The 44,069-nt window shown below is 66.7% G+C and carries 47 protein-coding genes; 18 read left to right on the top strand and 29 right to left on the bottom strand.

Annotated elements, in window-relative coordinates; translation table 11 throughout:
* Positions 1 to 251 precede the first annotated feature (251 nt).
* From ACAG26_RS26310 to ACAG26_RS26300, 3 genes are all read right to left on the bottom strand, one after another.
* A complete protein-coding gene (locus ACAG26_RS26310; RefSeq protein WP_105368864.1) occupies positions 252 to 692 on the bottom strand; it encodes a hypothetical protein in 441 nt (146 codons plus the stop codon).
* A gap of 268 nt (positions 693 to 960) precedes the next feature.
* Positions 961 to 4,005 carry an MMPL family transporter gene (locus tag ACAG26_RS26305; RefSeq protein ID WP_105368863.1) on the bottom strand — a complete coding sequence of 1,015 codons (3,045 nt, stop codon included), beginning with the start codon at positions 4,003 to 4,005 and terminating at the stop codon, positions 961 to 963.
* A gap of 150 nt (positions 4,006 to 4,155) precedes the next feature.
* Positions 4,156 to 4,581, bottom strand: coding sequence for a DUF6188 family protein (locus ACAG26_RS26300; protein WP_370486022.1), 426 nt, complete (start codon positions 4,579 to 4,581; stop codon positions 4,156 to 4,158).
* 282 nt (positions 4,582 to 4,863) lie between these two features.
* On the opposite strand from ACAG26_RS26300, the gene ACAG26_RS26295 reads away from it, so the two are divergent.
* Complete coding sequence (locus ACAG26_RS26295) at positions 4,864 to 5,568, top strand: TetR/AcrR family transcriptional regulator (RefSeq protein WP_105368862.1); 705 nt, start codon at positions 4,864 to 4,866, stop codon at positions 5,566 to 5,568.
* A gap of 394 nt (positions 5,569 to 5,962) precedes the next feature.
* Here the strand turns inward: ACAG26_RS26295 and ACAG26_RS26290 are convergent, their stop codons facing one another.
* Positions 5,963 to 6,286, bottom strand: coding sequence for a type II toxin-antitoxin system PemK/MazF family toxin (locus ACAG26_RS26290; RefSeq protein ID WP_370486021.1), 324 nt, complete (start codon positions 6,284 to 6,286; stop codon positions 5,963 to 5,965).
* A complete protein-coding gene (locus ACAG26_RS26285; RefSeq protein WP_370486020.1) occupies positions 6,280 to 6,528 on the bottom strand; it encodes a ribbon-helix-helix protein, CopG family in 249 nt (82 codons plus the stop codon). The genes ACAG26_RS26290 and ACAG26_RS26285 overlap by 7 nt, the downstream gene beginning before the upstream one ends.
* A gap of 495 nt (positions 6,529 to 7,023) precedes the next feature.
* Here ACAG26_RS26285 and ACAG26_RS26280 point away from each other — a divergent pair, with 495 nt between their 5' ends.
* Positions 7,024 to 7,878, top strand: a complete 855-nt coding sequence (locus ACAG26_RS26280; RefSeq protein WP_370486019.1) for an adenylate/guanylate cyclase domain-containing protein — start codon at positions 7,024 to 7,026, stop codon at positions 7,876 to 7,878.
* A gap of 62 nt (positions 7,879 to 7,940) precedes the next feature.
* On the opposite strand, the gene ACAG26_RS26275 is transcribed toward ACAG26_RS26280, so the two are convergent.
* Both ACAG26_RS26275 and ACAG26_RS26270 read right to left on the bottom strand, forming a co-directional pair.
* Positions 7,941 to 8,864: an MBL fold metallo-hydrolase gene (locus ACAG26_RS26275; RefSeq protein WP_370486018.1), complete on the bottom strand. Its 924-nt coding sequence runs from the start codon at positions 8,862 to 8,864 to the stop codon at positions 7,941 to 7,943.
* Positions 8,865 to 9,842, bottom strand: a complete 978-nt coding sequence (locus ACAG26_RS26270; protein ID WP_370486028.1) for an alpha/beta hydrolase — start codon at positions 9,840 to 9,842, stop codon at positions 8,865 to 8,867.
* Positions 9,843 to 10,146: 304 nt separating this feature from the next.
* Between ACAG26_RS26270 and ACAG26_RS26265 the strand changes: the two genes are divergently transcribed.
* Complete coding sequence (locus ACAG26_RS26265) at positions 10,147 to 11,580, top strand: glyceraldehyde-3-phosphate dehydrogenase (protein ID WP_370486027.1); 1,434 nt, start codon at positions 10,147 to 10,149, stop codon at positions 11,578 to 11,580.
* A gap of 11 nt (positions 11,581 to 11,591) precedes the next feature.
* Here the strand turns inward: ACAG26_RS26265 and ACAG26_RS26260 are convergent, their stop codons facing one another.
* From ACAG26_RS26260 to ACAG26_RS26230, 7 genes are all read right to left on the bottom strand, one after another.
* Positions 11,592 to 12,026, bottom strand: coding sequence for a type II toxin-antitoxin system VapC family toxin (locus tag ACAG26_RS26260; protein ID WP_370486017.1), 435 nt, complete (start codon positions 12,024 to 12,026; stop codon positions 11,592 to 11,594).
* The gene (locus ACAG26_RS26255) at positions 12,010 to 12,243 is read right to left on the bottom strand and encodes an AbrB/MazE/SpoVT family DNA-binding domain-containing protein (protein ID WP_370486016.1); all 234 of its coding nucleotides are present in this window, start codon (positions 12,241 to 12,243) and stop codon (positions 12,010 to 12,012) included. Before ACAG26_RS26255 ends, ACAG26_RS26260 begins: the two co-directional genes overlap by 17 nt.
* A 127-nt stretch (positions 12,244 to 12,370) precedes the next feature.
* On the bottom strand, positions 12,371 to 12,562 hold the full coding sequence (locus ACAG26_RS26250; protein ID WP_370486014.1) for an alpha/beta fold hydrolase: 192 nt from the start codon (positions 12,560 to 12,562) through the stop codon (positions 12,371 to 12,373).
* Between the two features lie 433 nt (positions 12,563 to 12,995).
* Positions 12,996 to 13,373, bottom strand: coding sequence for a nitrite reductase small subunit NirD (nirD, locus tag ACAG26_RS26245; protein ID WP_370486013.1), 378 nt, complete (start codon positions 13,371 to 13,373; stop codon positions 12,996 to 12,998).
* 252 nt (positions 13,374 to 13,625) lie between these two features.
* Complete coding sequence (locus ACAG26_RS26240) at positions 13,626 to 15,299, bottom strand: amidohydrolase (protein ID WP_370486012.1); 1,674 nt, start codon at positions 15,297 to 15,299, stop codon at positions 13,626 to 13,628.
* 31 nt (positions 15,300 to 15,330) lie between these two features.
* Positions 15,331 to 16,476 carry an alanine racemase gene (locus tag ACAG26_RS26235; protein ID WP_370486011.1) on the bottom strand — a complete coding sequence of 382 codons (1,146 nt, stop codon included), beginning with the start codon at positions 16,474 to 16,476 and terminating at the stop codon, positions 15,331 to 15,333.
* Positions 16,473 to 17,102 (bottom strand): TetR/AcrR family transcriptional regulator, encoded by a 630-nt coding sequence (locus tag ACAG26_RS26230; protein WP_370486010.1) that lies wholly within the window; start codon positions 17,100 to 17,102, stop codon positions 16,473 to 16,475. The genes ACAG26_RS26235 and ACAG26_RS26230 overlap by 4 nt, the downstream gene beginning before the upstream one ends.
* Before the next feature lie 66 nt (positions 17,103 to 17,168).
* On the opposite strand from ACAG26_RS26230, the gene ACAG26_RS26225 reads away from it, so the two are divergent.
* Positions 17,169 to 18,479: a D-arabinono-1,4-lactone oxidase gene (locus ACAG26_RS26225; protein WP_370486009.1), complete on the top strand. Its 1,311-nt coding sequence runs from the start codon at positions 17,169 to 17,171 to the stop codon at positions 18,477 to 18,479.
* Positions 18,480 to 18,482: 3 nt separating this feature from the next.
* Positions 18,483 to 20,423, top strand: a complete 1,941-nt coding sequence (locus ACAG26_RS26220; RefSeq protein ID WP_370486008.1) for a neutral/alkaline non-lysosomal ceramidase N-terminal domain-containing protein — start codon at positions 18,483 to 18,485, stop codon at positions 20,421 to 20,423.
* Positions 20,424 to 20,431: 8 nt separating this feature from the next.
* On the opposite strand, the gene ACAG26_RS26215 is transcribed toward ACAG26_RS26220, so the two are convergent.
* A complete protein-coding gene (locus ACAG26_RS26215; protein ID WP_370486007.1) occupies positions 20,432 to 21,286 on the bottom strand; it encodes a DUF1460 domain-containing protein in 855 nt (284 codons plus the stop codon).
* Positions 21,287 to 21,500: 214 nt separating this feature from the next.
* Here ACAG26_RS26215 and ACAG26_RS26210 point away from each other — a divergent pair, with 214 nt between their 5' ends.
* On the top strand, positions 21,501 to 22,376 hold the full coding sequence (locus ACAG26_RS26210; protein WP_370486006.1) for a transglycosylase SLT domain-containing protein: 876 nt from the start codon (positions 21,501 to 21,503) through the stop codon (positions 22,374 to 22,376).
* A gap of 84 nt (positions 22,377 to 22,460) precedes the next feature.
* Positions 22,461 to 23,135: a glycoside hydrolase gene (locus ACAG26_RS26205; protein WP_370486026.1), complete on the top strand. Its 675-nt coding sequence runs from the start codon at positions 22,461 to 22,463 to the stop codon at positions 23,133 to 23,135.
* Here the strand turns inward: ACAG26_RS26205 and ACAG26_RS26200 are convergent, their stop codons facing one another.
* Both ACAG26_RS26200 and ACAG26_RS26195 read right to left on the bottom strand, forming a co-directional pair.
* Entirely contained in the window at positions 23,136 to 24,521 is a 1,386-nt protein-coding gene (locus ACAG26_RS26200; RefSeq protein WP_370486005.1) for a DUF1254 domain-containing protein, read from the bottom strand.
* 77 nt (positions 24,522 to 24,598) lie between these two features.
* Positions 24,599 to 26,269, bottom strand: a complete 1,671-nt coding sequence (locus ACAG26_RS26195) for an FAD-binding dehydrogenase (protein ID WP_370486004.1) — start codon at positions 26,267 to 26,269, stop codon at positions 24,599 to 24,601.
* A gap of 254 nt (positions 26,270 to 26,523) precedes the next feature.
* On the opposite strand from ACAG26_RS26195, the gene ACAG26_RS26190 reads away from it, so the two are divergent.
* Positions 26,524 to 27,363, top strand: a complete 840-nt coding sequence (locus ACAG26_RS26190; protein ID WP_370486003.1) for a mycofactocin-coupled SDR family oxidoreductase — start codon at positions 26,524 to 26,526, stop codon at positions 27,361 to 27,363.
* Between the two features lie 3 nt (positions 27,364 to 27,366).
* Here the strand turns inward: ACAG26_RS26190 and ACAG26_RS26185 are convergent, their stop codons facing one another.
* A complete protein-coding gene (locus tag ACAG26_RS26185) occupies positions 27,367 to 27,975 on the bottom strand; it encodes a TetR/AcrR family transcriptional regulator (protein ID WP_370486002.1) in 609 nt (202 codons plus the stop codon).
* 168 nt (positions 27,976 to 28,143) lie between these two features.
* On the opposite strand from ACAG26_RS26185, the gene ACAG26_RS26180 reads away from it, so the two are divergent.
* The gene (locus ACAG26_RS26180; RefSeq protein ID WP_370486001.1) at positions 28,144 to 29,421 is read left to right on the top strand and encodes a cytochrome P450; all 1,278 of its coding nucleotides are present in this window, start codon (positions 28,144 to 28,146) and stop codon (positions 29,419 to 29,421) included.
* Positions 29,422 to 29,499: 78 nt separating this feature from the next.
* Here the strand turns inward: ACAG26_RS26180 and ACAG26_RS26175 are convergent, their stop codons facing one another.
* From ACAG26_RS26175 to ACAG26_RS26165, 3 genes are read right to left on the bottom strand one after another with little or no spacing between them, the layout of a single operon-like run.
* Positions 29,500 to 30,243 (bottom strand): carboxymuconolactone decarboxylase family protein, encoded by a 744-nt coding sequence (locus tag ACAG26_RS26175; protein ID WP_370486025.1) that lies wholly within the window; start codon positions 30,241 to 30,243, stop codon positions 29,500 to 29,502.
* A gap of 41 nt (positions 30,244 to 30,284) precedes the next feature.
* On the bottom strand, positions 30,285 to 31,097 hold the full coding sequence (locus ACAG26_RS26170) for a mycofactocin-coupled SDR family oxidoreductase (protein WP_370486000.1): 813 nt from the start codon (positions 31,095 to 31,097) through the stop codon (positions 30,285 to 30,287).
* Positions 31,094 to 31,924: a mycofactocin-coupled SDR family oxidoreductase gene (locus ACAG26_RS26165; RefSeq protein WP_370485999.1), complete on the bottom strand. Its 831-nt coding sequence runs from the start codon at positions 31,922 to 31,924 to the stop codon at positions 31,094 to 31,096. The genes ACAG26_RS26170 and ACAG26_RS26165 overlap by 4 nt, the downstream gene beginning before the upstream one ends.
* A gap of 128 nt (positions 31,925 to 32,052) precedes the next feature.
* On the opposite strand from ACAG26_RS26165, the gene ACAG26_RS26160 reads away from it, so the two are divergent.
* A complete protein-coding gene (locus tag ACAG26_RS26160) occupies positions 32,053 to 32,646 on the top strand; it encodes a TetR family transcriptional regulator (protein ID WP_370485998.1) in 594 nt (197 codons plus the stop codon).
* A 27-nt stretch (positions 32,647 to 32,673) separates the two neighbouring features.
* On the opposite strand, the gene ACAG26_RS26155 is transcribed toward ACAG26_RS26160, so the two are convergent.
* The 3 genes from ACAG26_RS26155 to ACAG26_RS26145 all read right to left on the bottom strand — a co-directional run bounded on the left by ACAG26_RS26155 (position 32,674) and on the right by ACAG26_RS26145 (position 34,084).
* The gene (locus ACAG26_RS26155; RefSeq protein WP_370485997.1) at positions 32,674 to 33,084 is read right to left on the bottom strand and encodes a VOC family protein; all 411 of its coding nucleotides are present in this window, start codon (positions 33,082 to 33,084) and stop codon (positions 32,674 to 32,676) included.
* 5 nt (positions 33,085 to 33,089) lie between these two features.
* Positions 33,090 to 33,536 carry a helix-turn-helix transcriptional regulator gene (locus ACAG26_RS26150; protein WP_370486024.1) on the bottom strand — a complete coding sequence of 149 codons (447 nt, stop codon included), beginning with the start codon at positions 33,534 to 33,536 and terminating at the stop codon, positions 33,090 to 33,092.
* 92 nt (positions 33,537 to 33,628) lie between these two features.
* Positions 33,629 to 34,084 (bottom strand): STAS domain-containing protein, encoded by a 456-nt coding sequence (locus ACAG26_RS26145; RefSeq protein ID WP_370485996.1) that lies wholly within the window; start codon positions 34,082 to 34,084, stop codon positions 33,629 to 33,631.
* Positions 34,085 to 34,286: 202 nt separating this feature from the next.
* Between ACAG26_RS26145 and ACAG26_RS26140 the strand changes: the two genes are divergently transcribed.
* Positions 34,287 to 34,889, top strand: a complete 603-nt coding sequence (locus tag ACAG26_RS26140) for a maleylpyruvate isomerase family mycothiol-dependent enzyme (RefSeq protein ID WP_370486023.1) — start codon at positions 34,287 to 34,289, stop codon at positions 34,887 to 34,889.
* On the opposite strand, the gene ACAG26_RS26135 is transcribed toward ACAG26_RS26140, so the two are convergent.
* Together ACAG26_RS26135 and ACAG26_RS26130 are read right to left on the bottom strand one after the other, a co-directional pair.
* Positions 34,884 to 35,567 carry a DUF3159 domain-containing protein gene (locus tag ACAG26_RS26135; RefSeq protein WP_370485995.1) on the bottom strand — a complete coding sequence of 228 codons (684 nt, stop codon included), beginning with the start codon at positions 35,565 to 35,567 and terminating at the stop codon, positions 34,884 to 34,886. The two genes, ACAG26_RS26140 and ACAG26_RS26135, sit on opposite strands and share 6 nt — an antisense overlap.
* 11 nt (positions 35,568 to 35,578) lie before the next feature.
* On the bottom strand, positions 35,579 to 37,405 hold the full coding sequence (locus ACAG26_RS26130; RefSeq protein WP_370485994.1) for a fatty acyl-AMP ligase: 1,827 nt from the start codon (positions 37,403 to 37,405) through the stop codon (positions 35,579 to 35,581).
* Positions 37,406 to 37,592: 187 nt separating this feature from the next.
* On the opposite strand from ACAG26_RS26130, the gene ACAG26_RS26125 reads away from it, so the two are divergent.
* Positions 37,593 to 37,922, top strand: coding sequence for a DUF732 domain-containing protein (locus tag ACAG26_RS26125; RefSeq protein WP_370485993.1), 330 nt, complete (start codon positions 37,593 to 37,595; stop codon positions 37,920 to 37,922).
* A gap of 2 nt (positions 37,923 to 37,924) precedes the next feature.
* Here the strand turns inward: ACAG26_RS26125 and ACAG26_RS26120 are convergent, their stop codons facing one another.
* Positions 37,925 to 38,185 (bottom strand): type B 50S ribosomal protein L31, encoded by a 261-nt coding sequence (locus ACAG26_RS26120; protein ID WP_370485992.1) that lies wholly within the window; start codon positions 38,183 to 38,185, stop codon positions 37,925 to 37,927.
* Complete coding sequence (mrf, locus tag ACAG26_RS26115) at positions 38,182 to 39,381, bottom strand: ribosome hibernation factor-recruiting GTPase MRF (RefSeq protein WP_370485991.1); 1,200 nt, start codon at positions 39,379 to 39,381, stop codon at positions 38,182 to 38,184. Before mrf ends, ACAG26_RS26120 begins: the two co-directional genes overlap by 4 nt.
* A 102-nt stretch (positions 39,382 to 39,483) precedes the next feature.
* On the opposite strand from mrf, the gene rpmB reads away from it, so the two are divergent.
* The 4 genes from rpmB to rpsR are packed head-to-tail and all read left to right on the top strand — an operon-like array spanning position 39,484 to position 40,452.
* On the top strand, positions 39,484 to 39,720 hold the full coding sequence (gene rpmB / locus ACAG26_RS26110; RefSeq protein WP_370485990.1) for a 50S ribosomal protein L28: 237 nt from the start codon (positions 39,484 to 39,486) through the stop codon (positions 39,718 to 39,720).
* Complete coding sequence (rpmG, locus tag ACAG26_RS26105) at positions 39,720 to 39,884, top strand: 50S ribosomal protein L33 (RefSeq protein ID WP_370485989.1); 165 nt, start codon at positions 39,720 to 39,722, stop codon at positions 39,882 to 39,884. Before rpmB ends, rpmG begins: the two co-directional genes overlap by 1 nt.
* 1 nt (position 39,885) lies before the next feature.
* Positions 39,886 to 40,191: a 30S ribosomal protein S14 gene (gene rpsN, locus ACAG26_RS26100; RefSeq protein WP_370485988.1), complete on the top strand. Its 306-nt coding sequence runs from the start codon at positions 39,886 to 39,888 to the stop codon at positions 40,189 to 40,191.
* Positions 40,192 to 40,452 (top strand): 30S ribosomal protein S18, encoded by a 261-nt coding sequence (rpsR, locus tag ACAG26_RS26095; RefSeq protein ID WP_370485987.1) that lies wholly within the window; start codon positions 40,192 to 40,194, stop codon positions 40,450 to 40,452. It abuts the gene before it with no gap.
* Positions 40,453 to 40,512: 60 nt separating this feature from the next.
* Here the strand turns inward: rpsR and ACAG26_RS26090 are convergent, their stop codons facing one another.
* A complete protein-coding gene (locus ACAG26_RS26090) occupies positions 40,513 to 41,634 on the bottom strand; it encodes a CapA family protein (protein WP_370485986.1) in 1,122 nt (373 codons plus the stop codon).
* A 247-nt stretch (positions 41,635 to 41,881) separates the two neighbouring features.
* On the opposite strand from ACAG26_RS26090, the gene ACAG26_RS26085 reads away from it, so the two are divergent.
* Both ACAG26_RS26085 and ACAG26_RS26080 read left to right on the top strand, forming a co-directional pair.
* Positions 41,882 to 42,217, top strand: coding sequence for a carboxymuconolactone decarboxylase family protein (locus tag ACAG26_RS26085; RefSeq protein WP_370485985.1), 336 nt, complete (start codon positions 41,882 to 41,884; stop codon positions 42,215 to 42,217).
* A gap of 141 nt (positions 42,218 to 42,358) precedes the next feature.
* On the top strand, positions 42,359 to 43,744 hold the full coding sequence (locus ACAG26_RS26080; RefSeq protein WP_370485984.1) for an HNH endonuclease signature motif containing protein: 1,386 nt from the start codon (positions 42,359 to 42,361) through the stop codon (positions 43,742 to 43,744).
* Positions 43,745 to 44,069: the final 325 nt, after the last annotated feature.

Here is a 44,069-nt window from a genome sequence, read left to right as displayed (position 1 = left end):
GCCTTGCCATGCTGACATCCTTCCAGCCCACCCCACGGGGCAAGCCAACTCAGATGTCACCTGTTCATGCAGCAGACCCGTGGACGCGCGTGTGCAGGCCGGTGTGTTCGACGACGGCGCATATCGATGTTGTGGGAGAAGGCTGCTTGCACTCGCTGGTGCTTAAGCACGCCTTTGTGGACGGCAACAAGCGGCCAGCGTGGGCGGCGCTTGGGCGTTGTGCGCGTCAATGGTATTGACCTGCCCGACGCCTACGACGTGGATTTCGCTGAGCAGTTGGTGCTGGAAGTAGCCACTGGTGAAACCGAGGGGAAAAGGATTGCCAGCGGGTTGCACAGATTGGCGGTGTCCTGATCGCGGGTCATGCGCCGTGCAATGTGCTGCGGTAGCCAGATGAGTAGATCGGCCATGTCGGACAGTGGGTCTGCGGGCGGGGGCGGCGATGCCTTCTGCGCCATTCGGTTGAGTATGTCGGTCATTGAGTCTGGGGGCGCGGTTGGGTTGATCTGGCCGGGCAGCAACCCCTGCTGGGTGGCCATATCGTCGGAGCCGGGCAGCACCCCAGATTCGTGTATCTGTGCAGAGGCGTGGTCGTCAAGCGTTTGAAGCGCCAGCGCGACCGTACAGGCTAGGGCGATGGCGGCGGTGGACGCGATCAGGAGTTGCGCCCATCGGGGCTGCTTTTGCATCACTTGGTCGCCCCCGCTATCAGGGCGTTACCGGCGGGGTGGCGCTGCACTGCAGCGTCCCCGTCGAGCCGTTCGACAACGTCAACCACGGCGTGTACATCCTCGGCGTGGCCACCGCCCCCGCCGCAGCACTTGCGGGAGGGAATCGACAGGGTAGGAGTTGACGGTGAAGGTCATGATCTTTTGGTGTTATCTCCTCGCGAGAACTGTTGGGTTTAGCCGGGCATTTGGGCTGTGCTGGTGGCCCCGGTGTCGCGGGTCATGCATAGGGTTAACCTCGGTCTATGGCGGTGTTGTCGCTGATCGTTGGCGGTGTGTTGGGCCACCAGCTTGCTTCGCGGAGCAGGGTGGCGATAGCGGGGACGGTCAGGGTCCGTACGAGGAAGGTGTCCAGCAGCAGACCGCAGCCGATGATGAGTCCGACTTGGATCATGATCGCGACCGAGCCGATCATGAGGCCGAACATGCTGGCGGCGAAGATGATGCCCGCGGAGGTGATGACCGATCCGGTGTTGGCGACGGTGCGTAGCACCCCGACGCGGATATTGCGGCCGGATTCCTCGCGTAGCCGCGAGACCAGCAGCATGTTGTAGTCGGCACCCACGGCGACCAGGATGATGAACGCCAGCAGCGGCACCGGCCAGGCGATTTCGTAGCCGAGCATTCCTTGGAATATCAGCACGCCGATACCGAGCGAGGCCAGGTAGTTCAGTATCACGGTGCCCAGCAGGTAGAGCGGGGCCAGCAAGGCCCGTAACAGCAGCACCAGGATCAGCCCGACGATGAGCAAGGTGGCGGCGGCGAGCTGGGCGAAGTCGGCCCGCAGCAGTTGCTGGATATCGGAGTTGACGGCGGGGAACCCGGCCACCGAGATCGAGGCCTCGGCCAGGGCGGTGTTCGGGCGGGCGGTTTGGGCGGCGGCGGTGATCTGGTGGGCCAGTTTCATCGCCTCGATGCTGTAGGGATCGAACGCGGTTTCGATCGCGAAACGCGCGGTCTTGCCGTCCGGAGACAGGAATTGTTTGGCGACCGCGGCGAATTGGCGGTTATCGAAGACGTCGGGGGGCAGGTAGAAGCCGCTGGCGGCGTCCGAGCCGGTGCTGGCGTGTGCCGCGTTCTGCAGTTGGGCAGCGACCTGACCCATCTTCGACAGCATCTCGATGTTGCTGTCGGCCAGCGCGTGCACCCCGCCCGCCAGTGCGTGGGCGCCGGCTGAGAGTTGGCCGATACCGTCTTGGAGGCGGCCGATATTGGCGCTCAGATCCGCGGGGTTCCCGAGGGCCCCGAACGCCTTATCCAGTGCGGTGACAGCGGATTGGACCTCGTCCAGCGTGGCGGTGACGGTGGCGTTGGTGGCCGGGTTGTAGTGATCGCCCAGGTCAGCGACCTGATCGAAGAAGCCGTTGTCACGCAGGCTGACCAGAACCTGGATCTGATCGCGGATCTGGGCGCACTGCGGTGTGGTGGCACACCACGGCGACTCGGCCAGACCCGCGGCCAGGGGATCCACGATCGCGATAGCGTTTTGGGCTTGCTCCGCCGAGGACCGCAGGCCGGGTCCTGATTGGATGGCCTCATCGATGGTTGGGGCGCTCGCCGATAGTTGGTGCAGCAGCGGTAGGAATCGTTGGGCCTGGGTGCCGGACTGCGCGTTCGTCAATAACCCGGCCAGCGGGGTTAGGGCGGTGCGCACGGTGGCGTCGAGTTGAGCCAGTCCACCGGCGAGCGCATCGGCGCCGTCGGTCAGTTTGACGAGGTCGGTTTTTCGTGTGTCACCGTCGGCGACCGCGCCGGCCATTTTGTCGCCGATCTGACCGTTTTGCCAGGACAGCTGTGCTTGTTCGAGACGTTCTCCGGTGGGGCGGGTGATACCGGAGACTTTGGTGACCCCGGGCACCTGGGCCACCCGGGAGGCCATCTCGTCGAGGTCGGCCAGCCCTTTGGCGGTGCGCATATCGGTGGGGTTGGCCACGACCAGGAATTCGCTGATGACGACATCTTTGCGGAAGTGGCGATCCAGCAACTGATAACCCTGGTTGCTGGCGGTCGTGGCGGGCTGTCCTTTGCGATCGTCATAGCTGATCTTCATCATCCCCGCGGCCGCGGCCAGGGCCAGCAGGAGGACCAGGCTGGTGATCAACAGTGTGACGGGGCGACGCACCACCGCGACCGCGACACTGTTCCAATAGCGGCGGGTGCGATCGGATTTGGGTTCACCGATCCCGCGTTGGGCGGCCAACGCCAGCACCGGCGGCAACAAAGTCACCGTCGCCAAGAACCCGACGAACACCGCCACCGCGCACGCTGGACCTAGCCCGGCGAACACACTCAGACGGGCGAACACCATCGCCAAAAACGCCAGCGCCACGGTCGCCGCGGACGCCGCGATCACCCGCCCGATACTGGCGGTGGCCGCGATGACCGCCGCGTCGGCGGGCACGTGGGCGCGGCGCTGCTCGTGATAGCGGCTGATCAAAAACACCGTGTAATCGGTGCCGGCCCCGAGCAGGATCGCGGTCATGAACGCCACGGTGAACTGCGAGACCGGCATACCGATCTCACCGAGCGCCGAAAGCACGCCCCTCCCCACCGCCAGGCTCACCCCGATCACCAGCAGCGGTAATACCGCGGTGAACACCGACCGGTACACGATCAGCAAGATCAGTGCGATCAGCCCGGCAGTGGCGATCGACACCAGCAACAGATCATGTTCAGCCGAGGCGATCTGGTCGCTGAACGTGGCCGCCGGGCCCGTCACATACACCGTTGTCGACGAGCCGGCGAATACCGCATCGGCGATCGCGCGCACGGCCTGCACCGATTCGGCCGCCGCCGGATCACCCAATGTGCCGGCCACCCCCACCGGCAAAAACCAGGCCTGGTGATCCTCGCTGAGCGTATGGGCCTTGGTCACCGGATCGGCCAGCAAGTCTTGAACCAGCAACACGTGATCGGTGTCGGCGCGTAGCCGCGCAACTAGCTGCTCGTAGTGCTGGCGCACCGGCGGGGTCAATCCGGCTGGGTCTTCCATCGCGACGAATAACATCGTCTGCGAGCCCTGCTCACCGAACGCGGCGCTCATCTGATCCACGGTCTGAAACGACGCCACATCACGCGGAATGAGGTTGACGGACTGCTGGCGGACCACCGTCTCCAACTGCGGAAACAGCAACGCCAGCACCACCGCGACCCCCAGCCAGCCCGCGATCACCCACGCCTTATGACGCACCGTGAACCGGGCCAGTGCTGCCAGCCGCGCACTGTACTCACCAGAGGAGGATCTGTGCAGCACGCGGCCGCCGCGGCGAAACGCCACCGATGTCGCGGTGCCCGATGGCCCCCAATCGCCCTCAGCCACCACAACCGCACCCCCCAACAAACACTGTTGGTAGCGCTACGCCATCACACGGGCCAGGGTGCCCAACCTCGACACGCGCGTACGCACCGTCAGGCGCCGCCCCCCGCATCACCGGAGCGCGGTATCGACGCCGGCGTCCTCGGGCAGATCGTGGCGAACCACCCGAACCCGCCCACTAGGCAAACACGCCATATAGCCGTGATGTTTGCCGTACAACTCCCAGGCTGTGGCATCCGCCTCGGCGTCGACGTCGATCCGGTGCCCTGCAGAAAACCCCAGGTGCAGCGCACCGTCGTCGCCGTACCAGGCGCTGGTGCACACCGTGCCCGCCAAATCGAACAACGGACGCTCATAAACAGCGACCCGATCGGGATCAATGAGCACCATTTCGACCGGGAATTCGCCGACGGCAGGCAACGTCAGACGCAGCGGCCGAGAGATCACCACCTCGTTGTAATCGGCGAACCCCAATACCACCCCGTCATGCAACGACACTCGCTGCACAACACAATCTTCGATCCACGCGGCATACATGGCGCCTCCCTCGACGCATCGGCGAGCGGTGCCCGAATAGTACACCTAGTAGCGCTGCGCTACTAGGTGTATCTTTTTAGTGATGATCGGGTGGCGGCGGCCCCGCCGGGCCCCGTCGAGTCGTGCAGATAACCCGCGGCACCTGCTACCCAACAACCCTTACGCAGCTCGCCGAAACCCCTGACTACCAGCCGTTTCGGTGCGCTACTGGTGGTACCATAATGGGCCGGGTAGCGGCGTCCGCGCGCCAGAAGAATTCAGAACGAGGTGAGGTGAGTCGGTGTGAGCGGCGAGCAGGCACCAGTCCACAGCGAAGATGATGACGACATCGACCCCCGCCGCATCCGCTCCCGCAACCGCCTACTCGACGCCGCGGCCGCGCTGCTCACCAGCGGCGGCATCGAAGCCGTCACCATCGACGCAGTCACCAAAGCATCCAAGGTCGCCCGAACCACCCTGTACCGCCACTTCAGCAGCTCATCGCAACTGCTTGCGGCCACTTTCGAACGGCTCCTGCCGCAAGTCACGTCACCGGCCCCGGCAAGTGGCACGCTGCGAGAACGGCTCATCGAGCTACTCACTCGCCAAGCTAACTTGTTCGCCGACGCGCCGGCGCACATCACCCTGCTGGCCTGGCTCGCTCTAGGCCCCACGACCATCGACCACCCCAGCGATGAGCACCCTCCGCGCGCACTGCGAGCACGCGTGATCGAGCAATACCGGCAACCCTTCGACGCCATCCTGCAAGGCGGCGAAGCCGGCACCGAACTCGACGACCTCGACCACGACCTCGCTATATGCCAACTCGTCGGACCACTCGCCTTCGCCCGAATGACCGGACTGCGATCCACCACCGCCGACGACTGCACAAAAATCGTCGATGACTTCCTAGCCGCACACCAGCGCAAACAGGCCCAGCCCGAACGGCACCAACGAGCAACCGTGACCGTCACTTCCAACGATGACCACGGGGCCACCCGCAAATGAAAACGCCCATCGGGCAGCAAATCCGACCGAGAGCTCACCAGGCGTCAAGAGCTGATCACGCACCACACAACGTCGACCTGTCAGAGCTACAACCGTCTCGCTACACACCCCAAAAGCCGATTTACCCCAAATGAAATCGCAAGCCACCATCAACGCATTGTCACTCAGTGGACATCTACCAGCCCTGCGCCGCCGAGCATGCCGCGGCCGCGGCGCCCGAAATGGCAGTCGGCCGGTAGCCGGAAAAGGCCATCACATCATCACGAAGGCTCGAACGAGCTGAATTATATTGACGGACCCAAATGCCTCAGATCATGTGAAAAACCACCCATTCAAACGCGCAGGGGATTTTCACATGACCTGAGGCACCGCAGCTCACAGGCCATCCAATGCCTCACCTCGAATGAAAACGGACAATCAAGCTCGTCGGCACCTCCCCGGCGCGGTCGTTGAGATCTGTCTTGTTGAGTGTGACAAGCGCCGTGACGTTGACGACTGAATCGCGTGGGAGTCCTGTTGCGACGGCAGGCAGGAACACATTGCCGGGCATCGCCGCCAAGGCCGTATTTGTGGTGATCACTGCGGCCAGCACCGTGGCGAGGCGGCTGGCGTTGTACGGATCCGACTGGATTACTAGCATCGGACGGCGCTTGGCTGGACGGCTGCCGGTCGGCGGTGCAAGGTCCGTCCAGTAGATAGCAGCGCGGCTGATCACCACTCATCGCCTACGGCGTCCAGCACGCGGTGTCCGACTGCTACGGCGGCGGCATCCGCCTCGTCGGTACGATCGAGGCGCTCGAGGGCACTGTTGATCTGTCCAGTGAGCGACTGGGCGTGCAGGTCGTCCAAGTAGCGTTGCGCCGCCCGTGCGAAGAACTCCGAGCGACTCATGCCGAGGTCACTCGCGGTCTGGGTGACCCGATCGAAAGTTTCGTCCGGGAGCGAGATGGCGGTCTTCACGGACGTGAGTATAACCCGGTATAACCGGAGGTTGCTGCCTCGCAGCCACAGTTCACCCGGCAGCGGCGATCCTGTCTCGCTACTGCGGCGGCGGCGGCACTACCGGTTGACACGCAGCGGGTCCCGGATTCCACCAGTTGCCCGGACCGCAATCAGGCGGTGGCGGTGGCACCACGGGCTGGCAGGCGTCGGCTGCCGGATTCCACCAGTTGCCCGCACCGCAATCAGGAGGTTGGGCCGAGGCCACGCTTGGGAACACCGCTGCCGTGTACGTCATGGGTGCTAATGCCACCGCCACGGCGCACGCCGTGCGACGAATGAACATATTCATCAAGCCCTCCCTTCAAACGCGTCCAGTCCTCAGGCTGGACGTGAGTCTAAAGAGGACTACCCACTGCGGCGGCCCCACAATCATTACTCCTCCTACCCGGGTGCCGCACGGCTCATCCGTCATAATCGGTCAGTGATAATGCCCGCGGCGGCCGCGATAGAACCATGAGCACGTTCATCTGGATGGCGGTCGCCATCGCCGAACTTGCCGGGATCATCGCGCTGGGAGTGTTGCTCATCGTGTCGCGCCGGCAGTTGACGGGAACACGACGCGAACTCCAACGCCTCCGACAAAGCAATCCGCGTCGCAGGCGGCGCCCGGGCGTCGCACCTTTCGCGATTAGGACGGTTTGGCACACCGCTGATTCGCTGATGCGCAAAGGCATTGGCGCCACCGTTCGCAACTCGATCGAGGACCTTGCCGGCTGGGCGCAGGTCGAACGCCCTGACCTGGCGAGGCTGACAGCCGACGGACAGGTCGTGATCGCCTTCTCCGACATCGAGGGTTCCACCGAACTCAATGAGGCCTTAGGCGACAAGGGATGGGTCAAGGTGCTCGAGCGCCACAACAAGCTCATCCACAACCGCGTCGACGACCACGGTGGTCACGTGGTGAAAAGCCAGGGCGACGGATTCATGATCGCCTTTGCCGATCCTGGGCAAGCCGTGCTCTGCGGAATCGCGGTGCAACGGGCTTTGTCTGACAACCCTGATCGCTTCGAATCCATCCGGGTGCGAATCGGCATCCACATGGGCACGTCGCTCAGGCGCGGAGACGACCTCTTCGGGCGCAATGTGGCGATGGCGGCGCGCGTCGCGGGCCAGGCCGGCGGCGGTGAGATCCTCGTCAGCGATCCGGTCCGCGACGCGCTCGAAGGGCGCTCCGATATTCAGCTTGGACCGCCGCGCGAGGTCGAACTCAAAGGTCTCCGCGACAGCCACCGTCTGTATCCGGTCGAGCTGCCTGACCACCCGACGATTGCGGAGGCGGGGTCTTCGCCGGGAGGCGGAGCCCCCTGACGCGCACGGGCGCTGTCGGCCCCACCGGCTCGCCCGCGCCGCGATCGATCATGAGGACCCCGTCACGGTTGGGCGCTGTGGTCGTGGCTGGGCAGGATGGTGACTTGGCGCCGTATGGCGTAGAGGCGGTGCAGCGTCTCCCAGGCCGCATTCCGGTCGGCGTCGGCGAGTAAACCGGGGTAGGACGCCTTTTGCCGAAACCGATCGATTTGGACACGGCTCCACACGGCGTCGCCAGCAAGCAGGGTTGGGCCGGTTAGCGTTTGGGCCAAAATCCCGATGCTTGCGGGGGTGTGCCCGGGCAGGTCGACCAGGATGACAGATCCGTCGCCGAACAGGTCGAGGCTGCGCGGGAAGCTCAGGATGGGCGGGCCGTCGAGTTCGTAGAGGGTCACGGGCCTGTTGCGCACCGCAGGACGCACGCCGCCTTGCGGCGCGAGCCGACCGCTCATCATCCAGCTGTGTTCGGGCCGATGAAGATACACGGGGAGCCCGGGCAGGTCCAGCAGTCCGGCGACGTGATCCCAATGCAGATGGGTGGGCAAGGCGAAGTCGATGCTGCTGTAGTCGATGCCGGCGAGTGCGAGCGCTTGGCGGATATCGATGACGTCGCGCCGGGGTTTTACTGCTACCCGGAGGGTCCACGGTATTTCGGCCACCGCGCGATCGATGACGTCGACACAGACACCTGGGTCGACCAGGACGGTTGCCTTGGGGTGGCGGATGACGAAAGCGTTGATCAGGTTGGCGGTCCGTCCCGGTCGCCACACTCCTTCGGCGATCGCCGGGGTCGGAACCATCCTTTCTCGCTGCGGCAACGTGATCAGCTCGACTGTCGTTGCGGCCGTGGGTAACCCGTGGTCCGTCAGGGACGCCAGGAACTGTTGGTCGGGGCGCCGCGGACGGATGACGCCGAGGGGTAAGCCGGCGACTGCCTGGCAACAGGTCACCAGGCCGGGTTTGGCGACCTCAACGGTGTCAGTCATTCAGCCTGTGCTGGTCACGTCGCGTACGAACGCGTCGATCGCGTTCTGCATCTGCGTCAAGCCGGGCTCCTCGAGTGGGTAGTGGCCGGCGTTGTCGAGCATCACGGTGTTGACGGCGACTTTGGTGATTGGGTCGAGGACCGGATTACTCAATTCCAGTGGAGTCCAGCGGTCTTCGGCCGGCTGGGTCAGCAGGACCGGGCAGATGTCGAAGTCGGCCGGTTCGATATCGGGGATGTAGCTGGCGTATTCGTCGAGGAACTTCAGCGACACTGTGTTACCCGCGGAGGTCTTGTCGGCCAGACACACCTGCAATGCCGCGTCGTTGTTGCACAGTGCGCTCATCTTGGACGCCAACGTCATCGGGTACTTGAGTCTGCGCAGCGGCGTCTTGGCGACGATCGCCACGCTCTTGGCGCCGACGGTCGCGGTGAACTTGTCATGGGCGGTCGCCCGGACGACGTGGTCGTGTCGCTGGTCGAGGAACGTCATGCCAACGATGCCGGACAGCGTGCCCCGAGGTGCGTGGGCGGCGACGTGGTAGGCGACCATGCCGCCGGCCGACAGTCCGTAGAGGACGATGGGCCGGTCGTCGAGCGAGCGTTCATAAGCGAGGTAGTCGGTGACCATCTCAATCCAGTCGGCGTAGCCGGGGGTGGTGCCCTTGGCGACCTGGGTCATTCCGTAGCCGAGGTTGTCGACCGCGGTGACTTCCCAGCCCTTGTCGGCGAGCCATTTGCCGAGGATGAGGTTCATCTGCCGGCCGTTGGTGCCGACGCCGTGGTGCAGGATGACTTTGGCGGGTGCGTCCGCGTTGGGGTAGCGGTCAAGATGGATCTGATGGCCGCGCCACTCCCAGAACTCTTCGATGGGCATGTCGGCGTCAGTCTTGAGGCGCAGACGCTCGGGAAGGAATTCCTGCAGTTGACGCCAGGCGTTCTGGTCCCGGTACAAGGTTGGGTGCGCCCGCTTGGCCATGGGGTTTCCCTTCTTCGTTTGCCGCTCCGGCGGTGGCGCCGGCGGTTTACCGATCATCCCCCATTTCGTACCGCGCGGATGGCGACCCCGGCCTGGGTGCCCGACCAACCGGCTGGATGGCTCGTCGACAACCAAGTAGTTGGTGGTCAGCCGCCCGTCAGCCGAGCGAATTGCGTTGCCGTATACACACACGCCAGCCTGAAACCTCACAGTGGGATCGACCCGCGTTGTGCGATCTGGCGCTCGCTACCATCGAGGCGCCGCTCACTGTGAGCGGGCCACGTAACCCGTAGGACGTATGGATTTGAACACGCCTGAACTCGCCCGTTGGAACGCTCAGGAAGCCCTCGCGGAGGCGATGATTCCGATCATCGGCGCTCTGCACCGGACCAAGGGCGTGACGGTGTTGCTGCACAGCCGGTCGCTGGTGAATAAATCGGTCATCAGCATCCTGAAGACCCACCGCTTCGCGCGACAGCTCAGCGGTGACGAACTGACGGTCGAGGAGACCTTCCCGTTCCTGCAGGCGCTTGCCGACCTCGACCTGGGACCTTCGAAGATCGACCTCGGGCTGCTGGTGATGGCCTACCGAGCCGACGATCGGGGTCTGCCCATTCCGGTGTTCACCGCAGCGCAACTTGACGAGGTGACCGGCGAAAACAAGAGCGAGCCGCAGGGCCCGCGGGACGTGGTGCTCTACGGTTTTGGCCGCATCGGGCGGCTGGTGGCCCGGCTGCTCATCGAAAAGGCCGGCTCCGGTAACGGGCTGAACTTGCGCGCTGTCGTCGTGCGCAACAACGGGGGCTGCGACCTGGCCAAGCGCGCGTCGCTGCTGCGCCGCGACTCGATTCACGGACAGTTCAACGGCACCATCAAGGTCGACCAGGACAACAACTGTCTCGTCGCGAACGGCAATGTCATCAAGTTCATCTACAGCGACGACCCGGCGAGTGTCGACTACACCCAGTACGGCATCGACAACGCGATCCTGATTGACAACACCGGCAAATGGCGCGACCGCGAAGGTTTGTCCAGGCACCTGCGGCCCGGTATCGGGAAGGTCGTGCTGACCGCACCGGGCAAAGGGGACGTGCCCAACATCGTGCACGGAGTCAACCACCGCACACTGGATCTTGAGCAGCAGATCTTCTCGTGTGCGTCGTGCACGACCAACGCGATCGTTCCCCCGCTCAAGGCATTGGACGACGAGTACGGCATCGTGCGGGCGCACGTGGAGACCGTGCACTCGTTCACCAACGACCAGAATCTGCTGGACAATTACCACAAGGCCGATCGTCGCGGCCGGTCCGCGCCGTTCAACCTAGTCCTCACCGAGACCGGTGCGGCCTCCGCGGTGGCCAAGGCGCTGCCGGATCTGAAAGCCAAGATCACCGGTAACTCGATTCGTGTGCCGACGCCGGATGTTTCCGTTGCGATCCTCAATCTGCAACTGAAGCGCAGTACCACCAAACAGGAGGCGTTGGAGTACCTGCGCCAGGCATCGCTGTCCGGACCGCTGAGCCGCAGCCTGGACTACACCGCGGCAACCGACGTGGTATCGAGCGATTTCATCGGTTCGCGTGCGGCGTGCGTCATCGACGAGAACGCGGCGATCGTCGACGGTGACAGCGCGATCCTCTATGTCTGGTACGACAACGAATTCGGCTACTCGTGTCAGGTCGTGCGCACCGTGCAGTATTTGTCCGGTATCGAGTATCCGACGTATCCGCGCATGTGAAGCGCGGATGGTCACCGCGAGATCGGCGATAGGAGTTCGTAGTTGACGCCGAGCGTGCGGTATGTCGGTTCTGCCCGCCGGTCGCAGGTGATGAGCGGCAGCTTGTGGTTGCGGGCAGCCGCGCCGACAAGTCCGTCGTAGAGCGCGCCGCCGGCCAAGCCCGCTTCGGCAAGCTCTCGCAATAGACCTTCCGTCTCCGGCGCGGACAGGAAGCGGGACTCCGGAAAATTCGTCTGCTCTAGGCGAAGCGCCGCAATTGGACTAAGGCGGTGTGGCGGCGGCAGCCGCGTAAGGACCGACAGCAGCTCCACCGCGGCATGCCCCGACATCCCACGGCGGCATGCGAGGAGCCTCGTTCTGGCGGCGGGGTGGAATGGGTTCTCGCGCTGCGCCAGCGCAAGGGCCGCGCTGGTGTCGACCAGCACGTGTTCAGCGTTGGTCGGCAAGCCGCAACTCCCTCACCGCGTCGGCGTCAAGCTCTGGCCCGCCACTGGGCAGCAGCAGAAGTCCGTCCTCTTCAACGAGGTTGTCAGCTGCCACGCCTTCGATGCGGATGGCGGCCCCGTCGAGGGTTATCTCCACCTCACCTGGGGTAATGCCCGACTGCTCGCGGAGTGACTTGGGGATTACCAAGCGGCCAGCCTTGTCGATGGTAGTGCGCATACCAATATTTTGCCATAACTGTGGTAGCGGTACTCCTGACCGGCGCGCCCGCTCTGTACGCGCTTAGCGCTGCCGCCACCAATGCACGGCAACCGCGATCACCGCCAGCGTTGGCCTAACCGGATGCTCAGTCACCGTGTTGCGCCCAATGCTGTTGCAGGAGCGGAACGAATTCGCCGAAACGCTCGTCCGGGAAGTGCATCCGCGCACCCTCAAGGGTGGCGACTTGGGTGGTGCCGGGGATCAGGTCGGCAAGGCGTCGTGCCCATTTGAGCGGGAAGAACCGATCGGCGGTCCCCCACACGATGAGGGTGGGCACCGTGAGCTGGGCTAGCTGGGGTCGTACCGCGGCCAGGTCGGCGGACGAGATCGCCGCGGTCAGGCGGGCAAAAGCGCGGGCGGCGTCCGCCGTTCCGCAGACAGGACGGCAGCATTCAGGCCGGTCTCTACCCGGAGACCTTCCTACCGATGCGATGACCCAAGTCATCTCGGGGATGATCACCCATGCCGGCATCGCGCTCGCCGAGGCGCCCTCCCGGCACCGCAAACGCATCCGGCAAGATCTTCAGGCCGCGATACAGCGCATGCTGAGCGGGCTCAGGTGCGGTTGATCGCTGCCAGCACCGCCATCCGTTCCATGCCACCGTGATATCGCATGCGATATCCGTTTGGAGAAGGTGGTCATCCTCCGGACAGGGACAGAAGATGCTCCTGGGGCGCCTGGGCTCAATCCCGACGGGCGAAACCACAGGTCAGGCGGCGGGGCCGATCTGGACCCAGCCGTCGGAGGTCAGCCGGGTCGGGTGGACCGGCACCGTCACCTCCGGGTGATCCAGGCAGCTCCCGTCGTCGAACGCAAACGCCTGCTTCTTGATGGGCGACTGCACGGCGGCCCGACCGGCGCGGTCGCCGACAATTCCCCGCGACAACACCGCCGCGCCGGAAAACGGGTCGATGTTACCGAGGGCGTGCAGCGAGCCGTCGGCGAGACGGAACAGCGCGGCCTGGGAGCCATCTGCGAGCAGCACCGCGACGCCGCGGCCCGGGATCAGATAGTCGTAGGGGCAGGCCACGGTCCACGCCTGATCGGTGGAAACCTGCAACTCGGCGCGGTCGTCCAGCAGCGTCATGGCATCTCCTCGGTGGTCTGTCACGGGGCCGCGGCATCCCGTGGCTATCCGGGACGGCATCGCAACGGTGATCGTTGGAAGCTATGCAACGAGGCTAGGAATTCAAAGTTGCCGCCATGTAACGCGAACTTGGTGATCACCTGTGAGGCGGTTCCAAATACGTTGTGAGAGCTGAACTATCGCAGGACCGTTTTTGTGATCTTGATCTCACCTTGGCGCCCGACGCGGCCAAGGTGAGACCGGAACCAAGGCTCAGTCCAGCGGGTCGCCGTAGGTTTGCCGGCCCATCAGGAAGGTCGCTTCGACGGCCAACTCCCGCAGCTGGTCGGGCGGCGTGCTGCGCGGGCTGGCCGAGAGCACGACGAGGTCGGCGTACTTGCCGGTTTCCAGGCTGCCGATCTCGGTGTCGAGGTGCAGTTGCCAGGCCGCGTCCAAGGTCTGCGCCCGGATCGCGGTGTCGATGTCGAGACGTTCCTCGGGGGCCAGCACCCGGCCGCTGCCTTTGGCGGTGCGGGTGACCGCGGTGGCGATGTTGCCGATCGGGTCGGGCGGGGTGACGGTGCCGTCGTTATGGAACGAGATGCGCAGACCCGCGTCCACGGCCGACCTCGCCGACATCCAGTGCGCCCCATGGTCGGGTCCGAACAACTCGTCGATCAGCACGTCGCCCCAGTAGTAGACGTGCGCGATGAACAGGCTGGGTGTGACCCCGAGCTGGGCCGCCCGGGCGAACTGGTCGGGCCGCATGGCGCCGACGTGCTCGAGCCGCAACCGCAGGTCAGGGGGCGCCCCGGTGTGTTCGAAGGCGTCCAGGACGATGTCGATGGCGGCATCACCGTGCACGTGGCAGGCCAGTTGCCAGCCCTGGTCGACGAACGCCGCCGCCAACGCGCTGACCTGCTCGGGGGTGTAGTTCATCGCGCCGTGGTGGTGTGGCCCCAAGCCCATCCGGGCCGTCGCTTCGGTGGTCAGGTACGGGAAGGTGGTGAAGATATTGCCCTGCCAGGGCGACCCGTCGGCCCACAGTTTCATCCCGATCTTGGCGAACAGTTCGTCAGCGCCCGGGCGCTGGCCGGCGATGTTGGCCGGGTCGCGCGCCAGCGCCGGTGTGCCCATCTCGTAAGCGCGAATCCGCAACGCACACTCCGGTTCCCGTGCGAGCTGCGCCATCAGCGCGGATTGGGCCGCCGCCTGATAGGAATGGTCGCTGCAGGTGGCGATCCCGGCCCGCGCCAGCTGGTGGTAGGCCCAACGCACATTGGTGGGCAGGTCGGCTCCGGCAAGTTGGAAAAGTGGTGCAGCCAGCCGCAGCAACGCGGCCGCCTCCCGCACCTCGCCGGTCAGCTCACCGTCGGATCCGTGCACAAACTCCGCGCCGGTCGGGTTGGGAGTGTCTTTGGTGACGCCCGCCAGGGCGAACGTTGCGGTGTTGGCGTACGCGGCATGACCGCTGTTCGCGATCACGATGACCGGGTTGTCCGGTGCCAGTATGTCCAACTGCGTTCGCGTCGGCAGCTGCAGATCCGGTTGCAGCAGCACATCCACGCCGTTCATCAGGATCGGAGTGTCTTTCGGCGCCGCCTTCGTCGCCGCGGCGAGTTTCTGCAACACCTGGGCACCGGTCGCGACGGTGAACGGCCGCACGTCGATGGCCGGCGGCGCCAGCGCCATCCCCATCGCGAACGGGTGGCCGTGTGGTTCCACGAACGCCGGCAGCACCGCCAGCCCCCGCAGATCGACCACCTTCGTGCCGGATCGCCGCAGCCCCATCACCTCCGAGTGCGATCCGACGGCGCTGATCCGCCCGCCGGTGACGGCCAGCGCTTCGGCCTCGGGCGCACCCGGGGCCACCGTCACCACTGCCCCACCGGTGAAGATGACATCCGCGCCGTGGGCCGCGCCGTGGGCCGCGCCGCCAAAATCCATCTCTTCCCCCTGGTTGCGGAGTCCCGGTTGGTCAGCCGAAATTCCGGCCTTCGCCGCGGTAGGACGGCACCGATTCGACGATGCGGCCCCCGTCGACGACGTGCACGGTGTCGAAGCGTTCGAGCAACTCGCCGGCCTTGGCGTGGCGCAGCCACACCCGGTCCCCGATACGCCATCCGGCGGCCCCGACGACGGGGGTTTGCACCTCGCCGGCGGCCTCGGTACCGATCAGCTTCAATCCGGGGCTGGCCAGCTTGGGCAGCCGGGAACGACCCGGCGGCCCCGACGCGATGTAGCCGCCGCCGAACAACGTGGCAATCTTCGGCGTCGGCTTACGGACGACCGGCAGCGCGAAGTACAGCGCCGGCCGCGACCGGAACGCGTCGTAGCGGTCGAAGATGCCGGACATGTACAGGCCCGACCCGGCCGTCACCTCGGTGACGCACGGATCGGCGGAACTGATTTCGAGGCTGCCGGTGCCGCCGGAGTTGACGATCTGCAACGCGCCGACGGCCTTCTCCACGGCCTCCACGACCACCGAACGCCGCCGCGCGAGTTCGGCCGCCGAAGCCTTCTTCATCAACCGTATTGCCACCGAGGTGTCCTGCAGGCCGGCGATTTGGGCTTCGTAGAACATCACGCCGACGACGCGGAAGCCTTGCGCCAGCGCGGTTTCGGCGACGGCACGGGCGGCCGCCGGGGTACGGATCGGTGAGCGTCGCACCCCCAGGTGCAGCGGCCCGATGCGCAGCGACGCGTCGACGTCGAGGCAGACCCGCAGCGGCGCGGGCCCGGCGGCGGACCGGATCAGCGCCAGCTGGTCGGCGTCGTCGACCATCACCGTGATCGCATCCCGCAGCGCCGCGTCGGCGCCGAGGTCGGCCAGCGCGCCGCGGTCGGTGCTCGGATAGCCGAGAAGCACGTCGGAGACGCCATTTTCGGCGAGCCAGATCGCCTCGCGCACCGAGTAGGCCATCACGCCGGAAAACCCCGGGGTGGCAAGCGCCTGCGCGAGCGCCCAGCGGCAGCGCACCGATTTGCTGGCCACCCGCACCGGCTTACCGCCGGCCCGGCGCACCAGGTCGGCGGCGTTGCGCCGGAATGCGCCCAGGTCGAGCGCGACCAGCGGCGGGTCCAGCGCAGCGGTGGCCGCGGTGAGCGCATCCAGATCGGTCATGCCGAGGCCTTTCGCCGCCGGCGGGTGGTCTTGGCGTAACCGCGCAGGTAGTCGGTGAATCGGGCGAGCCGGTCGCGCGCGGCCGTACTGTCGCCGTCCACCAGCCAGCGCAGCGTGACGCCGTCGAGCATCGCCAGCATTTCGTCAGCGAGCTCGTCGACCGGGTGCAGCCAGGTCGAGTTGGTGCTCGTCGCCGCCAGGGACAGCAGCGAGCCGACCGCGGCGCGCGACACCTCGTACTGGCGTACCGCTACGTGGTTCAGCGCGGGATTGCGCAGCGCCGCAGTGGTGATCTCATACGTCAGCAGCTGCGCGTCGCGGGTGGCCTCAATGCCTTCCCACAGCCCGTCGAGCGCGCATTGCAGGGCGGCGGCGAGGTCTTCGGCGTCGTCGAAGCCCCGCGCGCCGGACGCGGCGGCAAGCAGATCGGTCACGATGCGCTCGGCCAACGCGACGAACAGGTCGTCTTTGTCCTCGAAGCAGTAGTGCACGACGCCCAGCGCGACCCCGGCCCGCTCCGCGACGCGCCGGATCGTGGTGGCCGCAACGCCTTCGCCGACCGCGATGTCGAGGGCCGCCGCGACCAGCTGGGCGCGGCGCTCGGCCTGCGGGAGTCGCGATCTCACGCCCTCCATCAAACATCTGGACGCACGTCCAAGTCAAGCTTGACTTGGACGACTGTCCAATTCATAGTGGAGGCCGTGACCACCTGGACGAACTGGGCCGCCACCGCCACCGCGCGGCTTGCCGGCGTCGCATCGCCGCGTACCGTCGCCGAACTGCAGGACGCGGTGCACAGCGCCACCGAACGCGGGCTGCGCGTCAAACCGATCGGTGCGGGTCACTCGTTCACGGCGATCGGGGCCACCGACGGCATTCAGCTACGGCTGGACCGCCTCACCGGCATTGTGGACGCCGACCGCGACAGCGGGCTGGTCACCGTGCGCGCCGGCACCCGGCTGCGTGCGCTCAACGAGGCGCTGTGGCAGCGGGGTTTGGCGATGACCAACCTGGGTGACGTTGATGTGCAGACCATCTCGGGCGCGGTGTCCACCGGCACGCACGGCACCGGCGCACGGCTCGGCGGGATCGCCACCCAGATACGCGCCTTGGACCTCGTCCTCGCCGACGGGACGCTGTTGCACTGCAGCGCGCAGCAGAACCCCGACGTGTTCGCCGCCGCTCGCGTCGGGCTGGGTGCGCTCGGGGTGATCGCCGCGGTCACGCTGCAGTGCGAACCGGCGTACACGCTGTCGGCCGTCGAGGCGCCGGAATCTTTCGACGCGGTGCTGGCCGACCTCGACGCGAACATCGATAACAACGACCACTTCGAGTTCTACTGGTTCCCGCATACCCGCCGGGTGCTCACCAAACGCAACAACCGGGTGCCGCCGGGCACCGGGCTGCGCCCGGTTGGTCGGCTGCGTCACTACGTTGACGACGAGCTGTTGTCCAACAAGGTCTTCGACGGTATCCAGCGTGTCACGACACGCTGGCCGGGCCTCATCCCGCGCGCCAACGCGCTCTCCGCGCACGCGTTGTCCGCCCGCGACTACATCGACCGCTCCTATCGGGTCTTCGCCTCGGTGCGTTCGGTGCGGTTTCGGGAGATGGAGTACGCGGTGCCGCGGGCAGCCGTTGCGCAGGTGCTCTCCGAAATCGAGGCATATCTGCGGCGCAGCGGCGAACTCATCGCCTTCCCGGTCGAGGTGCGCTTCGCCGCGGCCGACGACATCTGGCTGTCGACGGCCAATGAGCGCGACAGCGCCTACATCGCGGTGCACCAATACCACCGCCGCGACCACCGCAGCTACTTCGACGCGGTGGAGGCGATCGCCCGGTCGGTGGACGGAAGACCACACTGGGGCAAAATGCACCACCGCAGCGCCGAGGACCTGCGCCCGGCCTACCCGCACTTCGACCAGTTCGTCGCGGTGCGCGACCAACTCGATCCCGCACGCGTATTCGGCAACGAGTACCTGACCCGCGTGCTGGGAGACTGACCGGTGAGCACCGAGTACCGGGTCGGGCGCGGCATCGCCGACATCACCGGCGAACCCGCCGAGTGCGGGATGCTCGGCTACGGCGTGCGCACCCAGCGGACCAGCGGGTTGCATACCCGTTTGCGGGCACGGGCTTTCGTGTTCATGTCCGGTCCTGCCCGCGTGCTGCTGGTCGTATGCGAGATCCCGCTGCTACTGGAAAGCGTGCACCGCGAGGTCTTGCGGCGCCTGACCGCCGACTACGGCAGCTGCTACACGCTCGACAACGTGATGCTCACCGCGACCCACACCCACTGCGGCCCCGGCGGATACGGCGACCACTGGCTGTACAACTCCAACACCCACGGCTTTCGGCCGCAGACCTTCGGGGCCATCGTGGACGGCATCCTCGAGGCGGTCACCCGCGCCCATGCCGACCTGGCACCGGCCACCCTGCGCATCGCCAGCGGGGAGCTGCACGACGCCAGCATCAACCGGTCGCCGTCGGCGTTTGCGCGCAACCCGGCGGCCGAGCGTGCCCAGTTCCCGGACGCGATCGACCCGCAAACCACGCTCTTGCGCATCGAACGCGGCGGCCGACTGGTCGGCGCGGTCAATTGGTTTGCCACCCACGGCACCAGCATGACCAACCGCAACACCCTGATCAGCAGCGACAACAAGGGTTATGCCGCCTACCACTGGGAACGGCTCGACCACGCTGTTGACTACCTGGCCGACAACCCGCCCGACTTCGTGGCAGCCTTCGCCCAGACCAACGCCGGGGACATGTCGCCGAACCTGCACCGGCGGCCCGGCAGCGGGCCCACCGAGGACGAGTTCGCGAACACCCAGATCATCGGTACCCGGCAGACCGCGGCCGCAGCCCAGTTGGCCGCCGACCCCGGAGTCGACGTCGTCGGCGGTCTCGACGCCCGCGCCACCTACATCGATCTGTCCGACTTCGCGGTCGACCCTCGGTTCAGCGGCGATGGGCGCCAGCACCGCACCGGACCGGCCCTGGCCGGCGCCGCCGCCCTGGCGGGCACCGAGGAGGGCCCCGGGCCGCTGTATCCGCTGCTGCGGCAGGGCCGCAACCCCGTCGTCGACGGCCTGGTCCGGCAACTGGTGTACCGACTGTCGCCGCGACTGCGGGATGCTCACGCCCCCAAAGGCGCGGTGGTGGGCGGCAGCCGACTGAACAAGATCCTGCCGCTGATGGCCGAACGCGCTCCGGTGCAGTTGCTGCGGATCGGGCAGCTGTACCTGATCGGCATTCCCGCCGAGGTGACCATCGTGGCCGGGCTGCGGCTGCGCCGCACCGTGGCCGGCATCGTCGGCGCCGAACTGCGTGACGTGCTGGTCGCCGGCTACAGCAACGGCTACTTGCACTACGTGACCACCCCGGAGGAGTACGACGCGCAGCGCTATGAGGGCGGCAGCACCATGTTCGGCCGTTGGGAACTGCCGGCGCTGCAGCAGGTGGTGTCCGGCCTTGCCGCCGCGATGCGCGACGGGCGTCCGGTGCCCGGCGGCGCACCGCCGGTCGACCTGTCCCATCGACGACGGCCCCGTCCGCGCACCGCGGCGGACGCATCGGTGGGCGGGCGCCGATACGGTGACATCCTCGAAGCCCCGCACGCCCGCTACCACCCGGGCGCGACGGTGCGGGCGGTATTCGCCGGCGCCCACCCGAACAACGACCTACGCCGCGGCGACTCCTACTTGCGGGTGCAGCGCGAAACCGACCGCGGCTGGATCACCGTCGCCGACGACGGCGACTGGTCGACCACCTTCCGGTGGCACCGCGCGCGACGTCGGGCATCGGTGATCACGGTGACCTGGACGGTGCCGGCGGACACCCCGCCCGGCCGGTATCGGCTGCGCTACGATGGCGACACCCGCGAATCCGACGGCGCGACACAGACGTTCAGCGGGACGACCGCGCCGTTTGAGATCTCCACATGATCTCCGCGTTATTGAACGGGCCGCAGCACGACCACGCCGGGCACGGTGTGCAGGTAGTCGTGCAGCGGGGTGTCGACGACCTTGTTGTTTGCCTGCAGTGAGGACGCGTTGCGGAACACCGGCCCGCCCGGTGTGTCGATGAAGATGCCGACATGGGTAACGTCGAGGCCGCCATCTTCGGCGTACGCCCCGAGGTAATCACCGGTGCGCAGCCGGCCCACCGCGCCGCCGTCGACCTGCTGGCTGGGGATGTAGGAGAGGGTGCGCGAAACCACCGGCAGGCCGGCCAGGTACACCCCGCCGGCACCCTTCTGGTTGAGGTTCTTGGTCACCTGAATCGCGTGCGGGCTAACGCTGGCGGTGACGTCGGTGGCGACCGCCGGCGCGACCGCGGACCAGTCGGTAAAGAAGTGCTTGCGGTGCGAGAATTCGACGACCCCGCCCTGATACCGAACCCCGGCAAGGCTGTTGATGAACTGGTCGCGGTTGCGGGATCTTTTCAAGGCTTCGACGTAGTCGGCGTAGGTGAAACAGTCCACCTTCTGCAGCTCCACGACAAGCACCTCGGGCTCCGTCGCCGAACCGATGAGCGTGTTGGCGCCGTAGGGGGTGCCCAGGAACTGCCGCGACAGTATGTCCGAGCGTTCGGTTGGGCCCGCGGCGGCCGCCTTGGTGCTGGCGGCCAACAGGTTTTGCAGGATCTGCTCGCTTTGCTGGGAGATGCGGACCGGCGGCGTCGCCGCGGCGTTGGGCGCAGGCAGCGCGGTCACCAGCAGACCGGTCACGACGGCTAAACAGAGCAGCCACCCGGCGCGGCCCGAGCTGCGTCGCCGGGTGCGCGTTCGGTGTGCGCGGACCGGCATATGCTGCTCCTTACCGCGTGCGCCGGCTTTCGCGATACTCTACGTCGTCGGGCCGAGAACCCGCCGGCGAACGCTGCGGCGGGTACGTTCAGGCAATCGCCGGGAAGTGAACACAGTGAGCGACGATCGTGTCCACATAGCTGAACCGGGGTCCGCCGCCGCGAGGAACCGTACCCGGCGGCGCGCCACCCTGGTTGTCCTGGTCACGGCCATGATGAGCGTCGTTGGCTGCTCGCACTCGGCCCGCCCCGCCACGCCGACGGCCACGACCACCACGGCCACGCTCGCCGCCGCGCCGCCGCGCCCGGCACCCGACACCGCGCAACCGGGGTTGGCCTCCGACCCGGCGCGGCTGGCCGACGCCCTGGTTGCCGACGAGCAGGCGCTGCGTAACCCGTCGTCGTCGGAACAGGTGCTGACGGCGGCGGCGCGTCGTCAACAGGCCGCGTACCGCGCCATCGGCGCGCACCCCGAGTGGGATCCGATCACCCGGCCGCGCATTCCGGCGTCGCTGCTGGACAGCTACGACCACAACGTCGACGCCCGCCGCGAGCTGCTGGTGATGAGCCGTCCCAAAGACACGCTGCCCGCCTGGCGCATCGTGTCCCCGACGCCCGCCGAGGAGCTGCTGGGCTACTACCGGCACGCGGAATCGGCGACCGGTGTCGGCTGGGCCTATCTGGCGGCGGTCAACCTGGTCGAGACCGGCTTCGGCCGGGTCGCCGGGGTGAGCACCGCCGGTGCACAGGGGCCGATGCAGTTCCTGCCGTCAACATTTGCCGTCTACGGCGACGGCGGCGACATCTACTCACCGCAGGACAGCATCATGGCGGCCGGTCGCTACCTGGCCGCCAACGGCTTCGCCGACAACCCCGATTACGCCCTGTTCCGGTACAACAACTCCGACCAATATGTGCGGGCGGTCGACGACTACGCCGCGGTGCTCGCCGCCGACCCCGCGGGGTTTGCTGGCTACTACCGGTGGGACGTCTACTACAACACCACCGCCGGTGACGTGGTGCTGCCCGTCGGTTACTCGGCGACCGCACCGATCCCGGTCGCGGATTATCTGGCCACCCACCCGCAATAGCTGGCAGTCGACATATCTTCAGCAAACTCTCAGCGTCCAGAAAACCGGATACTGCCGCACCGTGGCGAACGCGGCGGTTAAGGTCTGCTCGTGGGTAGAGGCTTGTTAGCCAGGGGCCGGGGGCGCTGGCTGGCCGCCGCGGTTTCCGTCGGCGTGTCTGCCGCCATGCTCTACGCCCAAGACCGCGAGGCGCCGTGCTGTGCCGCGCCGCCGGTCGCACCCGCGGCGGCAGCCCAGGAAGCCGGGCCGGCGAAGGCGCCGCACGTCGCGACTCCCGCGGCGAATTTGTTGGCGGCCAGCGCGCCCGTCATGGCCCGGGATTTTCAGTTCGAGTTGCCCCGCGGTGTCGCGCCGGAACAGGGTCTGCAAGTCAAGACCATCTGGGTGGCGCGTGCCATCAGCGTGATGTTCCCCGAGATCACCACGATCGGCGGCGCCCGGCAGGATGCGCTGAAGTGGCATCCCAACGGGCTGGCGATCGATGTGATGATCCCGAACTACCACAGCGACGAGGGCATCGAACTCGGCAACCAAATCGCCGGGTTTGCCCTGGCGAATGCGAAACGCTGGGGCGTGCTACATGTGATCTGGCGGCAAGGGTTCTACCCCGGCATCGGCGCACCCAGTTGGACCGCGAACTACGGCTCGGAAACCGCCAACCATTACGACCACGTCCATATCGCCACCGAGGGCGGCGGATACCCGACCGGCACCGAAACCTACTACCTGACATCGATGAGCCCGGCGCCGCCCGGCTGACTATGTTGTCGCCTGCACGGTCGGCGGGTGCCACGATCCGTCGAGAATGCCTTGTTGGCCCCAGTAGGCGCGGATATACAACGAGAAGTGCTCGTTGGGGGCGGGTAGCCAATTCGACTCATGTTCTGCTCCAGGCGACTTCGCTCCTACGTACATAGTCAGCGCACCGTCGCCGGACCGTTTGAGGTTCTTGTTCTTCGTGCCCACCGAATATCGGTTTAAGGCGTTGGGGTGGAACAGGTGCTTGTCGTTGTAGAGGGTCAGCGACCAGAACCCGCGCACCGGTGGCTCCTGCCCGGCGGGAAAGGTCACCGTGTAGCTGCGGTCGCCGTGCAGGGCTGCGCCGGTGGAATCGTTGTCGGTGTAGAAGTATTGGGTTTCGGTGGGCCGATTGTCGAACATATTTGATTTGGCGGTGCCGGCCCGATTGAAGTAGTCGAGCCCGAACTGGGCGTTGTTGGTCGAGCGGTTCCAGCCGTTGCCCGCGGGGCGCCCGTTATGTACCCAGTCGAAGAACGGTGAGATGACGTCGCGCTCGGCGGCTACCGCGGTATCGACAAGGACCTTCTCGATATCGGGATTGTGCATGGCGGTGTCGAGCAGAACCCGGAACTGACCGTAGAGGGCTTCCTCACCGGGCAGCGGTGGCACCGCGTCGAGCACACCGCCGATCTGCTCGAAGAACTTCTCGGGCACCACCCATTTCGTCTCGCCGCCACCGGTGTCCGACGGCGGACCGGCAAGGACAGGAAGTCTGGACCAGTCGGTGGTTTTCACGTTGCCGTCGAAGTCGGACAGCGGGTAGAAGTCGATCTGGTTGATCACCGATTGAATGGCGCTGTGGTCCTCGGGGGTGTCGTCCATAAATACCCGCGGGATCCCGCAGGCCAGCGTGGTTGGGCAGCGGATAACACTCTCCACGCCGCCGGGGGTGTCGCCCCGCCAGTTCGGTCCGGCCAGCAGGTAGAAGCCCGGCTTGGTCCCGTACGGTTTGCCAAGCTCCCCGAACTGATCGGTGCGCGCGTCATAGAGCGCATATACCCAGAACCGGTCGCCGAAATCGGGTACCTGCGCGATCACCGGTTGCTCATCGAGGGACATATACGCCAGCCCGTAGACGACGTCCTGGTTGGGGCAGGTGACAAACGTCTCGCCGGGGTCGATGTAGTTCGACAGCATCGCCAGCCTGCCCTGGGGCGCCACCGGGAGCACGCCGTTGAGCAGGCTCGGTCGTGGGGCCTGCGTTATCACGTGGTTTCGGTTGATCATGTTGACCAACGGCCAGCCCCACACATAGGCCAGCTGGGCGACTGTCCGGGCGTAACCGGGTGTCATCGAGATCCCGGTCGCCGGTGAACTGGGCTGTGCTGCCATGGCCCAACTCATGATCCCGCACCTCCTGCTGCTCGCGAGCACACTAGGCGCCCACCGTATCGGCCTTCACTAGCGACCACGTCCATTTGTCATAGCGCGTCGGCCGCGGCGCGTCCGGCGGCGCGTCCGGAGAAGATGCAACCGCCCAAAAAGGTGCCTTCCAGTGCGTTGTAGCCGTGCACGCCGCCGCCGCCAAACCCGGCCACCTCACCGGCCGCATACAGGGCTTCGATGGCTTGGCCGTCGTGGCCCAGGGCGCGCGACGCCAGATCGGTTTGGATGCCGCCCAACGTCTTGCGGGTCAGCACGTGCAGTTTCACGCCGATCAGCGGGCCGGCGTCGGGGTCGAGGATGCGGTGCGGGGCGGCGGTACGCCCGACCCGGTCACCGAGGTAGCGCCGCGAGTTGCGGATTCCTTGCACCTGGGCGTCCTTGCTGAATGGGTTGGCCATCTGCAGATCCCGGGCCGCGATCTGCGCGCGGATGCCCGCTGGGTCCAGCAGCGGCTCACTGGTCAGCGCGTTCATCCGGGCGACGAGGTCTTCTAAACTGCTGGCTACCACAAAGTCGGCGCCGCGCTGTTTGAACGCTTCCACCGGCGCCGGGGCGCCCTTGTTCAGCAATCGCTCACGCAGGAAGGCTTTGCGGTTCTTCGAGGTGATGTCCGGGTTTTGTTCGGACCCCGACAGCGCGAACTCCTTCTCGATGATCTTCTGGGTCAAGATGAACCAGGAGTGGTCGTACGGCGCGATGTCGGGGGTGGTGCGCAGGTAGCGCAGCGTGCCCAGCGTGTCGTAGCCGGGCAGGAACGGCTCGGGCAACCGGCGGCCCAGCGCGTCGAACCACATGGACGACGGCCCGGGCAGAATCCGGATGGCGTGGTTGGGCCAGATCGGATCCCAGTTCTGAATGCCTTCGGTGTAGTGCCACATCCGGTCCCGGTTCACCAGCCGTATCCCGGAGTCGGCGGCGATGTCGAGCATCCGGCCGTCGACGTAGGCCGGCACCCCGGTGATCATCGACGCCGGCGGGGTGCCCATCCGCTCGGGCCAAAAGCGGCGCACGATCTCGTGGTTGCCACCGATGCCACCGGTGGTGATGACCACGGCTTGTGCCGACAACTCGAACTCCCCGACCGCGTCGCGGTTGGACGCGACACCGCGCGCGCCGTCGTCCGGCGCCAAGACCGTGCCCTTGACTCCGGTCGCCGCGCCGGCGGTGAAGACCAGTTCATCGACGCGGTGCCGGTGGTGAAAGCTCACCAGCCCGCGGGCGGCGGCGTTCTGTGCGGAGTCGACGAAGGGGGCCACGATGCCAGTGCCGGTCCCCCAGGCGACGTGAAAGCGCGGGACGGAGTTGCCGTGTCCGGTGGCGGTGAGGTCCCCGCGTTCGGCCCACCCGACCGTGGGCAAAAACCTGATCCCCAGGTCGTGGAGATAGCCGCGCTTGTCGCCGGCGGCGAACTCCACATAGGCCCGCGCCCACCGGGCGGCCCACAGGTCCTCGTCGTTGAGGCGATCGAACGCCGCGCTGCCCGACCAGTCATTCCAGGCCAGCTCGAAGGAGTCGTCGACCCCCAGGTGTCGCTGCTCGGGCGAGTCGACCAGGAAGATCCCGCCGAACGACCAGTACGCCTGGCCTCCCAGGTTGGCGGCGTTCTCCTGGTCGACCAGGGCGACCTTCTTGCCCCGGCGGGTCAGCTCGTGGGTGGCGACCAGCCCGGCCAATCCGGCACCGATCACGATCACGTCAGCGTCCATCTGACAACCTCTCCTCCGCTACCAGCACCGGGTACACCTCACCCGCGCCTATCCGATACACTAATGTATCGAATTTGCGGCGCGCATGGCTCAGCCAGCTGCTGACCGCACTGCTGCGCTGATTCAACCGATTCGGAAATTCTGATCAACTAGTCAGTACGGCCGCATTATCTCGTTGACAGTAGGCAACAACACTGCCACAGTGTTTGATCGAGCGATCAGTTTGGGTCGACGTGCGATCAGAGAGGCGTGTTATGGCGGGACGAGTCGAGGGCAAAGTCGCCTTCATCACGGGTGCGGCGCGCGGGCAGGGCCGCAGTCATGCGGTGCGATTGGCGCAGGAAGGCGCCGACATTATCGCGATCGATGTCTGCCAGCCGATCAGCAGCAACACCGAGATTCCGCCCTCCACCCCCGACGACCTGGCCGAAACCGCGGACCTGGTCAAAGCCCAGAACCGGCGCATCGTCACCGCGGAGGTCGACGTCCGCGATTTCGCCGCGGTCGCGGCCGCCGTGGATAGTGGCGTCGAACAGCTGGGCCGCCTCGACATCATCGTGGCCAACGCCGGCATCGGCAACGGCGGCAACACCCTGGACAAGACCAGCGAGCAAGACTGGCAGGACATGATCGACGTCAACCTGTCCGGCGTCTGGAAGACCGTCAAAGCCGGTGTGCCGCACCTGCTGTCCGGCGGGCGCGGCGGGTCGATCGTGTTGACCAGTTCGGTCGGCGGACTCAAGGCCTACCCGCACACCGGCCATTACATCGCCGCCAAACACGGGGTGGTCGGCCTGATGCGCTCGTTCGCGGTCGAACTGGGCCAGCACAACATTCGGGTCAACTCGGTGCACCCCACCAACGTCAACACCCCGATGTTCATGAACGAGGGGACGATGAAGTTGTTTCGGCCCGACCTGGACAACCCGGGGCCCGACGATATGGCGCCGGTCGCGCAGCTGATGCACGTGCTGCCCGTCGGCTGGGTCGACGCGGTCGACATCAGCAATGCCGTGCTATTCCTGGCCTCCGACGAGGCCCGCTATGTCACCGGTGTCCCGCTGCCGGTCGACGCCGGCAGCATGTTGAAGTAACCGTTATGCCCGCTGCTTCGACGGGGTCGGCGACGCGGAGGCGAACCGGGCGATGTAGCGCTCCATGAACGCGCGTAGTTCCTGGTGGCCCGCGGTGACACCCACCGCGGTTTCGTTGCACATGCTGCGCGCGGTCTGGGTCAGCAGCATCGAGATGACCACGGGCGGATACTCATCGAGGTCAATGCCATTGGCGCGCAGCGCGACGGTGGCGGCGGCGGTCTCAATGTCGCGGACCCGCTCGGCGTAGGCCTTGAGTTCGGCGCCGATCGCCTTGCGGTGGTTGGCCAACGCCATGAACTCGGTGTACAGGCTGGAAAACCGCGCATCGCTGTTGATCAGCCACAGCGCCCGCAGCGGGTCGTCGTCGGTGATCGCCTGGCGCATCTGGGCGAGTGACGCCTCGGCGCCGGCGCGCAGCACCTCCACGAACAGGTCATCCATGGTGGCGAAGTAGTAGTACACCAACGCCGGTTTGACCCCGGCGAGGGCCGCCACCCGGCGCGACGTGGCCGCCGCGTAGCCCTCGTCGCGCATGATTTGAGCGGTCGCCTCTAACAGGCGGCGACGGGCGCCCTCGTGTTTGTCGTTGCCCTTCGCCGAACCAGCCATACCAGCATTGTGCCTGACCACAACCGGATGGTGGGAACGGCCGGCCACCCTTGACCGGTCGTAACCGAGCGTGATAGGCATGTCTCACGCTCGCAGTTTGAGCGGTCGATCAGTTTTTGAGGCAGGCAGCGGGAGCCCACCGCTGGATTCAGAAAGGCCCAGACTTCCGTGACCGATCTCGCGTCCGTGGACTACTTCTCCGACGAAGCCGTCGCCCAGGACCCCTATGCGTACTACGAATACCTGCGCAGCCAGGGCCCGGTGTTTCGCGAACCGCACCACGGCGTGGTGGCTGTCACCGGGTATCAGGAGGTCATGGCGGCGTTCAAAGACACCGATTCGTTCTCGGCGTGCAACGCGATCGGTGGACCATTTCCGCCGCTGCCGTTCGAGCCCGAAGGTGATGACATCACCGCGCAGATCGAGGCGCACCGCCACCTCTTCCCCATCTTCGAGCACATGGTGGTCATGGACCCGCCGGCTCATCAGCGTGCCCGGTCGCTGCTGAACAAGTTGTTGACCCCGCGGCGGCTCAAGGAGAACGAGGACTACATGTGGCAGCTGGTCGATCACCAGCTCGACGAGTTCATCGCCAACGGACGCTGCGAGTTCCTCGCCGAGTACGCGAAACCGTTCGCCACCCTGGCGATCACTGACCTGTTGGGGGTGCCGGAGGAAGACCGCGCCGAGATCCGGCTGGCCCTGGGCGCCGGCAAACGGCCGGGCAGCCGAGTCGGCGCGCTCAACGGCGAACCCGTGGGCCTGAATCCGTTGCAGTACCTGGACGACAAGTTCAGTGCCTATATCGCCGAGCGGCGTCGTGAGCCCCGCGGAGACGTGCTCAGCAGCATGGCGGCCGCCACCTACCCGGACGGGGCGACCCCGGAGCTGCTCGAAGTGGTCCGCCCGGCCACGTTCTTGTTCGCGGCCGGTCAGGAGACCGTCACCAAGCTGCTCAGCGCCGCCGTGCAGACCCTGGGTGATCGTCCCGACTACCAGCAACGGCTGCGCGACAACCGCGAACTGATCCCGGCGTTCATCGAGGAAGCGCTACGGATTCAGAGCCCGACCAAGATCGACTTTCGGCTCGCCCGCAAGACCACCACGCTCGGGGGCGTGCACATTCCGGCGGGCACGGTGGTGATGCTGTGCCTGGGCGCCGCCAACCGGGATCCCGACAAGTTCGACGAGCCGGACCAATTCCGCCTGGACCGCAAGAACGTTCGGGAGCACATCGCGTTCGGTCGCGGTATCCACACGTGCGCCGGCGCCCCCTTGGCCCGGGTCGAGGGGCGGATCACCATCCATCGGCTGCTGGATCGGATGCGTGACATCACCATCAGCGAGGCCGCGCACGGCCCGGCCGGCGATCGGCATTACCGCTACGAGCCGACCTTCTTGTTGCGCGGACTCACCGAACTGCATATCGAGTTCACCTCGGCCTGACCCGACCTTGAGATTGCGTACAGGGTTGTGCGTCAGCCCCAGATCGCAGCCGCTGCCGCAATCTCAACGGCCGGCTGGTCAGCCCTCGGCGGCCCATTCGGCGAGCACCCGTTGCTTCTGCTCGTCGATCACCTGGATAAGGCGCGACGCCTTGGGCCAGCCGTAGTAGGCGCCGAACTGCAAAGCCACCTCGTCCATTTCGTCGAACGACACATCGCGGCTCTTCAACGCGGCATAGACATGGCTGAGGATCGGATAGGGGGCGTCCTGAAACGCCACACACGCCACGGTGATCAGGCGGCGCTCTTTCATGCCCAACCCGGGTCGCAGCCACATCTCCCCGAACACGAAGTTCAAGATCCCCGCACCGGAATACGGGTTGTCGCGGATCGGCGCGAACGGCAGGCAGTTGATGTCCTGGAACGACTGCTCGCCCACCGCCAGCCGGGCCTCCGGGTTACTCGGGGTCGCCAGCGGCAGCAGCGGTTGCGGCGGCGGCACCGGCTGGCCGCGCTCGGTGTGGATGCGTTCCCACTGCGCGTCGACCATCATGTTGAACTGCGACGCCTTGGGCCAGCCGCCGTACACCGCGAAATGCAGGACCATTTCCTGCATCTCGGTGATCGACACCTCCCCGCTGTGCAGCGCCGCGTAGACGTGATCCCGCAACGGTGCTTCGGCGTCCGCGGCGGCCACACACGGCAGCGTGACGAACCACCGTTCCCGCCGGCTCAGGCCCGGCCGGCACCACACGTCGCCGAAGACGAAGTCGATCATGCTCCCCGTCGCCGGACCGGCGTCAGCGGGCGCCGGCACCGTCATCACCTCGGTGAACGTGGTTCTGCCGCGCTCGATTCGATCCCTCACCGGAGGCTGACCCCGGCGTCGACCTTGAACTCCAACCCGGTCACATAGCGGGACTCGTCGGACACCAAGAACAACACCGCGTTGCTGATGTCGATCGCTTCGGCCATCACAATGGGCATCGCGTTGAGGAAAATCGGGGCCAGGTCCGGTCGCGTCTCGGCCAGCAGCCCGTGCAGCGACTCCGGCCGCATCCCGGTCTCCACCCCGGTCGGGTGCACGGTGTTGACCCGAATGTTCTGGGCGGCCAGCTCATTGGCCAAGGCCTTGCTCATCCCGACCACGCCATGTTTGGACGCCGTGTACGGGGTGTGCAGCGGTGTCCCCTTCACTCCGGCCGCCGAGCTGATGTTGACCAGGCTGCCGCCGCGCTTCACCAGGTGCGGCAGCGCCGCCGCGCAGGTGTTCCAGGTGCCGATCAGGTTGACGTCGACCACCGTGCGCCACTGCTCGGGGGTGGTTTGATCCCAGGTTCCCACGGTCAGCACCCCGGCGTTGGCCACCGCCGCGTCCAGGCCGCCCAGCTCGGCCACACCGTCGTCGACGGCCGCCGCCAGCGCCGCCGCGTCGCGGACGTCGACGACATGGGTGCTCGCGCGGCGGCCCTGCTTTTCCACCAGCCGGGCCGTCTCCTCGAGGTCCTCGCGGCAGGCCAGCGGATACTCCACCTCGGCCAGCGACGCGCAGATGTCGACCAGGATGAGGTCGGCGCCTTCCTCGGCGAGTCGCACCGCGTGACTGCGGCCCATCCCCCGCGCGGCGCCGGTCACCAGCACCCGCTTGCCGGCGACCCGGCCCGTCGTCGCGCTCATAGCTTGTTGCAGAAGCCGGCGTCGACCGGGAAGGTCACCCCGGTGACGTACTTGGCCTCATCGGATACCAGGTAGGCAATCGCGGCGCTGATGTCCTCGGGCTCAAGTAATTGCACCGGCAGCGGGTTCTGCAGGTGCGGGCCGCCGTCGGGGTAGTTCTCCAGGAACGACGTCATGGCGGGATTGACCGCCATCATGGTGTTCACCGCGGTCGGGTGCACGGTGGTGACCCGAATGCTGTGCGGCGCCAGCGCATTAGCCAGCGTGCGCATCAGGCCGACGATGCCGTGCTTGGACGCCGCATATCCCAGCCCGCCGCCTTGCAGGCCGCCGAAACCCCGAAGCCCGGCCGTCGAACTGGTGAAGACGATCGCCCCGCCGCGCTCCCCCGCGATCAGGTGCGGGATCGCGGCCTTGGCGGTGTGAAACGCGCCAACCAGGTTGACGTTGAGCACGTCGGTCCATTGTTCGAGGTCTTCGTCGAGGGTCAGCTCGCGAAACGCCATGGACGCGATCCCGGCGTTCGCGCAGACGATGTCCAGTCGCCCGAAATGCTGCACCCCGGCATCGAGCGCGGCCTTGAGCTGGTGGAAGTCACGGACATCGGCGACCGCGCCGACCATCTTGCCACCGGCGGCCTCCACCAGTGCGACGGTCTCGTCGAGTTCCTCGCGACTGGCCATCGGGTAGCCGTTGGAGGCGATGTCGGCGCAGATGTCCACCCCGATGATGTCGGCGCCGTCGGAGGCTAACCGCACGGCGTGGCTGCGGCCCTGGCCGCGCGCGACACCGGTGATGAAGACGACCTTGCCCGCCAATGAACCCATGGATCCTCGCTTCGTTGCGGTGGCCACCACGGCGGCCCGGATAAGAGGCGTGTAACCGTGTTACACATCCGGTACGGTAACCTGGTTACCCTTCGACGGCAAGGGGGTTGCGCGTGTCTACTGCTGAGGTGACGAAGAGCGATGCACCGGTGACCTCGGACCGGATCCTCGAGGTCGTGGTGGACCTGTTAGAGACCGACGGCTACGACGCCGTGCAACTGCGCGAAGTGGCGCGTCGGGCCCGCACCTCGCTGGCCACCATCTACAAGCGCTACACCACCCGCGATGAGTTGATCCTGGCGGCGTTGGAGGCCTGGATGGAGCAGCACCGCTACGCAAAACTGACACAGCAGCCCCGGGAACCCGACGAGTCGCTCTATGTCGGCCTGATGCGCCTGCTGCGCACGCTGTTCGAACCCTGGGAACGCCATCCCGGCATGCTCAAGGCCTACTTTCGGGCGCGTGGCGCCCCATGCGGGCAGAAGTTGGTGCGGCGGGGGCTGGACGCCGTCGTCCCGTCGGCGATGGAGGTGCTGGCCCGCGTCGAGGACGTGTTCGTCCACGACCTCGACAGCATCCTCTCCAGCCTGGTTTACGGCCTGTTGGGTCGCTTCGCGGCTGGGGAGATCGCCATCACCGAGATCCTGCCCAGCCTCGATCGCACCGTCTACTGGCTGACAACCGGCTACGCGGCTGCGGCGTCGGACAACACCGATGCGTAATCGCTAGCGGCGGAGCCGGCCTGCCGGTCAGCGCAGTTCCTGGATGCGGATCAGGTTGCCGGCAGGATCGCGGAAGGCGCAGTCGCGGACCCCGTAGGGTTGCTCGGTCGGCTCTTGAACCACCTCGGCATCGCTGCTCTGTAGCTGCGCGAAGGCGCTATCGAGGTCCTTGCTAGCCAACAGGAGGGTGCCGTAGGTGCCCTTGGCCATCATCTCGGCGATGACACCGCGCTCATTGTCGGTGATGCCGGGGGTGGCGCCCGGCGGGTACAGAACGATGGACGTGTCCGGTTGGTTGGGCGGGCCGACCGTGATCCATCGCATGTTGCCGCCCCCGACGTCGAGGCGGATCTCGAAGCCCAGGGTGTCGCGGTAGAAGGCCAGGGATTCTTCGGGGTCGTGATGCGGGAGGAAGCTGGAGTGAATGGTGATGTCCATGGCGCTCACGCTAGGTGCAACTCGGTGACGGGCGCTTCTAGATTCCTGATCGGTCTGGTCACCTGTTTCTCCACGCACGACGGTATCCCCTCCGTCACGTGCGCCGTCCGTTGCCGATAGGTGCTGGGCGGCATCCCGACTAGCTCGGTGAAGCGGGTGCTGAAGGTACCCAGCGACGAACAGCCGACCGCGAAACAGACCTCGGTGACCGACAGGTCGCCACGGCGCAGCAGCGCCATGGCGCGCTCGATGCGCCGTGTCATCAGGTAGGAGTAGGGCGACTCACCGTAGGCCAGCCGGAATTGACGAGACAGATGCCCGGCTGACATGTGCTCGCCGCGGGCGAGTGCCTCGACGTCCAGCGGCTGCGCGTATTCCCGGTCGATCCGGTCGCGGACCCGGCGCAATCGCGCGAGGTCATCCAGGCGCTGCGGCGTGGTCAGACCACCCAGGCGGCCGAGCGCGAACGGGCCGGGGTTTGGCGGTGGCTGAACAAAAACCGGAGCCAGCGAACGTCGATCAACATATTTTCGTAATCCTTTGTTTAAGCGGTCTTGTTGAGTAGGGGCAGCAGCCGCCGGCGCGCGAGGATGCCGTCCAGGAAGTAGTTCAGCGCTTCGGGCACCGAGTCGGTGACCGCGTAGGTGGCCTGCTCGCCGTGACCGTGCAGCACATCGTCGACCGGCTGGCCGGCGACCAGGCACCAGTCCACCCCGATTGCGTGGCACGCTTCCTCGACGGCCCGCAGCAGCGAGATGGCCTGCGCCGGAAAGGCGCGCACGTCGCTGAGGTCGAGCACGAACGGCTTCTCCGCGAGAACGAATCGCTTGGCGTACTGGGTGACCCGATCAAGGTTCGCCCGGTGAATGTCACCGCTAACCGTGACCACCGTGGCCAGTTGGCGGCACTGCGCCCGCATCTCGGCACCGTCGCACTCGGAGACGGGGTTGCCGTATCGGTAGGCGAACCGCCGAGCTGTGTTGGCGTTCCTAGACGTCATCACGATCCCGTCCCCTCCTGTCCCCGAGGCTGGCACCTCGACCTGCAACCCAAGCTAAGGTGCCAATTTAAGGCGGCAGGGAGTAGCCAGTAATACTTCGGTAAGAACCGATTTTGGCCAGGTCAGCAAATCGATGAAGGCCCGAACTGGTGTCTTGAAGGGCCGCGGAGTAAGCGATAATTTGCCTTCTGTGTCCACGCTGATGGAGATGGCGCGCGCCGAGCGCGGCGACCTTGCCGCGTTCCTGGCCACCCTGAGCCCCGAGCAGTGGGACGCCCCCAGTCTGTGCGCGCGATGGACGGTCAAAGACGTTGTCGCCCATATGATCAGCTACGAAGAGCTCAACATCTTCGGCCTGATCAAGCGCTTCGCCAAGGGTTGGGTGGTGCGGGCGAACCAGGTCGGCGTCGACGAGTTCAGCTCGCTGACTCCCCCACAACTGCTCGACTTCCTCAACAACCACCTGCACCCGCGCGGGCTCACCGCCGGGTTCGGCGGCATGATCGCGCTGGTCGACGGCACCATTCACCATCAGGACATCCGTCGTGCCCTCGGGCAGCCCCGCACCATTCCCGCCGACCGGCTGCAGCGGGTACTGCAATTGGTGCCGGGCAATCCGCGACTGGGCGCCGGGCGGCGCATCCGTGGCCTGCATCTGCGCGCGACCGACATCGACTGGACGCACGGCAGCGGCCCGCAAGTCGTCGGGACCGGTGAAGCGCTGCTGTTGGCAATGACCGGTCGGCGCAGCGTGATCGACGAACTCAGCGGCGCCGGAGTGCCGGTGCTCGCCGGGCGGCTATGAGTGGGCTTCGGCACCGGCGGCGTGCACTGCGCCCACGGCCTTGCGGACCAACGGGTACACCGCCACCAGCGAGGCCACGCCCAACGGCCACCCCATCACCATCCGCGCCACGGCGAGCCAGTCGATGCTGCCGGCGTGGTAGAGCATCCCCTGCACGGCAAAGCGCGCAGCGTTAACGGCCGCCCCGATCAGCGTCGCCCAGCTGTAGGCACGCACCGCGGCCTCCGTCCTGCGCCAGAGCCGGCCGTGGCCGAGGACCCAGCCCCACACGTAACCGGCCAGCGGCCGGCGCGCCAGCACCGAGCCGAGCCCGGCGACCGCGTTGCCCAGGCTCGACCAAATCCCCACCGCGTAGTAGTCCTTCGCGTTGCCCAGGCCGAGGGCGATCAGCAGTGAGATGGTCACCATCACCAGGCCGATCAGCGCGCCCCGGGTGCGCCGCCGCCGGACCACCTGCCACAGCACCAGCGACGCCGACACCACGAACGCCGCCACCGCCGCCGCGAACAGCCCCGCGGTGCTCGTCAAGATGGCGAACACCGCCGTCGGGACCACGGCCTGGACCAGCGCGGCGACGCCGCCCATGCGGTCGATCGCCATCCGCCACAGCGCCGGCTGGTCGCCGCCGCCGGTGGCCGGGCTCGCGGTCCCGGCGGAGGTGCGCCGCGCAGCGGCCAAGCCCGGCTTCATCACTCTGTGCGCGGATCGAAGTCGCCGGCGAGGTATTGGGCGCGGCAGGCCTGGTGGGCCAGCTTGCCGCTGGTGGTGCGGGGAATCACACCGGCGGGCACCAGCCGCACATCGGCCAGCGCCAGCGCGTGGCGTCGCGACACCGCGGCCCGGATGGCGTCGACCACCGGTGCCTGCTCGATGCGGCCCGCGCCGGTGGCCCGCTCGGCGATGACCACCACCCGTTCACCGCTGTCACCGGCGGCAGCAGCCGGCACCGCGTCGGCAGGTACCGAGAATGCCGCCACATAGCCGGACCGCACCGCCGGCGAGGACTGCGAGACCGTCTCCTCGATGTCCTGCGGATAGTGGTTGCGGCCGTCGATGATGATCAGATCCTTGATCCGGCCGGTGATGTAGAGCTCGCCGTCGAGGTAGACGCCCAGGTCGCCGGTGCGGAGCCACAGGCCGCCCACCGCGGCGCCGTCGGCGTGACTGCCCTGCTCCAGCCGCACCTGCAGCTTGTTCCGGAACACCTGTTCGGTCTCGCGCTCCCGGCCCCAGTAGCCGCGGCCGATGTTGTCGCCGTGCAACCAGATCTCCCCGACCACGCCGTCGGGCAGTTCGGCCGCGGTGTCGGGGTCGGCGATCACCGCCCACTGGCTGCAGATCGGCTGACCGCACGACACCAGGGCCACCGCGCCCGGCGCGTCGGGCGCGACCGGCACCGCCCGGTCGGCGCCGAGCTGCTCCCGGTCGAGGTAGACGGCGCTGGGCCGAGCATTGGCGGCGATGCTGGCCACGGACAAGGTGGCCTCGGCCATGCCGTACGACGGCTTCACCGCGGTCGGCGGCAACCCGTAGGGCTCGAATGCCTCGGTGAACCGGTCGATGGCCGCCATCGTCACCGGCTCCGAGCCGTTGAGCAGACCAACCACATTGGACAGGTCAAGGGTGTCGCCGTGGGGCGGCAGGCCGCGCTGGGCGGCGAGTTCGAAGGCGAAGTTGGGCGCGGCGGCGAAGGTGCGGCCGTGCGCCGATTCGGCGGCCAGCTCCTTGATCCAGCGGTACGGGCGCCGCACGAACGCCATCGGGGACATCAAGGTGATGTAGTGCCCGAACAGCACCGGGTACATGATCATCATCAGGCCCATGTCGTGATACAGCGGCAGCCAGCTGACGCTGCGGACATTGAGATCCAGGCCGCCGGCGATGATCATCTGCAACACGTTGGTGCACACCGCCCGATGGGTGATCTCGACGCCGGCCGGGGTTCGGGTCGAGCCCGACGTGTACTGCAGGTAGGCGACCTCCTCGGTGTCCAGCGCGACCGGGGTGAAGCTCGCTCCCACCGCGTCCGGGACCGCGTCGACGGCAATGACGCGGGGACGTCGCTGCGGCGGGAGCTTGCGCAGGAAGGCCCCGACGGACTCGGCCGCGGCGGTGGTGGTGAGCACCACGGCGGGACGCGCGTCGGCCAAGACCGCGTCGAGGCGCTCGGCGTGGCCGGACAGCTCCGGGGCGAACAGGGGGACGGCGATGTTTCCGGCGTGGATGGCCGCGAAAAAGCTGACGACGTAATCGACACCCTGGGGGGCCAGGACCGCCACCCGGTCACCCGGCTGCGTCACCTGCTGCAGCCGCGCCGCGGTTGCCCGCAGTCTGGCTCCGAACGCCGTCCAGGTCAGTTCGACGACCTGGCCGTCGCGCTCACGGGTGTAGTCCAGGTAGCGGTATGCCGGGGTATCCCCGAACGTGGCGATATGACGATCCAAGTACGTGGTCAGCGTCGCCCCATCGGGCAAAACGATGTTTCCCGAGGAGTCAAGGACGTTGTCGATTGTCATTTCAGCGACAGAGTCCTTGTCGCACACCGGAACCCGACCCATACCAGGGACAATAGTAGAGAAGCTAACAAGCTGCGTACCCCGCCGGACGTGGCCCTGATCACTGTCCCGAGCAGGTGTTAGCTGTGTCTCCGGGGTAGGGTCCCTGGTCTGTTCGAATCAAAACGTTAGATGTACTATTCAGCCCATGAAGATGAGGCTCGCCGCCGCCACCGCTGCCGCCTTTGCTCTGGCACTCGCCGCACCCGCACACGCCGACCCCGATACCGATTTCGCCGCGGAACTGCAGGGCTACGGCATCTACGGCCCCCGCGACTACAACGCGTGGCTGGGCAAGCTGGTGTGCAAGCGGATGGACCGGGGCGTTGACTCCGATGCCAACAAGTCGGTGCATTTCGCCCTCACCAACTTGCCGAAGGGCACCACCAATCCGCAGGCCTGGCAGTTCGTCGGCGCCGCGGCCAACACCTACTGCCCCGAGCATCTGCCGGACCTGGGCAGGACCGCCGGCCAGTAGGGCTAGCGTCGGCGCTGCCCGTAGCGCCGACGGAACTTTTCCACTTGGCCCGCGCTGTCGACGATGCGACGGTCGCCGGTCCAAAACGGGTGCGAATCGGCGGTGACCTCCGCGACGACCAGCGGGTAGGTCCGTACACCCTGTGGCGTCGGCCATTCGATCGTGCGGGTGCTGGTCACGGTTGAGCGGGTGAGGAATTCCGCGCCGGTGGTGGCGTCCCGAAAGACCACGGGGTGGTAGTCGGGGTGGATGCCGTGTTTCATGGCTGCTTTCCTTCGTGGCCGGTGGGCATCGATACGTCTTCTTTGGTGTCGGCAAGGGCGTCGCACGGATCGGTGTGCCAGTCCCCGAAGGGATCGGGGTAGTCGACCCACTCGTCGGAGGCCAGCAGTTCCTCATCGGTGAGCAACGCCCCGCGCAGGCCGTTGAGGATTTCGGCGGGTCGGGCGCCGCAAACCAGGATGGTCATCGCCGTGTGCCGATCCCCGTGCCGGTACTCCCACATCAGGTCGGCGAAGACGCGCCGTTCCGGCTCGACGTAGGCCACCTCCGACGGCGACATGGCTGCCAGCCATGTGCCCGCCGCGCTGACCCGCAGTCCCCCACCGGCCGATTCCAGCCACATCACGTGGTCGTTTTGGCTGGCCAGCCACAGCCTTCCGCGGCTGCGGATGACCCCGTCCAGCAGCAGGTCGACGGCGGCGTGCAGGCGCCGCGGATGAAACGGGCGCCGGGCGTTGAACTCGATCAATTGCACCGGGCCATCGGCATCCAGGATCGGTTCGCCGGCCAACAGCGGCGCGTGCGGATGGTCGCTGCGGCCCCGCCGCGCAGCGGGATGCAGGTTGGCCAGGGTGTGCTCGATCCGGTCGGCGTCCGACCCGATGCGCGCCCGCGGGGCGAGACGACGCAGCGTCGCCAGATCGGTCGGGTCGGGGTGCGGGAGCACCACGACGTCGGCGAACTCGGCCTGACCGACCACCACCTGGGCCACGGTCCGTCCGTCGCCGACGTCGTCGTCGCCAAGCGCTTGGTCCAGCCAGTTCACCGCGTCCAGGCAGGTGATCACGGCGGCGATCGCGACATCCCGAGCGGCTGGTCCATCGACATAACCCGGCCCGACCCGCACCGGCACATGGTTGATCGCCCAGCAAATCGGTTGCGGTTCCAGCCACGGGGCCAGGTGCACAACAATGCGGTCGACGTCGGCACGGCGGTGCAGCTTGCGCAGCAGGATCAACAGGTCGTTACGGATCGTGCAGGAAACGCAGCCGTGCGCCAGCTCGAGCGCCACTTCGGCGCTGGTCAATACGCCGTCCCGCAGGCTCGCCAGGGTCCGCCGCACCACGTGACCGTCGAACCGGTGCTCGACCACCAGCGTGCCCGAGCTGCGCAACAGCGCCCCCGCCACGGGATCGGTTCCCACCTGGCCGGCCACCAGGATCACCGGAGTCCGCATCATCCTCCTTATCGACAATGATTTTCATTTAGCCGGGTTTCACGCTACAGTGCCACAGGGCGCTTGTCGAAAACGATTTTCATTAAAAGTGGAGGTTCCGCGTTGTCCGCGCACTGTCAGGTCACCGGCCGCATACCGAGCTTCGGTAATCGCGTGTCGCATTCGCATCGCCGCACCCGGCGCCGCTGGACACCCAACATCCAGCTCAAGACGTATTACCTGCCGTCGGAGGATCGCCGGGTCAAGCTGCGGGTCAGCGCCAAGGGCATCAAGGTGATCGACCGGGACGGCATCGAGGCCGTGGTCGCGCGGCTGCGACGCGACGGGCAGCGCATCTGATGGCGCGCACCGACATCCGTCCGCTCGTCAAGCTTCGCTCGACCGCCGGCACCGGCTACACCTACGTCACCCGCAAGAACCGGCGCAACGACCCGGACCGGCTGGTGTTGCGCAAGTACGACCCGGTGGTCCGCCGCCACGTCGAGTTCCGCGAGGAACGCTGAGATGGCCAAGAAATCCAAGGTGGTCAAGAACAACCGGCGTCGCGCGATCGTCGCGCGTTACGCCGAGCGTCGCACCGAGCTCAAAGCGATCATCCGATCGCCCGCCAGCACCGCGGAGGAACGCCAGGCCGCACAAGCGCAGCTCGGCCGGCAACCACGGGACGCCAGCCCGGTGCGGCTGCGCAATCGAGATGCGGTCGACGGTCGCCCCCGTGGCCATTTGCGCAAGTTCGGGCTCTCGCGGGTCCGGGTCCGCGAGTTGGCCCACCGCGGCCAGCTTCCCGGTGTGCGGAAAGCGAGTTGGTAGATGGCCGGCAAATCACGGCGCGTCCGCCGCGCTCAGCCCGACGTCAAACGCGCCAAGAATCTGCTGGACAGTCTCGGGCTGAGCGCAGTCGACTACAAGGACGTCCCCACGTTGCGGATGTTTGTGTCCGACCGCGGCAAGATCCGATCCCGGAGAGTCACCGGCCTGACCGTGCAGCAGCAACGACAGGTCGGTACCGCGATCAAGAACGCGCGTGAGATGGCGCTGCTGCCGTATCCCGGGCCGGCCACACGCGGTTAGTCACGCGCCCGCGGGATGGCGACATACGCATACTAGCCATCCACGCATCAATACGCCCTGCTACGGAGTGTTGACGAGGAGGGTGCCGTCGGCGGTGTCTTGCACGCGGGTACCAAACCGGTGGCTGGCGTGCTCCAGGGTGGATCGCAGCCATTCGGCGTCGTCGCGCACGACACGTTCCAGCCGCATGCGTCGAACCCGCATCGGAACCATCCGCAAGCCGGCGAGGGCGCCGCTGCCGGGATGGATCGCGACGAAGTACAGCAGACGCAACTCCGGCCGAAAGGACTCGAAACCTTCGATGCCTTCGTAGTCGTCGATGGTGTCGCCGCAGCCGTACAGGATCAGCTTGTCGCGATACACCTCGATCGGTCGCGGGTGGTGCGATGAGTGGCCGTGCACGATGTCGACGCCCGCGTCGATCAGCCGGTGCGCGAAGCGGACCTGGGCTGGCTCGACGCCGTAGCCCCAGTTTGATCCCCAATGCACGGAGGCGATCGCGGTGTCCCCCGGCCGCTTCACCGCGAGGATTCGGTCGGCGACCTCGGCGGCGGGGTCGTCGGATGGGTCCGCAATGAGGGCGACGCCGGGCCCGTTTTCGGTTGCGGCCCAGCGGTTTGGGATCCCGCTGGACCCCAGACCGCACGACGCGATGACCACTCGCCCGCCGTCGGGAAGCGAAACGATGGCCGGGCGTTCGGCCCCGTCGATGGTCAGACCCGCCCCGACGCCGCGGATTCCGGCGTCGGCGAGCGCCTGCAGCGTGTCGGCCAGTCCCACCGGCCCGAAATCGAGGACGTGGTTGTTGGCCAGCGCGCAGGCATCGGGCCGGCTTGCGCTCAGGCACGTGATGTTGTCCGGATGCATCCGATAGTGCACGGCCTTGTGCGGTGCGAATTCACCGCGTCCGGTAATGCTGGTCTCCAGGTTGATCAATCGGATGTCCGGGGCGAACTCGTCGATGATCGGCAGTGCCTCACCCCAGGGCCAGGCATACCCGGTCGGCCAGGGAATGGGCCCGTTGGCTCGCTGCGCGAGCTTGACGTAGGTGCGGGCGTCCGCCACGACGGGCTCCTGCAACCGCGGATCTCCCGGATGCGGCAGGATCTGATCGACCCCGCGGCCCGTCATCACGTCACCGCACAAAAACAGCACGCGTTCGGTGTCCGACTTCGTTGCCACCACTCGTCCTTGCTCCGAAGGGTAGCGCGGTTATAGCGCCGATTTGGGTGTAAATCCCGTGGTGGCGGTTCGTCGGTGCGATTAGGTTGGAAGCCGCAACCGACTCTGTGGGAGGGTCGCCACGGCCGCAGCCCGCCGGTGATCGTTGCCGGCAACGAGTAGCTGTGCTTCGCCAGATGCTTGGTGCGCCGTAACGCGAAATCCCGCGGACCATAACGAGATGTTCCACAACAGAGATGGAGCCCCCATGGCAGACGGGATGTATCACCCCACCACGCCGGAGATCGCCGCCCGCCGCAAGGAGCTGGCCCCACACGCCCACGAGGCGTTCGAGGCGTTCAGCCGCGCGGTATTCGCCGAGGGGGCGCTGCCGGAAAAGACCAAGCAGCTCATCGCCGTTGCAGTCGCGCACACCACCCAATGCCCGTACTGCATCCAGGGCCACACCAAGCTCGCTCATCGCAAGGGCGCCAGCGATGAGGAGATCATGGAGGCCGTCTGGGTGGCCGCAGAGATGCGTGCCGGCGGCGCCTACGCGCATTCCACGCTGGCGCTGGAGGTGCTGGACAAACTGCACCACTGACGCTCTTGTCGCTCCCCCCGCCGGTACTTCGCCGCACTGCCCGATACCCGGTGGAATTGTTATGGTTTCGTGACCTTAAATGGGCGTGTTTTGGGTGTGCTGGGCCGGGTTTTTGTCGGTGGCCGCCGTTAGCGTTCGGGTATGGCAGCAGCGGACCGGGAAGCGATCGTCGAGGTGTTCGACGATCTCGATGCCGCCATGAAGCGGGCCCTGGAGTTGGACTTTGATGCGTTGACCACCCCGGAGTGCCTCAACGTGTTGGAGCGGTGTGAGACGCTGCGCCGCCAGTTGCCCGCGGTGGAACATCCGTTGGTCAACCAGCTCGCGCAGCGCGCCGAGAGATCGGAGTTGGGCGGCAAGCTGGCTTGGGCGTTGGCCGATCGGCTGCGGATCACCCGCGGGGAGGCCCGCCGCCGCATCGGTGAGGCCACCGACCTGGGCCCGCGCACCGCGTTGACCGGTGAACCGCTCGAGCCGCTGTTGGCGTCGGTGGCCGCCGCCCAACGCGCGGGCCAGGTGGGGTCCGCCCATGTCCAGGTGATCCGGGGATTTTTCGGTTACCTGCCCGACGACATCGATCTGGACACCCTGATCAAAGCCGAAGCGCACCTGGTCGACCTGGCCACCCAGTATCGCCCCGATGAATTGGCCAAACTCGCCCAGCGCCTCGCCGATTGCCTGCACCCCGACGGCAACTACTCTGACACCGATCGCGCCAAGCGGCGCACCGTGATCGTCGGCCCCCAAGACCGCTACGGCATGAGCCCGATCAACGGCTACCTCGACCCGCAAGGCCGCGCGGTGTGGGATGCGGTGATGGCCCGCTGGGCCGGCCCGGGCATGTGCAATCCCGACGATCCGCAACCGTGTCTGGACGGCGCCCCGTCACAGGCCGCCATCGACGCCGATCACCGCAGCGCCGGCCAACGCAACCATGACGCGCTGACCGCGCTGTGCCGCGCCATGCTGGCCTCCGGGCAGTTGGGTCAACACAACGGGCTACCCGCCACCGTCATCATCTCGGCGCGACTCAAAGACTTCGAAACCGGCACCGGCAAAGGATTCACCGGCGGCGGCAGCTGGCTACCCATGACCGATGTGATCCGGATGGCCTCCCACGCCCATCACTACCTACGCATCTACGACGGCGCCAAAGAGATCGCGCTGTATCACACCAAACGCCTGGCCTCCCCCGGCCAACGCATCGTGCTGTACGCGAAAGAACGCGGCTGCAGCCACCCCAACTGCTCGGTCCCCGGGTATTGCTGCGAGGTCCACCACGATGACGATTACGCCCAAACCGGCGTCACCGACATCGCCGGCCTAACATTTCGCTGCCACCCCCACCACGGCATCATCACCACCGGCGGCTGGAAAACCCGCAAAAACCACCACGGCCAAACCGAAACCCTCCCACCCCCACACCTCGACCACGGCCAACCCCGCACCAACCACTACCACCACCCCGAAAACCTGCTACACGACAACCACGACAACAAAGACGACGAAGACGACGACGGGCCCTAGCCGTCGGCGCCCGCACCGGGCTTGTTGAAACATTGGGTAACCGCTGGCACACCGGCCCCACCGGTGGTAGGACGGGGAAAGAAGGCTGTAGCTAACAAACCGAGGCGGCAGCCATCGGTTTTGTACGTGTTCGGGATCTGTGACCCTGATCCGCCCGGCCTGGCTGCCCGATCGGCGTAGCGCGAACCGCGACGGAACCGAGACGGCATGACCGAGACCCCTACGCACCGATCGTTGGCGCCGCTACTGCCGGGCGGTGAGCCGGTTGAGTCGCTGCTACGCGGCGCGCAGTTCTTCACCGCGGGAACGCCCACCCCGGACCACC

It is taken from the genome of Mycobacterium sp. pUA109 (genome assembly GCF_041287095.1).
GTDB lineage: Bacteria > Actinomycetota > Actinomycetes > Mycobacteriales > Mycobacteriaceae > Mycobacterium.
This window is presented reverse-complemented; position numbering and strand designations above follow the sequence as displayed.

Bases quoted from the DNA above. Each gene is read 5' to 3' on its own strand.
- ACAG26_RS26175 (WP_370486025.1), bottom strand. From the start codon at position 30,243: ATGACGGTGCCGGCGCCCGCTGACGCCGGTCCGGCGACGGGGAGCATG.
- ACAG26_RS26215 (WP_370486007.1), bottom strand. From the start codon at position 21,286: ATGCCGGTCCGCGCACACCGAACGCGCACCCGGCGACGCAGCTCGGGC.
- ACAG26_RS26210 (WP_370486006.1), top strand. From the start codon at position 21,501: ATGAGCGTCGTTGGCTGCTCGCACTCGGCCCGCCCCGCCACGCCGACG.
- ACAG26_RS26235 (WP_370486011.1), bottom strand. From the start codon at position 16,476: ATGACCGATCTGGATGCGCTCACCGCGGCCACCGCTGCGCTGGACCCG.
- ACAG26_RS26280 (WP_370486019.1), top strand. From the start codon at position 7,024: ATGAGCACGTTCATCTGGATGGCGGTCGCCATCGCCGAACTTGCCGGG.
- mrf (WP_370485991.1), bottom strand. From the start codon at position 39,381: ATGCGGACTCCGGTGATCCTGGTGGCCGGCCAGGTGGGAACCGATCCC.
- rpmG (WP_370485989.1), top strand. From the start codon at position 39,720: ATGGCGCGCACCGACATCCGTCCGCTCGTCAAGCTTCGCTCGACCGCC.
- nirD (WP_370486013.1), bottom strand. From the start codon at position 13,373: ATGACGCTGCTGGACGACCGCGCCGAGTTGCAGGTTTCCACCGATCAG.
- ACAG26_RS26155 (WP_370485997.1), bottom strand. From the start codon at position 33,084: ATGGACATCACCATTCACTCCAGCTTCCTCCCGCATCACGACCCCGAA.
- ACAG26_RS26190 (WP_370486003.1), top strand. From the start codon at position 26,524: ATGGCGGGACGAGTCGAGGGCAAAGTCGCCTTCATCACGGGTGCGGCG.
- ACAG26_RS26200 (WP_370486005.1), bottom strand. From the start codon at position 24,521: ATGAGTTGGGCCATGGCAGCACAGCCCAGTTCACCGGCGACCGGGATC.
- ACAG26_RS26125 (WP_370485993.1), top strand. From the start codon at position 37,593: ATGAAGATGAGGCTCGCCGCCGCCACCGCTGCCGCCTTTGCTCTGGCA.
- ACAG26_RS26240 (WP_370486012.1), bottom strand. From the start codon at position 15,299: ATGGATTTTGGCGGCGCGGCCCACGGCGCGGCCCACGGCGCGGATGTC.
- ACAG26_RS26165 (WP_370485999.1), bottom strand. From the start codon at position 31,924: ATGGGTTCATTGGCGGGCAAGGTCGTCTTCATCACCGGTGTCGCGCGC.
- rpsR (WP_370485987.1), top strand. From the start codon at position 40,192: ATGGCCGGCAAATCACGGCGCGTCCGCCGCGCTCAGCCCGACGTCAAA.
- ACAG26_RS26130 (WP_370485994.1), bottom strand. From the start codon at position 37,405: ATGACAATCGACAACGTCCTTGACTCCTCGGGAAACATCGTTTTGCCC.
- ACAG26_RS26300 (WP_370486022.1), bottom strand. From the start codon at position 4,581: ATGTATGCCGCGTGGATCGAAGATTGTGTTGTGCAGCGAGTGTCGTTG.
- rpsN (WP_370485988.1), top strand. From the start codon at position 39,886: ATGGCCAAGAAATCCAAGGTGGTCAAGAACAACCGGCGTCGCGCGATC.
- ACAG26_RS26170 (WP_370486000.1), bottom strand. From the start codon at position 31,097: ATGAGCGCGACGACGGGCCGGGTCGCCGGCAAGCGGGTGCTGGTGACC.
- ACAG26_RS26275 (WP_370486018.1), bottom strand. From the start codon at position 8,864: ATGACTGACACCGTTGAGGTCGCCAAACCCGGCCTGGTGACCTGTTGC.
- ACAG26_RS26085 (WP_370485985.1), top strand. From the start codon at position 41,882: ATGGCAGACGGGATGTATCACCCCACCACGCCGGAGATCGCCGCCCGC.
- ACAG26_RS26080 (WP_370485984.1), top strand. From the start codon at position 42,359: ATGGCAGCAGCGGACCGGGAAGCGATCGTCGAGGTGTTCGACGATCTC.
- ACAG26_RS26195 (WP_370486004.1), bottom strand. From the start codon at position 26,269: ATGGACGCTGACGTGATCGTGATCGGTGCCGGATTGGCCGGGCTGGTC.
- ACAG26_RS26185 (WP_370486002.1), bottom strand. From the start codon at position 27,975: ATGGCTGGTTCGGCGAAGGGCAACGACAAACACGAGGGCGCCCGTCGC.
- ACAG26_RS26270 (WP_370486028.1), bottom strand. From the start codon at position 9,842: ATGGCCAAGCGGGCGCACCCAACCTTGTACCGGGACCAGAACGCCTGG.
- ACAG26_RS26255 (WP_370486016.1), bottom strand. From the start codon at position 12,243: ATGCGCACTACCATCGACAAGGCTGGCCGCTTGGTAATCCCCAAGTCA.
- ACAG26_RS26145 (WP_370485996.1), bottom strand. From the start codon at position 34,084: ATGACGTCTAGGAACGCCAACACAGCTCGGCGGTTCGCCTACCGATAC.
- ACAG26_RS26140 (WP_370486023.1), top strand. From the start codon at position 34,287: ATGGAGATGGCGCGCGCCGAGCGCGGCGACCTTGCCGCGTTCCTGGCC.
- ACAG26_RS26120 (WP_370485992.1), bottom strand. From the start codon at position 38,185: ATGAAACACGGCATCCACCCCGACTACCACCCCGTGGTCTTTCGGGAC.